Below are 57,671 nucleotides of genomic sequence, written 5' to 3'. Positions count from 1 at the left end.
TGGCGCCGCGCGTGGGAGGCCCGGGCCGCGGTCGACCGCGACAACGCGTTGCGTGATCTCGCGGTGAAGTCCCTCGCCGCCCAGCAGGCACAGGCGGATGAGATAGCTGCGCTGCGCTCAGAGTTGGCTGCGGTCAAAGCGGACACGGGCGGTATACACGAGCTGCTCCGCAGCGTGAGCTGACATGCGAGGAGTTCTGCTATGGGCGGTCGTGTCCTTGCTGGTGGCGGCCTCAACGCTCGCGCTGCTGACGTTCACCTACTTCTGGCGGTCGCCGGCCTATTACCCGCAGCCGCCGGCGACATCCCCCGCGGAAGCGCGCATCATTCCACGGTCGCAGTACTCCGAAGAGCACCGCCGTCCCTACACCTACCGCCATGGCAACGTGGTCGTCTTCGGGGCTGAGCACAAGCCCGCATCCGTCGATCGGCAGCTCCGGCAGATCGACGAGATGTGGCGGGAGCTGCGCCCCACCGTTGCCCTGGTCGAAGGCAGGTTGGGATTCCTCGCGCCGGGTTTTATGGATCCGGTGGAGCACTATGGCGAGTCGGGTCACGTGTACGCGCTGGCCAAGAAGGACGATGTGCAGGCGTACACGTGGGAGCAGCCGCTTGACGAGCACATCGCCTATCTCGCCCGCGTGCACGCGAAGGACCGGGTAGCGCTCTTCATGGTGTTAAGGCCCTACTTCAGTAAGCTGCGGTTTGGCAAACCTGAGTCGCCGGAGGCCTTCGTGGAGGAGTTCCTCGGCCGGGCGGATCACCCGGCGATACGCGGAGAGATCAATAGCGTCGCCGACATCGACCGCATCTGGCGGCGCGATTTCGCCGGCGGCAAAGACTGGCGGGACGTGTCCGACGAGACCGTTCTCCCCGGTTATCTCGAGCGACTGACCGAGGATTCCAATGATCAACGCAACAGGTATCTGGTCCGCCTTGTCTCCCATCTCAGCGCCCAAGGCGAACGAGTGTTCGTGATCTGCGGCTCCAGTCACGCCGTAGTGATAGAGCCGGCCTTGATGTGACAGTTGCTGCCGATGGTCCACCGTTCGTCGGGTGAATCGCTCGGGTATGGCTTGCGCTCGCTCACCCCGCCTTCGCACCGCGACGGCTGAAGCGTTTCACGTACCGCGGTGGCGTGACCGTTCGGCGCGCGCAACCGACCATTCGTCGCATTGTCGCGCCATGTGAACGATCCGGCGACACGGCTGGGCGATGCGGCGGTCCCCGGGGCTCGTCGGCGGGTGCACCACGCTCCTACGTTGTGGTGATTCAGATCACTTGCCCAAGGAGATCTTGTGACCGTCCAGCACGATCCATCGGTCTATGAGCGTATACAAGCGGGTGAGCAGTTCCAGGAGCTGCGCCGCCGCTACCGGTCCTGGGCCTTCCCCATGACCATCGCCTTCCTGGTGTGGTACCTCCTCTATGTGCTTTTGTCGGGCTTCGCCCGGGATTTCATGGGCACCAAGCTGTTCGGCAACATCAACGTCGCCCTCGTCTTCGGCGTGCTGCAGTTCGTCTCGACGTTCCTGATCGCCTGGGCGTACTCGCGGCACGCGGCGGCGAAGCTCGACCCGCTCGCCGACGAGCTGCGCACCGCGGCCGACAGCCGCGACGAGGTCGGGGAGGGCGCCAAGTGAGTCACGAGACCCTGTCCACGATCCTCTTCGTGGTCTTCGTCGCCCTCACGCTGGGGATCACGTTCTGGGCCAGCCGCAACACCAAGAGCGCGGCGGACTTCTACGCCGGGGGCCGCTCGTTCAGCGGCCTGCAGAACGGCCTGGCGATCGGCGGCGACTACATGTCGGCCGCGTCGTTCCTCGGCATCGCCGGCATCATCGCGCTGTCGGGCTACGACGGCTTCCTCTACTCGATCGGCTTCCTCGTCGCCTGGCTGGTCGCGCTGCTGCTCGTCGCCGAGCTCATGCGCAACTCCGGCAAGTACACGATGGCCGACGTGCTGGCGTTCCGGATGTCCCCGCGCCCGGTCCGTACGGCGGCCGGCGTGTCGACGATCGTCGTCAGCATCTTCTACCTGCTCGCGCAGATGGTCGGCGCGGGCGCCCTGGTCGGGCTGCTGCTGGGCATCACCTCGCAGGCCGGCAAGATCTGGACGATCATCGCGGTCGGCCTGCTGATGATCATCTATGTGGTCTTCGGCGGCATGAAGGGCACCACCTGGGTGCAGATCGTCAAGGCCGTCATGCTGATGGTCGGTGCCGCCCTGATCACCCTGCTCGTGCTGGGCAAGTTCGGCTTCAACCTGTCCGGCCTGCTCGGCGACGCCGCGACGGCGAGCGGCAAGGGTGAGGCCTTCCTCACCCCCGGCCTCAAGTACGGCACCGAGGCCCAGGGCATCTGGGGCAAGATCGACCTGATCAGCCTCGGCCTGGCCCTGGTTCTCGGCACCGCCGGTCTGCCGCACGTCCTCATCCGCTTCTACACCGTGCCGACCGCCAGGGACGCCCGCAAGTCGGTCCTCTGGGGCATCGGCATCATCGGCGTCTTCTACCTGCTGACGCTGGTCCTCGGCTTCGGCGCGGCGGCCCTGGTCCACGGCAAGATCGACAAGTCGGGCAACACGGCGGCGCCGCTGCTCGCCCAGGAGATCGGCGCACAGGTCTTCGGCGACGTCGGCGGCACGGTGCTGCTCGCGGTCATCGCGGCGGTCGCGTTCGCCACGATCCTCGCGGTCGTCGCCGGGCTCACGCTCGCCTCGTCCTCCAGCTTCGCCCACGACCTGTACGCCCACGTGTTCAAGCGCGGGGACGTCACGGAGCGGCAGGAACTGGTGGTCGCCCGGGTCGCCGCCTTCGTGATCGGCGCGGTCGCGATCGCGCTGAGCATCTTCGCCCAGTCGCTCAACGTGGCCTTCCTCGTCTCGCTGGCCTTCGCGGTCGCCGCCTCGGGCAACCTGCCGGCGATCCTCTACAGCCTGTTCTGGAAGAGGTTCAACACGGCAGGCGCGGTGTCGGCCATCTACGGCGGCCTGATCTCCGCCGTGGTGATGGTGATCTTCTCGCCGGTCGTCTCCGGCGCCAAGACGGCGATGTTCCCCGACGTGGACTTCCACCTGATCGCGCTGTCGAACCCCGGCATCTTCTCGATCCCGATCGGCTTCCTGTGCGGCTACCTCGGCACGATCCTGAGCAAGGAGTACAACGCGTCGAAGTACGCCGAGATCGAGGTCCGTTCGCTCACCGGCATCGGCGCCGAGCAGGCCACCGGTCACTGAGGCGAACCCCTGAGGCGAACCCCTGAGGCGAGCCACTGAGGCGAACCACTGACACGGGACGCCGGCGGCACCCCGCCGGCGCCCCCGTACGCCCGGCCGCGGGCCACCCGCCCGCGGCCGGGCGTATGACTGCCCTGTCCCTCGCGTCATGGTGCTGGAGCACCCGCTCTGGTTAGGGTTCGGTCCGTGGACCACCCCCTCCAGACCGCCAAGGCCTGGTCGCGTACCCGGAGAAGGGCGCGCCCGCAGGACGGCGACGCCCGCACCCGCATCCTCGACGCGGCCGAGGAGCTGTTCGCGGGCGGCGGCTACGAGGCGACGCCGACGGCGCGGATCGCGGAGCTCGCCGGGGTGCCCAAGGGGCTGGTCTTCCACTACTTCCCGCGCAAGATCGACGTGCTGGTCTCGCTGGTGGACGAGCGCACGGTCGTCACGGAGGAGGAGGTCGAGGCTCTGCCCGGCGACGCGGCGGGCACGCTGTCGCGGCTCGCCCGCCGGCTGCCGCTGCGGGCGTCCCCCGCGATGCGGCGCATCCTGTTCCGCGAGGCCGACACCCACCTGTCCGTACGGGAGCGGCTGGGCCGGCTCAACAGCGAGATCATCCGCAGGGCGAGGTTCGCCCTGGAGCTCGCCCTGCCGGGCGGGCGCGGCGACGCCGCCCGGGTGGAGGCCGCCGCCGCCACCTTCGCCGCGGTGCTGCTGTACCAGGAGAGCATCTGCCTGCTCACCGGTCACCACATCGACCCCGACGCGGTGGCGGAGCTGATCGCGGGCGCCCTGCACTGATCAGCCACCGATCGGCCGCTGATCAGCCGCTGGTCTGTCATCGGCCGGGCACCGGTCCCTCAGGCGGGCACCTTCTCCTCGCGCTCCTCCACCTGTTCGAGCTCCTCCGGCGACTCCCGCTCGCGGTTTCCGTGCGGCGGCGCCTCGTCGAGCAGCGTGACGAGCTCGTCCATCGCCTCGCGCAGGTGGCCGGTCACGCTCCACACGTCCGGCACCCGGGTGGGGCACACGACGACGCCGAAGTCCAGCCGGTCGTCGTACGACGCGCAGGTGATGCTGATCCCACCGGTGGCGTCGGTGACCACCGACAGCGGGTGATAGGAGAGCATCCGCGCCCCGCACAGGTAGAGCGGCACGCGCGAGCCGGGCACGTTCGACACGATGAGGTTCACGCCCGCCCCCGCCACTCCCGCGAGCCGGAACACGAGCGGCGTGGCCAGCGCGGCGAACGCGTTCGGCACCAGCGCGCACACGTCGTCCAGCCAGCTGCGGTGGGAGACGGCGAAACGCCGCTTGGCGGCGGCCAGCGCGGAGCGTACGGCCGCCAGGCGCTCTCCGGGACGGGCGACGTCGGTGGCGAGCGGCGTGATCATCGCCGAGATGCGGTTGCCGACCCGCCCGTCGGTGGGGCCGGGCGGCGATCCCGCGGCGCGCAGCGCGACCGGCACGGCGGCGACCAGCGGCCGGTCGGGCAGCGCGTCGTGCGCGAGCAGCCAGCGCCGCAGCGCCGAGGCGCACAGCGTCATGACCACGTCGTTCGGGCCCATGCCGAAGGCCCTGGCCACCCTCCTGACCTCCGTGAGCGGCACCGACCCGAAGGCGACCGCGCGCGCCCCCGAGATCGGGCCGTTGAACGGCGTGCGCGGCGCGGCCAGCGGCGGCGTCTCCGGCAGCCTGCGCGGGTCTCCCGCGAGCGCGCGGGCGGCCTGGGCCACCAGCCGCGCGTCGGGCAGCGCCGACACCACCGGGATCGTGTCCAGGTCGGCGGCGGCGCGGGCGAGCGAGCACAATGCCTCCACCGGCTGCACGATCGTGCGGGTGATCGCCCCGGCGAGCATCGCGAGCAGCCCCGGCGGCCGCGGCGGCTCGGGGCGCGGGCTCGCGGGCGCGGGCGCCTGCGCGAGACGCGGCTGCGGCGAGGGGTCGAGCAGCGCCGTCAGGATCTCCGACCCGGTCACGCCGTCGATCGCGCAGTGGTGCACCTTCATGTAGAGGGCGACCCGCCCGCCCGCGAGGCCGTGGATGAGGTGCGCCTCCCACAGCGGACGTGTCCGGTCGAGCCGCCGCGCGTGGACGTCCGCCACATATGCCGCGAGCTCCCGTTCGCCGCCGGGCGCGGGCAGGGTGGTCTCGTGCACGTGCGCGCCGAGGTCCACGTCCGGGTCGTCGATCCAGTACGGCCGGTCCAGGCCGAGGGGCACGTCGGCCAGCCGCATCCGCAGCGGCGCGGCGAGGTGCAGCCGCTCCCGCAGCAGGGTGAGCAGGGCCTCGCGGGTCAGGCCGCCGGAGGGCGAGGTCGACGGGTCGAAGACGGCCACGCCCGCCACATGGGCCGCGGTCGTCGCCGACTCCACGGACAGGAACTGCGCGTCGAGTGCCGTCAGCTGGCGCATCTCGTCATCCTCCTGGCACCCCTCCCCGGCGCTCGGCGATCGTCCGCCTGCGCACCGTGACCATCATGGCAGCGGCGCGTTACCGCCGCATTTCTCCCCCGTGCCGCCGGGGGATGTCGAGGTGCGGCCGTGACCCGCGCCAGACGATCGGCCCCCGGGCCCGTTCCGATGCAACCGGTTGCATCCGGCACCCCACGAACAGTGATCCGATGTGGCATGGTGTTCGAAAGCGTGTACAAGCGCATCACTTGACCATGAACCACATGTGAACCGAGGAGAGGACAGAGATGATCTCGGCCGGAGCGGGGTCTGCGACCTACCCGGACGGACGACCGGCGCAGCCGCGGGGCGGACCGACGGTTCTGCGCATCATGCTCGGCGGGCAGTTACGCCGGCTGCGCGAGAGCAGGAACATCAGCCGGGACGAGGCCGGGCGGGCGATCCGCGCCTCCAACTCCAAGATCTGCCGGTTGGAGCTCGGCCGCATTCCCTTCAAGCAGCACGACCTGGCCGAACTGCTCACCCTCTACGGCGTCACCGACAGCTCCGAGCGGGAGACGATGCAGGCGCTGGCGCGGCAGGCCGGCGTGCCCGGCTGGTGGCACCAGTACAACGACCTGCTGCCCAGCTGGTTCGGGCCCTACGTCGGGCTGGAGGAGGCCGCCTCCACCATCCGCACCTTCGAGGCGCAGTTCGTCCACGACCTGCTGCAGACCGAGGAGTACGCCCGCGCGGTCTTCCGCGTACGCCACAGAAGGGCGTCGGCGTACGACATCGAGCGCCGGGTCAGCCTCCGCCTGCGGCGCCAGCGGCTGCTCGACCACCCCGACGGGCCCCGGCTGTGGTCCGTGATGGACGAGGCGGCGCTCCGCCGTCCCGTCGGCGGCCACGCCGTGCAGCGCGGCCAGATCGAGCGCCTGATCGAGGTCGCCGCGCGCCCGGACGTCACCCTGCAGATCCTGCCGTTCCAGGCCGGTGGTCACGCCGCCGCCGGAGGCTCCTTCACGATCCTGCGCTTCGCCGAGCCCGACCTCTCCGACGTCGTCTATCTGGAGCAGCTGAGCGGCGCTCTCTACCTCGACAAGCAGGAAGACGTCGACGACTACACCCTCGTGATGAGCGAGCTCAGCGTGCAGGCCGAGCCCGCCAGGAACACCGAGTCCCTGCTCCACGCGATCCTCCGGGAGCTGTGAGAGCGCATTCCGGAAATGTCGGTGGCGCGCGGCAGGATCGAGGGATGACGCACTTTCTCATCTCCTTCCCCAGCGCCGCCATGGTGGTCGCGGACGAGGACTTTCCTGACGTGGTTCGCGACGCTCACGCGGTCATCCAGGAGGCCAAGGATGCCGGCGTTTACGTCTTCGGCGGCGGGATAGACGAAGACGTCGCCCCCGTCCTCGTTGCCGGTGACGGCACGGTGACGCAGGGCACCTATCCGCAGGCCACGCGGTTGAACGGCGGATACACCATCCTGGACCTGCCCTCCCGCGAGGCGGCGCTGGAGTGGGCGAGGAAGATCGCGGCCTCCTGCCGCTGTGCGCAAGAGGTGCGGGCGTTCGCGTACGACCCGCTCGCCTGACGGCGTAGGGCCATCCCCGCGCCGTCCGCATGCCCTGGCTTCCAACAGTCGGGCGGCGCGGACACGGTCAGCCGGTGTCGACGCGGTCGAGGCGTTCGTTCAGGTCGAGGAGGTCCTTCAGGGCGTCGCGTGGTCCCCGCCGAGACGGGCCAGCAGCCGGTCGAGCGGCCAGGTGTTGACGACGTCGTCCGGAGTGAGCCAGGCCCGCTGGGCGATCCCCACGCCGAACCTCTGGTGGGCCAGGTGCGGGATCGCGTGGGAGTCGCTGTCGATGGAGAACGTCACGCCGTGGTGGCGCGCGAGCCGCACGAGGTCGGAGGGCAGATCGGCCCGGTCGGGATAGGAGTCGATCTCCATGATCGTGCCGGTCCGGGCGGCGGCGCGGAAGACGGCGTCCCAGTCGGCGTCCACCGGGGGCCGCTTGCCGATCTTCCGGGTGGTGGGGTGGCCGATGACGTGGACGTGCGGGTTCTCGCACGCCGCCACGAAACGGCGGGTCATCTCCTCCCGCGACTGGGTGAAGTGCGAGTGCACCGAGGCCACACAGACGTCGAACCCGGCCAGCACCTCGGCCGGCCAGTCCACCGAGCCGTCGGGGGCGATGTTCAGTTCGCTGCCGTGCAGCAACCGCATGTCCGGATATTTCGCCTGAAGTTCGGCGATGCGGGCCCGCTGGGCGAGGGCCTTGTCGAGCGTCATCCGCTGCATGACCAGGTCGGGCGCATGGTCGGTGACCGCATAGTAGGAGTAGCCCCGGGCGGCCGCGGCCGCGACCATGTCCTCCAGCGAGGCGATCCCGTCGGTGAGATCGGTGTGGGTGTGCAGGTCGCCCCGCAGGTCGCTCAGCTCCACGAGGCGCGGCAGTTCGCCACGCAGCGCGGCCTCCACCTCGCCGCCGTCCTCACGCAGCGCCGGAGGCACCCACTGCATGCCGAGCGCCTGGTAGATCTCCTCCTCGGTCTCCGACGCGATCAGCCGCTCGCCGTCGAACAGGCCGTACTCCGACAGCTTCCAGCCCTTCCTGACCGCCATCTCCCGGATGCGGACGTTGTGCTCCTTGCTGCCGGTGAAGTAGACCATCGCGGCGCCCCACGACTCGGCGGGGACCAGCCGCAGATCGACCTGCAGGCCGCGGTCGGTCCGCACCGAGGTCTTCCGTTCGCCCTTCGCGACGACCTCCGTGACGTACGGCTGCCGGGCGAACAGGTCCATCAGGCCGGGGTCGCCGACGGCGAGGACGTCGACGTCGCCGATCGTCTCGCGCATCCGCCGCAGCGATCCCGCGACGGCGATCCTCTCGGCGGGCAGCGAGGCGACGACCCGCTCGGCGAGGTCCGTCGCGATCCCGAGGTGGACCCGGTCGCCCGACCGCTCCATGTGCTCGATGCCCTTGAGCAGGTTCTCCTCGGTCCTGGCGCCGAAGCCGCGCACGCCGCCGAGGCGGCCGGCCCGGATGGCCTCGGCCAGGGCGGCGGGGGAGTCGATGCCCAGCTCCTGGAACAGGAACAGCGCCTTCTTCGGGCCGAGCGAGGGGATCCGGGTCAGCCTGCGCACCCCCTCCGGCACCCGCGCGCGCAGGTCGTCGAGCTGCCGGAAGCTGCCCCGCGCGAGGAACTCCTCGACCTTCTTGGCGATGGCCTCGCCCACCCCGGGGATCGACCGGACGTCGGTCTCACCGAGGTCTCCGGGGAACCCCGCGATCGACTTGGCCGCCTTCTGGTAGCTGCGCACCCGGAACGCGTCCCCGCCGTTCAGCGCGAAAAGCTCGGCGTACTCCTGCAGCGCCGCGGCCGCCTCGTCATTTGCCCGTCCCATGAGTCTCAGGGTAGGAGAAGTGGCAGCGCGCGTTCGAACGAACGTATCCAGTACGGCCAGGTGTGGGTGCCCTTTCCGTAGAAATCCGTCGTCACCTTCACCCCGGCCTTCTCCGCGGCCCTGGCGAAGTTCCGGTTCTGCCGCATGATCGCGGCCTCGGTGCGATCGATCGCCTCGTCGCCCCGGTCCAGCGGACCGGGCTCCCCGTCGCCTGAGGACGCGTAGAGGCGCACACCCTTCAACCGCCCGACCAGGTCGGCGGGATTGTGCTCCGGCCAGGCGCCCGGGTCGCCCCACAGGTCCTCGGTGTCCACGCCGTTGTCCGCCATGAACGCCCGATATCCGGGGACGTCCTCGCGGGTGTCGAGCACCCCGGAGAACGATGCCGCGGCCTCGAACACACCCGGATGCCGGGCGGCGTAGCCGAACGCGCCGAGGCCGCCCATGGAGAAACCGGCGACCGCACGGCGCGTCCCGACGCCGTACCGCGGCTCGACCAGGCGGGGCACCTCGGTCATGTGGAACGTCTCCCAGGCGAGGCCGTCGCGCCAGTCGGCGTACCAGCCCATCGAACCGCCCTCGGGGACGATGACGACGGCGTTGAGCCGGGCGGTCAGCCGAGCCACCTCTCCCGTCCTGAGCCAGTCCCAGCCGCCGCCGGCGCAGCAGCCGTGCAGCAGGTACAACGCGCGCCAGCCGGTGGAACCCGGTTTCCAGGCCGCGGGTTTCAGCACCCACACCGATCGCCGCCCGCCCGTGGCTGGGGAGTCGATCACGAGTTGGTCCGTGCGCCCGTCCACGGCCTCCTGCTCGACGACCTTGGCCGGGTAGTCGGCGGGCGCCGGTGTCGCGGACTCGGCGGTGCTCTGGCAGCCGGTCACCGTGACGACGAGGACGAGCCACGTCAGGATCTTCTTCACGAGGAGCTGCATGTCATACCGATCACCCGCCGTCAACCCTGGAAAAGGGCTCGGCGTAGGCGAACGGCCCGCGCGGCGCGGACCGCCCGAAGACGCGCACCTGGAAGAACTCGCCCCAGGAGGGGTCCGGCGCCGCGACGCCGTGCGCCGAGGCGGGCTCGAAGCCGAACCGCCGGTAGTAGGCGGGGTCGCCGAGCAGCCCCACCAGCGGCTCGCCGAGCGCCTCCGCCGCCCCGAGCGCGGCGTGCACCAGCGCCGACCCCACTCCCCGCCGCTGGTGGGCGGGATGCACGGACAGCGGGCCGAGGCCGACCACGGGCACGGTCCCGACGTGGGCCCTGGTGCACAGGACGTGACCCGCGATCCCGCCGTCCGGCGCCGGTGCGACGAGTGACAGCTCCGGCAGCCAGCCCGGGTCCGTACGCAGCTCGTCGAGCAGGACGACCTCGACCGGCGGCACCTGCGGCCGGCCGGGGTGGCGGGCCTCCTGGTGGGGAGCGAAGGCGGCGGCGACCACCCCACGCACGGCCTCGACGTCGCCGAGGTTCTCACGTCGGATCAGCACCCGTACAGCCTGCCGCCCGCCCCCGGCCCGGGCAACGGATTTACGTCATGACCCGCACGCCGCTCCGGGACGGGCTTCAGTACTGCGGCGACCTGGCCTGGTACGGCTCCTCCAGGAAGGCGATCTCCTCCTCGGTCAGCGTGAGGTCCACCGCGGCGAGCGCGTCGTCCACGTGGTGCTCCTTGGTCGCGCCGATGATGGGGGCGGTCACGCCCGGACGGCTGATCAGCCACGCGAGGGCGACGGTCGCGGGGGAGACGCCCCTGTCGGCGGCGGTCCGTGCCACCCGGTCCAGGATCGTCTCGACGGCCGGTCCGCCGTACAGCTGCCGCTGCCGGGCGCCGTCGCCGGTCTGCCGCGCGGTGTCGGCCGGCTGGCCGGCGCGGGCGAGCAGGCCGCGGGCGAGCGGGCTCCACGGGATGAGCCCCACGCCCTGGTCGAGGCACTGCGGGATCATCTCCCGCTCCTCCTCGCGGTCCAGGAGGTTGTAGTGGTTCTGCATCGAGACGAAGCGGGTCCAGCCTCGTCTTTCGGCGGTGTGCTGGGCCTTGGCGAACTGCCAGGCCCGCATGCTGGAGGCGCCGATGTAGCGGGCCTTGCCGGCTTTGACGACGTCGTGCAGCGCCTCCATCGTCTCCTCGATCGGCGTCTCGTCGTCCCACCGGTGGATCTGGTACAGGTCGACGTGGTCGGTGCCCAGGCGGGTGAGGGAGGCGTCGACGGCAGACATGATGTGCTTGCGGGACAGGCCCCGGTCGTTCTGGCCTTCGCCCATCGGGAAGTAGACCTTGGTGGCGAGCACGTAGTCGTCGCGCCGGGCGAAGATCTTGCGCAGCAGCCGACCGGTGACCTCCTCGCTGACGCCGGCCGAGTACATGTCGGCGGTGTCGAAGAACGTCACCCCGCCTTCGGCGGCCCTGCGGACGATGGGCTCGGCGAGATCCTCCTCCAGGGCCCAGCCGCCCCACTTGGAGGCCTCCCCGTAGCTCATCATGCCGAGGCAGAGCCTGCTGACCTTCAGACCAGTGGTGCCAAGTCGTCCATATTCCATGGCAGCACCTTATTGCTCCGGCCTGACCTCACCTGGAGGCGTTCCAGATGTTCGACGGGCCCCGGCCGGTCGGCACGGTCGGGCTGAACCGTACGGGCAGGGCCTCCAGGCTGCGAACCCACAGCGAAGGGCGCCAGCGCAGCGCGTCCGGTTTCACGGTGAGATACACGTCGGGCAGCCGGTCGAGGAGGACCTCCACGGCCGTCTTGGCGATGATCCCGCCGAGCTCGGGCGCGGGGAAGGGACAGCCGTACTCGCCGTGGCCGAAGGCCAGGTGCGCCCGGTTGGCGCCGGAGCCGGCATGGGCGGCCGGTTGCACCTGCGGATCGGCGTTGGCCGCGGCGACGCCGAGCACCAGCATGTCGCCCCGGCGGATGCGCCGCCCGGCCAGCTCGCAGTCCTGCACGGCCCAGCGTGAGGGCATGTTCGGCACGGGCGGGTCCTTCCACAGCACATCGTTCAGCGCCTCGCCGACGCTGCTGCGGCCGCCCTGCAGGCTCATGGAGAAGTGGTCGTCCATCAGCATCAGCCGCAGGGTGCTGCCGATCCAGTTGGAGCAGTTGTCATGGGAGGAGATCATCGTCATGATCAGGTCCTGGACGATCTCCTCGTCGGTGATCCGCGCGTGGTGTGCCAGCATGTGCGAGGTGAGGTCCTGGCCCGGCAGGGCGCGCTTGTCGGCGATGAGCCGGCTCACCTTCTCCAGAATCCGGGTGATCGCCGAGGGGGCCTCCTCACCCCCGCCCAACACGATGTTGACGTCCTCGACCAGCTCCGGCAGGTCGGTCTCCGCCAGCCCGAACAGCCGGGTGATGACCTGAGCCGGAATCCGGTCGGCGTACTGGGAGATCAGGTCGGTCTGGCCGTTCCCGGAGATCTCGTCGATCGCGCGGTCGGCGATCTGCTCGCAGATCAGGGCGAGCTCGGTGCGGTCGACGCTGTCCAGCGTGTCGCTGATGGCGCCGATCCGCCGCTGGTGCTCGGCTCCCTCGGAGTACATCACGGACGGTTGCCATGTCACGTACGGGCGCGCCGGCCAGTCCGGGGGGAGGTGGTCCTGCAGGTTCCAGCGCCTGGGGTCGCGGCCGAACAACTGCGGCTGGCTGGTGACATGGTGCAGCTCGCGATAACCGATCACGTACCAGACGGGCATGCCGTCGAGGAGAACGGGGACGACGGGGCCGTGCTCGCGGCGCATCTCCTGGAACAGCGCGGTCGGGTCGTCGCCGATCAGTGACGCGTGCAGTCGTACGGCATCGGCGTGGTCGTCGTATCCCTCCAGCGGCTCCCGTCTCCGCTCGGGATGCCGCGATGCGGGCGAGGCGGCGGACGGGTCTGTGGAGTCGGGCAGGGGAGCGGAGTTCGTCACGGCATGCTCTCTCGGGCGGGCAACTGGTCGTAGGTGCGGGTGAGGTGCTCGATGAGCGTGATCAGCACGTGCTTGGCCGAGGCCCGCTCTCTCGCGTCGCAGTCGATGAGCGGGACCTCGGGCGACAGCGCCAGCGCCTCGCGCACCGCATCCAGGGTGGGCCCGTCGGTGAAGCGGTTGACCGCGACGACGAACGGGGTCCGGTGGTGCTCCAGCCGGTCGATGGAGTACCAGGAATCCTCCAGGCGGCGGGCGTCCACCAGGACGACCGCGCCCAGGCTGCCGGCGAACAACTGGTCCCACAAGAACCAGAACCGCTGCTGACCGGGCGCGCCGAACAGGTAGAGCACCCTGCTCGCGTTCAGCGTGATCCGGCCGAAGTCGAAGGCCACCGTGGTGGTCGACTTGGTCCGTACCCGGCTGGCGTCGTCGATGCCCACGCTCGCCTGGGTCATGACCTCCTCGGTGCTCAGCGGGCGGATCTCGCTCACCGAGCCGACCATGGTCGTCTTTCCCGCTCCGAACCCGCCGACGATCACGATCTTCAGGGCGTCCGCGGCGGTCGTGCGTAGCGGCGTTCGCATGGCGTCCGCTGTCTGGTCAGAGGTTGTGGAGGGCAACGAGCACCTGCCTCAGGATTTCGGGATCCGGTCGTCCGGCCTGCGCGGCGATCGACGGATGACGGACGGTGATGCGACCGGTGTCCAGCAGGTCGCACAGCAGGATCTTCACCACGCTGACCGGCAGGCGCAGTTCCGCCGAGATCTCCACCACCGCCGTCGGCCGCTGGGCCATCCGCAGGATCTTGATGTGCTCGGACTGCATACCGGGGGTGGGGGCGCACTCGCTGACGATGAGGGAGACCGAGTCGAAGGTCTTCTCATCGGCGCTGGTGCGCCCACCGGTGACCGTGTAGAGCCGGTCAGGGTCTTCTTGGTCGATGGCTCGCCGTGTCATCCGCGGTCGTCGCTGTTCTCCGTCTGCCGCGGCGCCGCAGTGAGGTACACCCCGATCTGCTCCACCAGTTCGTTCATGTTGTGCGCGATGAGCCCCACCTCGCCGTCCTCCTCGGCCACCACGGCCAGGTGGGCGCCGTCCCCGGCCGGCACGATGAGCAGCAGTCCGCCGGCGAACTCCACCATCGCCTGCCCTGCTCCGATGCCGTCCCCGAACTCGGCGGAGGCGCTCAGCGAGAGGCTCTGGATTCCGGCGGCCAGAGCGGAGAGCTGGTCGGCCCCGTCCCGGCCGAGGCCGGCGGTGAAGCTCATCTTCAGGCCGTCCCTGGTCAGCACCAGCACATGCCTGATCCCCGGGGTCTTCTGCTTGAGGTTCTCCAGCAGCCAGTCGAAGTCACGATCGGTGGTGTGCGAAGCGTCGGTTGTGCTCATAGAAACGACGGGGTGCCCCTTCGGCGCGGGAGGGACGCCCCTGCCTCCTCATCTGTGAATCCAAAGATGTCCGGTGGTCGGCGGACGCGTGTCAGGAGTCGCCCGGGGCCGGGGGAGGGGCTGAAGAGGAAGTACGCCCACGGCCGCCGGCTTGGCGGAACGCGGCGAACCTCGCAGCCGAGTCAGGCCCCTCGCGCGCGGGCTTGGCCGGCGATGCCTGCCGCGCCCTGGTCGCCTCGGCCAGCGTCTGCCCCCGGCGCCGCCTGGGCAGCAGACCTTCGGACTCGTCGGCCGGCCCCTCCTGCGCGGGTACGGCCGGTGCCTGCACGGCGGCCCGTACGGCGGCCTGCACGGGGTGGCGGACCGACGCCTCGGCGCCGGGCGGCACGGTGGCCGGCAGGGGCTGCGTGATCAGCAGGCGCGGGATCAGCATCACGACCCCCGTGCCACCGCGGGCGGACGACCGGAAGCTGACCGTCAGGCCGTACTTGTCGACCAGGCGTCCCACGACCGCCAGGCCCAGGCGGGTGCCGGACAGCGTCCGCAGGTCGAGCGGCTCGGACACGAGCCTGGTGGCGTGCTGCCGCTCGCGCGGGCGCATCCCCAGGCCGCCGTCCTCGATCGTGATCACGACGCCGGCGTCCTCCTCGTCCACGTACACGTGGACCTCGGTGCCGTGCGCCGAGAACGTCGCGGCGTTGTCCATCACCTCGGCCAGCGCGTGCATCACGCCCTCGGCCGCGTACCCCGCGACGGCGACGGTGCTGGTGGAGTGCAGCCGGATGCGCCGGTAGGCGCTGATGCGGCCCATCGCGCCGCGCAGGACGCTCTCCATGACGATCGGCCGGGTCCATCGCCGCCCGGAGCGGCCGCCGCTCAGCAGCGCGATGTTGTCCGCCAGCCGGCTCATCTGGGAGACGCGGTGGTCCAGGTCCAGCAAATCGGCGAACACCTCCTCATGATCGCCGTACTGCTCCTCCAGTTCGCGCAGCCGGGCGAGCAGGCTGGTGGCCTGTGCCTGCACCCGGGCCGCGGCCCCGGCGCACGCCGCCATCACGGCGGTGCCCCTGCGCTCGCTCTCGGAGAGCTGCCGCGCCGTCTCGCGCAGCAGGTCGCGTAGCGGGTCCTGCTCCGGCTGGCGTATCTCGGCCAGTGCGGCGCTCACCGGCATCCGGTCCGTCTGGATCCGCCGGAACAGCTCCGGCAGCGTTTCGTCGATCAGCCGGGAGATCTCGTCCTCGGTCGCATCGCGGGACACCTGGGCGACGGCGCGCTCGCGTTCGAGCAGGTCGAGCTCGTGCCCGGCCGCTTCGAGCAGGTGCCGCAGCGGGCCGTCCGGAGGCTGCGGCACCTGGGAGAGCGCGTCGGCGACCGAAGCGCCGTCCCGCACCTGACGTCCCAGCGAGGGCAGCGACTCCTCGGCCGTTCGCAGCGTTTCCCGCTCCAGCCAGGCGAACCGCGCGCCGGCCCACTCGGCCCGCTCACGCAGCCGGCGACCGGTGCCGGAGTAGTGGACAGCGGCCGCGACGGCGCCGGACAGGAGTACGGCCGAGACCCCGCCGGCGAGCGCCATCAGCGGTCTGGCCTCATAAGGGGCGGCGGCCATCGCCCACAACCACGCGCAGGCTGTGATGATCAGGGTGCCGAGAGAGGCGAGGGTCGCCAGTTCCCTCGGTGAAAACCTTCTCCGCGCCCGGTGGTGTACATCTACTGACATCGGCGTCCTCGGGGTGGCGGCAGAGCATGACAAGGCCGCGTCGAACCTGCTGTTCTCCCTGTAAGGCGGGACGGCCACGTGGTGCCGTTTCACAGCAGGGCGTGAACAGGCAGACACCGTAGCACCATGCCTACGACTAAGAACAGACAGTCACTCTCGAACCATGTGTTTCAGCTTTAATCAACCACGAGTCAATGCATCCATTGACTAATACTCACTTTTTGGACATATGTGGATTTATGGTGATGATTTTCCGCTGTGGAGATAGGGTACGGTAAGTACCTTAAAAAGCTGGCGTCCGGAGGGCTTCATGCGCGTGTTCGGCATCAACTACGACGTCGGCTTCTCGACCGGCGGGACGACAACCCACGAACCCTTCGATCCGGACGTCGTGCGCCGTGAGATGCGGATCATCCGCGAAGACCTGCGGTGCGACGCCGTACGCGTCACCGGGGCGGCCCCGGACCGCCTGGAGATCGCGGCACGTCACGCCGACGAGGCCGGGCTGGAGGTCTGGTACTGCCCGTTCACCAACGGGCCGACCTCCGACGAACTGCTGGAGCTGCTCGCGGACGGGGCCGAGCGCGCGGAGCGGCTCCGCCGGGAGGGGGCCTCCGTCGTGTACCTCACCGGCTCCGAGATCAGCCTGTTCAACGGGGGATTCCTCCCCGGTGACACCCACGAGGAGCGGCTTCGCGCGCTGACCGACCCGGAGCGCAGGACGGTCACCATTCCCGAGGCGCGTGCCCGCGTCAACGCCTTCCTCGCCCGGGCCGTCGCCGAGGTCCGCCGGCGGTTCGGCGGCCCGGTGAGCTACGCCTCTCTGCCGTTCGAGGGCGTGGACTGGACCCCGTTCGACGTGATCGCCACCGACGCCGGTTATCTCGACGGGGCCGCCGACCCCGGTTTCCGTGCCGGAGTGCGCGCCCAGACCGCGCAGGGGAAGCCGTTCGCCGTCACCGAGTTCGGGTGCGCCCCCTACCTCGGGGCCGGCGACCGTGCCTCTCGCGGTTACCAGATCGTCGAGTACGACGAGCGCGCGCGCCCGGTCCGCCTCACCGAGGCGGTCGTACGGGACGAGGACGAGCAGGCCCGCTACGTGCGGAGGCTGTTCGAGATATACGACGAGGAGGGCGTGGACGCGGCGTTCGTCTACACGTTCGCCCGCTGGGACCTGCCGACCTCCGCCGACCCCGAGTGCGACTTCGACCTCGCCAGTTACGGTGTCGTCAAGGTCCTCGGAGAGGGCCGCACCGGGACGGCGTATCCGGGACTGCCGTGGGAGCCGAAGGCGGCCTTCCACGCCCTGGCCGAATACGGACGCGCCAGGGCCGCCACCCCCGGAACGCGAACCGCGTGACGTGAACCGGACCGTTGCCGCTCCGGCGCGCGGACCGTGACGCTGTCGCGCGTACCGCCCGCCCATCGGATCTTGTCGTCGGCGGGCGGGGGATGGCATCGTGTGCGGCATGAACGAGAGAATCGAGTTCGTCTCCGGCCGGTGAGCCTGGCCCCCGAGCGCAGGGCGCTCGACAACCGGCCGTCCCTTTTCGATCACGCGTCCCGCCTGCACGCGCTGACACCCGACGCGCCCCTTCCCGACGGCGGACACCCCTATCCCGACGACGCCGACAACCGGGGTCCCCGGCCCAGTGGCGGCTCCTTCTCCGTCGAGCAGGCCAGAGCCGCACTGGCCGCGGTGCTCCGCGCCCACTTCGACGGCCCCGGCCGCTCCCTCGACGAGCTGCACGAGGACCTCCGCGCCCTGGACGTGCCCGCGTGGGCGATCAGGCCCGACGTCCTGGACGGGCTGCCCTGGCTCACCACCGAGCCCGCCCGCGAGACGGGTCTCTGGCTGGCCCGGCACGCGAAGGACCGCCGTCCCGCGCTGACCGGCCTGTGCCTGCTGACGGGCAGGGCACGCCCGGAGGACGTCCCCCTGGTCCGCACGCTCGGTCTGCTGCGCTGTCTCGGGCCCGTGGCCGTGGCCGTGCTGGAGACGATCCCCGGCTCGGCCGGGGCACTGGTCTGGCTGGCGGAGCGGTCGGCACAGCTCACCCTCAGCCGTGCCATCGAGGCGATGTGCCGGGCGGAGGATCCCGTCGCCGTCGCCTGGCTGCTCCGGCACGCCACCGACCGGGACCCCGCGGCCGGTGGGCACGCGCTGCGGGTGGCCCAGGCCGTACGCCTCGCGGACGTCCTCGAAGACGGCGAGGCCGACGACGGGGTGGTCCTCCAGGCGGGCCGGCTCCTCCAGGCGATGGCCGGGGAGGACTTCTCCGCGCTGCGCGACTACGACGACGCCTGCCGGGCCCTCGCGGCCTTCGCCGTACGCGCGGCGGCCGTGCGGCCGGTGCTGGACTCGCTGGCGTCGGCCACGGCTCTCGCGGAGGATCTGACCAGCGGCCACGCCGCACTCCTGCCGTGGCTGCCGGGCGTCAGGGAGGCGACGCTGGAGCGGCTGCGCCTCCTGCTCACCTCGGCGCGCGCGGCGGAGGTGCTCACCGGGGCGGCACGGTCGCCCGACCCGGTGACCCGCAGGCGGGCGGCCTGGGCGCGCCGGGCGATCGCCGCCCTGCCGGTCGTGTCGCGGTTTCCCTCGCGGCTTCCCGAGGACGGGCGGGACCGGCTGGCGATTCACGTGGTCGTCTCCGATCCGGCGCTTCCGGGCCGCGTGGAGACGAGGCCGCTGGTGAACGGCCGGCCGGTCGTCGCACGGGCGTTCCGCAAGGGCCGGCCCCACCCGCCGGAACAGGTGCTGAGCGATCTGGCGGCGTCCGGGGAGCCTCGGGAGGTACGGCTGGCCGAGGCGTACTGCACCGAGGGGTGCTGCGGGGCCCTCTATGTCACGATCGTCCGTGACGGTGACGCGGTCGTCTGGCGCGGCTGGCGCGACCCCGATTCGCCGGCGGTCGGGCTGGAGCCGTTCCGCTTCGCCGCCGGCCCGTACGACGAGGTCGTCGCCCGGGCCGTGGACGATCACGGCTGGGAGTGGCCCGCCCGTTCCGTCGCCCGTGAGGTGCGCCGCTCGCTGCGCGAGGATCCCGGCCTCCTGGCTGCCTGGGAGTGCGAAGCGGGCTTCGTCTACGCGGAGGCCGATCGGCAGGACGAGATGCACGTGGTCTTCTGGCATCCACGTGAGCCGTCGGTCGACGGGGAAGACCGGCCGGACGGCGAGCCGTGGGTGCAGCTTCAGTGGACCGTCCCCATCGACGACACGGACCCGGGCGGCCAGGCGGCGCGCGTGCTGGACTGGCTGCGCCACAACGACCTCAAGTCTCACGCCGAGGTCGTCGGCGGCAGCCGGGAGCTGGCCGAGAGGCTCGGCCTCTCCTGGCCGCACTGGGGCGACGACTACGAGGAGTGAGCGGGGTCCCGGGTGCATCGGTGGGGTGTCAGGTCCGGGGTGGCCGATCCCGGCGAGACGGCATGGAGCACCAGATAGCCGTCACGGTCGTACAGCTGCTCGTAGCCGCAGTCGCGCAGCAGCCGTACGTCGGCCAGTTGAGCCGGCCGCGACGCGAACATCGGCTGCGGGCCGCCGGTGTCCGCGATCACCCACGGCGCGCGTAACGGCATGTCCCGCCAGATCACGACCTTCGCGCGGGCGGTGAGGGCCGGGCCGAGCTGGTTGGCGGCCTCGACGAGCGCGCCGTCCGGGATCAGGGCCGCCGCCCCGGCGGCGGCCTCCTGGCGAGGGGTCCCGGAGTAGAACGACGGGTCGAACAGGCTGCGCAGGGCGAACTGCGGCACCGACGTGGCGGCCGCGATCGCCAGCCACCCGGCCCACGCCCTGGTGACGACGCGATGGTCGAGGCCCGGCCTTCGCTCCGCGATCACCAGGGCGATCCTCCGCGCCCCGTCGGCGCCCGCGAGAAGGAGAGGGACGACGATGGCCGAGTTGTAGTGGTAATGCACCCCCCACCAGCTCGGCAGATCCGTGTCGAGCAGCCGCGTGAGCAGCATGGGGAGCGCGGCCAGGACGAACGGGGACGCGAGCGAGGTGAAGGCGAAGGGCGCGAGGAGCCACAGCGTGGTCCCCACCTTGGCCGCCGGGGTGACCAGCACGGCGAGGGACGTGAGGGGGTGGGTGGCGACGTGCCCGAGGGCGGCGCCGAGGTCCCGCCCCAGACCGCCGTACGCCCAGTAGCGGTAGGGGCTCCCGCCGAACGCCGGGATGACCACCCGGGTCGCGATCACGGTGCAGGCGAGACCGCCGATGATCAGCAGAGCGGCGACGGGCCGCCAGGGCCGCCGCCAGAGCAGGGCGGCCCCGAACCCCGCGACCAGGAGGCCGACGTCCTCCTTCACCGCGAGCAGAAGCACGGCGACCAGGACGACGTGGGAGCGCCGCCCGGCCTGCCAGCGCTCGAAGAGCAGCGCGGTGAGCAGCGGCATGAAGGCGAACTCGTGGAACTGGAACGCGGCCGCCTCCGCGATCGGCCAGCTGAGGGCGTAGGCGCACGCCATCGCGTAGGCGCACGTCGTGCCCAGCATGCGCCGCCCGGCGACCCACAGAACGGGGATCGCGGCGGCGAACAGCACGGCCTGGGCGACGAGCAGCGTCGCGGGCCCGTCGTATATCCAGTACAGCGGCCCCAGCAGGGCGAGAATCGGCGAGACATGGTCACTGAAAATCGGCAGGGGAATGCCGATGTGGTTCCACTGGCCCTTGACGAGCGACCCGGGCAGCGCGAATTCCGCGTAGCCGCGCACCACCTGGTCGAAGATCACGAGGTCGTAGACGCCACTGCGGAAGGTGTGCAGCTCGACGAGGCCGAGAGTGGCGTAGACGACCCCTGCGATACCAGATAGCAGCGCAAGTGCGGCGATGTGACCTTTTGTCACTTTTGAGTTGTCCTCGGTGCCCGGGAAATAGGGAATGCGCCCTTGATCGTTCAGGGCCAGCCCACATTAGCGGGACGAGGGACCGTTCACATCGCCGAACAATGCGATTCATATACGGGTCGGTCTTTTATTCAATTATTAGTAGGACTGATAATCGTGCCGGTTAGGTGGCGGTGCAGCTGATGGGGGACGGGACCCGGTTGGCGCCGGACCAGCTCGCGTTGAAGCCGGCCGTCGTCGAGGCGTTCGGGGCCAGTGCGCCGTTGTACGTCTCGTTCGCGACGGTCACCGTGGCGCCCGACTGGGTGAAGCGGCCGCTCCAGGACTGCGTGACGCGCTGACCGTCGGGGAAGGCGAAGGTGACGGTCCACGAGGTGATGGCCGCCGTCCCGGAGTTGCGCACCGCGAGCTCGCCCTGGAATCCGCCCTGCCACTGGTTCACGATCCGGTACGTCGCGGAGCACGCGCGGGGGCCGGCCGACGGGCTCGCGGACGGGCTGACAGACGGGCTCGGCGACGCCGAAGGGCTGCGCGACGGGGAGGCCGACGGGCTGGGCGAGGCGCTGGGAGAGGGGCTGGGCGACGAGCCGCCGGCCGGCGGGACCCGGAGGATCCGGTCGTCGCTGGAGGCGGGGGTCCCCCTGCCGTCGCGGTTGCTCGTGCCGACCCAGAGCCAGCCGTCCGGCCCGACGGCCACGGCGCGCAGCCGGCCGTACGTGCCCTGGAACTCGGCCACCGGGTTGCCGGTCCTGCTGCCGCCGCTGACCGGCACCGTCCACAGCCGCTTCCCGGCCAGGGCCCCGGCGAAGAGCGTGCCGTTGGCGTACGCCAGGCCGCTGGGCGACGCCTCGGACGTGCTCCAGGTGACGATGGGGTTGCGGAAGCGCGAGTCGGTGCACACGCCCTCACAGGTGGGCCAGCCGTAGTTGCCGCCGGGGACGATGTAGTTGAGCTCGTCCCAGGTGTTCTGGCCGAACTCGCTGGCGTACATCCGGCCGCCCTCGTCCCAGGCGAGCCCCTGGACGTTGCGGTGGCCGTAGCTGTACACGCGGGTGCCGTACGGGTTGTCCGGCGGAACGGTGCCGTCGGGCCGCATCCGCAGGATCTTGCCGGCCAGGCTGTTCAGGTCCTGCGCGTTGGCGGAGGTGCCGGCGTCGCCCGTGGAGAGATACAGCATGCCGTCGGGGCCGAACGCGATCCGCCCGCCGTCGTGGAACTGCGCCTTGGGCACGCCGGAGAGGAGCACCTGCTGTGTCTGCGGAGCGCTCAGCCTGAACCTGACCAGCCGGTTGTCGGAGGCGCCGGTGAAGTAGGCGTAGACCCACTGGTCCTGGGCGTAGGTGGGGGAGACCGCGATGCCGAGCAGGCCGGCCTCTCCGCCGGGGGACACGTTCGGGACGGTCGCCACCCGTACGGGCGACGAACCGGGACGCACCTGCATGATGTTCGCCGTGTCACGTTCGGACACCAGGGCGCTGCCGTCCGGGAGGAAGGTCAGCCCCCAGGGCGTCTGCAGGCCCGTGGCGGCGACCTGGGCCCGCGTGAAGTCGAACCCGCCGGTCGCGGCCACCGCCGCCGTCGGGCGGGCCGTGGCGAACGCGGCCCCGGCGGCGAGCGCGGCGACGGCGGTCGCGAGCGCCACGGCGGGACGTATCCGGAGACGCGCCGCGAGACTCGCGGTGAGGTGCACGGTGAGATGCTTGGACATCGATGCTCCCGGGACGGCGGGCCGCCGTGCGGCTCGTGAACCCCGCGGCTGCGGGCGACCGCCCGCAACCGCCTGTCACTGCGGGACCATGGAATCCGGACCCTCGCGCCCGGATCAACCGCGACGCGGACGTCTTTCGGTATCGCCCCCCTCTGATCAGCGCCTACGATGGGCGCTTCGCCCACGTGACGCCCTGGGCGCGGGAAACTTTCATGAGAACACAAGGCTCCGGCAAGTCCCCCACAAGTCACGACACATACAAATGCGATGTGAACGACTACGAAATCCGGCGACCGGCGGTCGCCGACGCGGCGACCGTGCACGAACTGGTCGCCGAGCACGACATCGAGGTGACCGGGGGACCCGACTGGACGCTCGATGACATCGCCGACACGCTGAAGGAGCTCGACCTGGACCGCGACAGCTGGCTGGTCCGCTCGGACGGGCGGCTCGTCGGCTGGGGCTACGCCAGGCGCAACGGCTCCAGCGAGAACGTCGACATCGACGTGCAGGCGCGGGAGCCCGGCGCGGCGACCATGCTGTGGGACATGGTGCTCGGCCGGGCCGCCGATCTCGCCCGCGAGGCGGGGCACGACCACGCGGTGGTGGACATCAGCCTCTACGAGCAGGACAAGCCCATGCGCGAGGCCGCCGAGCGGCGCGGCTTCGCCCCGGCCACCAGCTTCCACCGCATGCGGACCGACCACTCCGGCGTACGGCCGGTCTTCGTGCCCGGGGTCGAGGTCGAGGCCGGCTCTCCCGGGCAGGACGGTCACGAGGCGGTGCTCCGGGCGGCCCACCGGGTTCACCAGGAGGGCTTCGCCGAGCACTTCGGGTTCGTGCCGAAGACGTTCGACGAGTGGACCGCCGAGATGGAGTCGTCCAGCGCGAACGACTGGGGGCAGCTTCTGCTGGCCCGCGTCCACGGCGAGCCGGCGGCGATGCTGCTCGGGACCGACCACTTCGTGTCCGACGAGAACTGCGGATATGTCCGCACGCTCGCGGTGCGGCCCCGCTTCCGCGGCCTCGGCCTCGGGAAGCTGCTGCTCACCAGGGCTTTCGCGGCCGACGAGCGGCGGGGGCGGGTGGGGACGATCCTGCACGTCGACTCCAACAACGTCACCCCGGCGCTCGGCCTGTACGAATCGGTCGGCATGCGGCCGGTCCTGGTCATCGACGTCTGGCGGGCCGTCGTCCGTCCCAGGGGATGAGACGGTCATTCTCACAGCTTTGACATCGTTACAGTGAGAAGGGATAAATCAGGCACAAACGAGGAGCGGTCGAGTGCTGCACGAGAGGCTCGAGGGCGTCTACGAGAACATCTTGCGGCGTAACCCGGGGGAGGCCGAGTTCCACCAGGCCGTACGCGAGGTGCTGGAGAGCATCGGTCCCGTCCTCGGCAAGCACCCGGAGTACGCCGAGCACAAGATCATCGAGCGTATCTTCGAGCCCGAGCGGCAGATAATCTTCCGCGTGCCCTGGGAGGACGACCAGGGTGAGGTGCACATCAACCGGGGCTTCCGGGTGGAGTTCAACAGCGCGCTCGGGCCGTACAAGGGCGGGCTGCGCTTCCACCCCTCGGTCTACCTCGGCATCGTCAAGTTCCTCGCGGTGGAGCAGATCTTCAAGAACGGCCTGACCGGCCTGCCGATCGGAGCGGGCAAGGGAGGCGCGGACTTCGACCCGAAGGGCCGCTCCGACCGGGAGATCATGCGCTTCTGCCAGAGCTTCATGACCGAGCTGTACCGGCACCTGGGCGAGCACACCGACGTGCCCGCGGGGGACATCGGCGTCGGGCGGCGGGAGGTCGGCTACCTGTTCGGCCAGTACAAGCGCATCACCAACCGGTACGAGTCCGGCGTCATCACCGGCAAGGGGCTGAGTTACGGCGGCGTGCAGGTGCGCACCGAGGCCACCGGCTACGGCTGCGCGTTCTTCGTCGAGGAGATGCTGAAGGCGAAGGGCACGTCGTTCGACGGCAGGCGCGTGGTCGTCTCGGGCTCCGGCAACGTCGCCGTGTACGCGATCGAGAAGGTGCGCGAGATGGGCGGCGTCGTCGTGGCCTGCTCCGACTCCTCCGGCTACGTGGTGGACGAGAAGGGCATCGACCTCGACCTCCTCAAGCAGGTCAAGGAGGTCGAGCGGCGCCGCCTCAGCGCCTACGCCGAACGCCGCGGCGCCGAGGCGACGTACGTGGCCGGGCGCAGCGTGTGGGAGGTGCCCTGCGAGGTGGCGCTGCCGTCGGCCACGCAGAACGAGATCACCGGCAAGGACGCCGAGGCGCTGGTGCGGGGCGGATGCGTCGCGGTCGGGGAGGGCGCCAACATGCCCACCACGCCCGAGGGCATCCGGGTGTTCCAGGAGGCCGGAGTGGCCTTCGGCCCCGGCAAGGCCGCCAACGCGGGCGGCGTGGCCACCAGCGCCCTGGAGATGCAGCAGAACGCCAGCCGCGACTCGTGGACGTTCGAGTTCTCCGAGCGGCGGCTCCAGGAGATCATGAGTGACATCCACGCCCGCTGCCTGGAGACGGCCGACGCGTACGGCATGCCGGGCGACTACGTGGCCGGCGCGAACATCGACGGCTTCAGGAGGGTGGCGGACGCCATGCTCGCCCTCGGCCTCATCTGAGCACTCGCCGAGTGCTCATCGGTTGACCCGGCGGGTGCGCAGGAGGGGAAGCGCGCACCCGCCCGCGGCCAGCGACACCGCGGCCAGCCACAGCGATGTCACCGTGGCGGCGTGCGCGGACGGGGCGAGGCTGAGGAACAGCGTGCCGAAGACGGCCACGCCGACGACCTGGCCGAGCTGGAGCATCATCGCCAGCAGGCCGCTGGCGTCGGCCGCGTCGGCGGGCGCGACCCGGGCCAGCGCCACCGCCATGAGCGGGCTGAACGTGCCCGCCATGCCGGCGCCGACGGCCACGAAGCTGATCTCCAGCAGCGGCTCGCCGTGGCCGCCGCCGGCCAGCGCCGCCGCCAGGGCCAGCTCGCCCGCGGCGGTGACGACGGCGGACGCGACGATCACCGGCCGGTGCAGGCCGGCCGGCAGCCGCTTCCAGTTGAGGCTGGTCAGCCCGAAGGCGGCGGCCGCGGGGACGAACAGGCAGCCCGCCCGCAGGGCGCTGTCGCCGAGGCCGCCCTGCAGGTGGAGGGCCATGGCGAACAGCCAGCCGCCGTACGCCGCCATCACGAGGAAGATGCTCGACGCGGCGACGGCCACCCCGGGGGCGTGCAGCAGGCGGCCGGGGACGAGCGGATGCGCCGCACGCCGCTCCACGAGCAGGAACGCGCAGAACGCGAGCACCGACAGGCCCATCGCGATCCACCCCCACAGCGGCCAGTCCTCCTCGTGCCCGAGCACGAGCGGCACGACCAGCAGGCAGACGGCGAGCGACAGGGTGACCAGGCCGGGCACGTCGAGCCCCCGCTCACGCCGCACGTGCACGGCGGGCAGCGCGCGGGCGCCGACGGCCAGCAGCGCGAGCCCGATCGGCACGTTGACCAGGAAGACCGGCCGCCAGGCCGTGCCGAACAGGTCGGCGGTCACCAGCAGCCCGCCGAGCACCTGACCGACGACCGCGCCGGCCGAGATGACCGTGGCGTAGACGCCGAGCGCCCGCCCCCGCGCGGCGCCGTCGTAGGTGACCTGGATCAGGCTGAGCACCTGGGGCACCATCAGGGCGGCTCCCGCGCCCTGCATCAGCCGGAAGGCGATCAGCACACCGGCCGAGGTGGCGAGTCCGCACATCAGCGACGCGGCCGTGAACACCACGAGCCCGGTGAGGAAAAGCCGCCGGTAGCCGAACAGCCCCCCGAGGCGTGCCCCGGTGATCAGCAGCATCGCGTACGCCACGGTGTAGCCGGAGATGACGAGTTGCAGTCCGGAGCCGGTGGCCCCGAGGTCGGCGCGCATCGTGGGCGCGGCGACGTTGACGATGGTGGCGTCGAGGACGGCCATGAACTGCCCCGCCAGGATGACGGTGAGCAGCAGACCCGGCGAGGTTCGCCGCGCGGCCGGCGCGCGGGTGGTGACAGTGGTCATGGCGGCAACGATGCGGCCGTCGCGATACCGGTAACGAGAGCCTGCCGATACTGGTACTGACACCACCTGGCAACGCGGTCACGCACTCGCCAAGATGGGGAGGTGACGACGGGGACTCGCACCAGGAACACCAGGCGTGAGGAGCTCGCGGCCTTCCTGCGCAGCAGGCGCGAGCGCATCCGGCCCGAGGACGTCGGCCTGCCGCCCGGCCTGCGCCGCCGTACACCGGGCCTGCGGCGGGAGGAGGTGGCCCAGCTCGCGGGCGTGGGCGTGACCTGGTACACCTGGCTGGAGCAGGGCCGCCCCATCAACGCGTCGGTGCAGGTGCTCGACGCCATCGCCCGTACGCTGCGGCTGGACGCGGCCGAGCGGGAGCACCTCTACCGGCTGGCGGACCTGCCGGAGATCGCCGATCCGGCGGGCGACGGGGAGGGCCTCGACGCCGAGGTGCACACGATCCTGGGCCAGCTCGACCCGCTGCCCGCCTGCGTCTACAGCGGGCGTTACGACCTGCTCGCCTGGAACGCCGCCTACGGCACGATCTTCGCGTCCGTGGTCGACCGGCCACGGCTCGAGCGTAACGTCCTGTGGCGGGTGTTCACCATGCCGGACTGCTGCTGCCCGCTCGTGAACAAGGACGAGGAACTCCCGCAGATGGTCGCGATGTTGCGGGCCGCCTTCGGCAGGCATGTGGGAGAGCCGGCGTGGACGGGCTTCGTCACCCGGCTGTCGGCGGCCAGCCCGGAGTTCGCCCGAATGTGGGCGATGCACGACGTGGCCAGACCGGGCGTCCGGATGAAGCTGTTCAAGCACTCGTCGGTGGGCCTGATCCGCCTGGCGTCCACCAGCATGGCGCTGGCCGCGCCGCCGGAGACCCGCATCGTGGTCTACACGCCCATGGACGACGAGAGCAGGCAGCGGATCGAATGGCTGGCGCTCCATCCGGAGGTCGCCCGCTGCCCGCTGCATGGGGAGCCCGTCCGCGGGTAAAGCCGCAGTCATGGCCTGTCGTATCAGCGAACTCGTCGTCGACTGTCACGATCCCGAGCGGCTCGCCGCCTTCTGGTGCGAGGTGCTCGGCTTCGAGGTCATCCAGCGCACGGACGGGTGGATCGAGATCGGCCCGCCGGACGTGGGCTTCGGCGGCCTCCAGCCGACGCTGATCTTCGCGCCGGTGCCGGAACGCAAGCTCGGCAAGCTGCGCCTGCACATCGACGTCAATCCCACCGACCGCGACCAGGAGGACGAGCTCGACCGCCTGTTGAAGCTCGGCGCCGTACGGGCCGACGTGGGCCAGAGCGGCGAGGAGCAGTGGCACGTGCTCGCCGACCCCGAGGGCAACGAGTTCTGCCTGCTGCGCCGCCGCCTGTGACCTTCCGGCGGGCCGATGCGGTAGCGTCCGGAGCGTGGCGAGGATCTTCACGCTGGACGAGGCCGGGTCGCTGATGCCGGAGGTGCTGGAGCACGCCCGCGCGTTCGTCGCCGTCCGCGCCGACCTCGCGGAGCTCACCTTCGACCTGCGGCAGGCCGGGACCTCCGCCCTGGGCGGCCTCGCCGAGGCCAAGGGCCTGGAGGCGCGGATGGACGAGATCCTGAGCTGGTTCGACGCCGAGGAGATCGAGATCAAGGGCGTCGCCCCGCTGCTCGTCGACTTCCCCGCCGTGCTCGGCGGCGTGTCCGTACGGCTGTGCTGGCTGGAGGGGGAGACGGCCCTCGGCTGGTATCACCGCAGCGACCTCGGCTTCCCCGGCCGCCGCCCGCTCCCCTGACCCCACCCGCCGGGCGAAGCCGGCGAGGGGGTTCAGTCCGACAGGTCGTCGAAGCCGTCGAAACCGCCGAAGGCGGCGCCGTATCGGACGCAGACCATGCGGGCCACCGACTCGTGGGCGCCGAGGGGCTCGGCGCAGCCGGCGCCGATGGCCTCGGCCGCCGTCGTGATCCGCTCGCGGTCGGCCTCGGGACCGATGACGTACGGCACCATGGCGAGGCGGTTGGCCCCGATCTTGCGGAGCCGCTCGGCGGCGTCGCGCACCGTCGGCACGCCGTCCAGCGCGGCGGGCACGACGGGAAGCGTCAGGCGGGCGGCCAGCAGGACGGCCGTCGCGTCGGCCCCGCGCGCGGCCTCGTCGCCCCCGGCGGTCGCGACGATGATCCCGTCGACGGGCGAGGAGACGTTGAACAGCCGCATGCGGTCGGCGCGGGCCAGGCCCGCCTCGGACAGCCGCACGTGCAGGGCCTCGGCCAGCAGCGGATGCGGGCCGAGCGGCTCGGTGATCCGCACCGCCGCGCCGCTCTGCGTCACGGCGTCCCGTACGGCGCGCCGGACGCGGGGATGGGGTCCGGTGACGAGCGGCACCACCACCGCCGCCGGTCCTCCGGCCGGGCGCCTGGCCGCGATGTCGGCGAACTCCTTGGTCAGGTCGGTGCCGCCGTCGGCCAGCGAGACGATGCGAAGGTCGAGTTGCGGGTTGTCGATCCGGACGATGGAGGCGACCTCGGCGGCCACGTCCGCACCCTGGCCCGCCGGATCTCCGGCCCTGCCCGGCACGGCCAGGACCAGGGCGGGCGCGTCGGCCGGCAGGTCGGCCGGCAGCGGCCGTCGGTGGCGGCCGGTCCCGGGCCGGGAGGATCGCTCCCGGGTGGGGAGCTTGGGCGGGTCCTCGTGACCTTCGTTCACATCGGCGGATTCTAGGGCGAAACCGGTCGAAGAGCAGAACCAACGCGCGGCTTGTTGCGGCTTGGTGATCTAGACGTTTTACGTCGCGGTTACTTGACGCTGCTGGTGGCCCTCGCTTTGATAAGGGCCGTCCACGCTGAAAACGTTTACAGCTCCCGCGTGCTGCGACGCGTGGACGACTACACGAGAGTCTCCCCAGAGTGAGGTGGCCGTGACCGAGGGTCCCACGATCACCACGATCGCGCAACGCGCCGGCCTGTCGATCGCCTCGGTGTCGCGGGTGCTCAACGGGCTGCCGACGCGCGAGGACACGGTGCGCCGGGTCATGCGCGCGGCCGACGAACTCGGCTACGTGCCCAACTCGGTGGCCCGTTCGCTGCGCAACCGCCGCACCCACCAGATCGCCTTCGCGCTGTCCGACATCGGCAACCCCGTCTACGTGGCGATGGTGCGGGAGATCCAGGCCGTGCTGAAGGCGGCCGGATACCGCCTGCTGCTCCACTCGACCGAGGGCGACCCGGAGGACGAGGTGTGCGTGCTGCGCGGGCTGCGGGAGCGCTACGTGGACGGCCTCATCATCAGCCCGCTGCGCGGCGTCGGGGAGGAGCACATCGAGGCCGTGACCACGGCGCGGGTCCCCGTGGTCGTCGTCGGCCCGGTGCCGGAGGGCACGCCGGTGGACACCGTGCGGGGCGACTCGCGGACCGGCGTCCTGCTCGCGATGGACCACCTGCACGGGCTCGGCAGGCGGCGGATCGGCCTGCTCAACGGCCCGCTCGGCACGGCGCCCGGCGCGGCCCGCGCCGCCGCCTACCGGGAGGCGCTGGAACTGCTCGGCCTGCCGTACGACGAGAGCCTGGTCGAGGTGGGCGACTTCACGCGCGACCGCGGCGCGCGGGCCGCGCGGGCGCTGCTGGCCCGCGCTCCCGGTCTCGACGCGCTGATGTGCGCCAGCGACCTGATCGCGCTCGGCGCCCTCGACGTGCTGCGGGAGCAGGGCAGGGACGTCCCCGGCGACGTCGCCGTGGTCGGCATGGACGACACCGAGCTCGCCTCGGTCGCGTGGCCGTCGCTGACCAGCGTCTCGCTCGGCTGGGCCGAGCGCGGCAGGGCCGCCGCGCGGCTGCTGCTCGACCGCCTGCGGGACGGCTCGCTGCCGCCGCGCGTGGTGACCGTCGAGCCGGGCCTGATGGTCCGGTGCTCGACCGGAGGCGGGCCGAGGACCGCGTTCGCCACCCGTGCCCTCGCCCGCGCCAGTGCCCGCGCGCTCGCGCTCGCCGGGGGAGACCGGCCGTGATCTCGGTCTTCGGCAGCGCCAACATGGACCTGGTGGCGTACGTGGCGCAGGCCCCCAAGCCGGGGGAGACCATCACGGGCCGGGCCTTCCGCAGCATCCCGGGAGGCAAGGGGGCCAACCAGGCGATCGCCGCCGCGCGGGCGGGCGGGCGCGTCGCGTTCCTCGGGGCGGTGGGCGACGACGCGTTCGGGCCGGGGCTGCGCGCGGCGCTCGCCGGGGCGGGCGTCGACACGAGCGGGGTGCGGACCGTCCCCGGCCCGTCGGGCGTCGCCCACATCGTCGTGCAGGACGGCGGCGACAACTCGATCATCGTCGTGCCGGGGGCCAACGGCGCGCTCACCGGCCCCTCGGCGGAGGACGCGGAGACGATCGGGCGGTCCCGCGCGCTGCTCCTGCAACTGGAACTCCCGATGGAGGCCGTGGTCGACGCCGCGTGCCTGGCCGGCGCCGTGACCGGTGCCGCGACGGGGGCGGAGGTGATCCTCACCCCCGCCCCGGCCGTGCCGCTGCCCGCCGAACTGCTGGCCGCGGTCGGCGTCATCGTGCCGAACGAGCACGAGGCGGCGGTCCTCACCGGCCGGGACGACCCGTGCGACGCGCTGGAGGCACTGCTCGAACTCGTTCCCGAGGCCGTCGTGACGCTCGGCGCCCGGGGCGCGTTGTACGGCTCCCGCGACGGTGTCCGCCTCCACGAGCCCGCCGTGCCGGTGCGGGCGGTGGACACCACGGCGGCGGGGGACACCTTCGCCGGCGCGCTCGCGGTGGCCAGGACCGAGGGACTCGGCCCCGAGAGGGCGCTCCGCTTCGCCTCGGCGGCGGCGGCGCTGTCGGTCCGGCGCGAGGGCGCGAGCACCTCGATGCCGCACCGGCCCGACATCGACCGGCTCGTACGGGACCGAACGTAAAATCTCTGCATACGGAGTGTGATCGATGGGTAGCTCTGCGTTGCATCCGTCAACGCTTCGCAGAGAAGAGGTATCCGTTGATCAGATCACTGGAGCGCGCCGGGCTCGCGGCGTTCGCCGCCGCCCTGTTCGCGGCCCCGGCGGTTCTCGCGGCGCCGGCCGCCCACGCCGCCGCCGGTCGCCCGGCCGGAGACGACGTGTACCGCACCTGGTTCACGAGCCACGCGCGCTGCGTGGCGGAGGGCCAGGGCGGGATCGACCGCGGTCACTGGGAGCACTACACCTGCTCCGAGGGCGACTGGTTCTGGCATCTGTGGACCAACCGCTGAGCTGACGCGACCCGGCCCCGGCACCCATCCCGCCGGGGCCGGCCCGCGAGATTGCAAGGCCGGAATCGAGCGGCCTGATCCCGGGGCCGGATCAGGAGAGCGCAGACCGCAGGGGAGGATGAGGGGCGACCGGCCGACATGATTCTCAAGGAGTGCGCATGCAGGTCCACGACCTGTCCGGCGGCGGAGACGTCCTCATCCGCGTCGAGGGGGTCGCCCGCCGTGCCCTGGAGCGGTACGGGCTGCCCCCCGACGCCGCCGTGACGTTGCTCAACGTGTCGGAGAACGCCACCTTCACCGTGGACGTCGGCGGGACGGGGAGCGGAACGGGCGGCGTGCCGGACGACGGTGTCCACGACGGTGTTCCCGGCGGGATCCCTGGCGGTGTCGACGGCGCGACGCGGGCGATCCTGCGGGTGCACCGGCTCGGCTACCAGTCGCCGGCCGCCATCGCCAGCGAGCTCGCCTGGCTGGAGGCGCTGCGCGAGGAGGCGGGCGTCGTCACGCCCCGCGTGATCCCGGCCCGCGACGGGTCCCGTGTCGTCACGGTCGAGGACCCGGGCGCCGAGCCCCGCCACTGCGTGATGTTCGAGTTCCTCCCCGGCGCCGAACCGGCCGAGGACCGGCTGGTGGAGGAGTTCGGGCGGCTGGGCGCGCTGACCGCCCGCATGCACCGGCACGCCCGGGGCTGGACGAGACCGGCCTCCTTCACCCGCTTCCACTGGGACCTCGACGCCGCCTTCGGGCCCACGCCCCGCTGGGGCCGGTGGCAGGACGGCGTGGGGGTCGACCGGGAGGCGCACGCCGTGCTCGCCCGCCTGGAGGCCGAGCTGCGCCGGGGGCTGGAGCGGTACGGCACGGGCCCGGACCGGTACGGGCTCATCCACGCCGACCTCCGCCTGGCCAACCTGCTGGTGGACGGCCAGGCCGAGGCCAGTGTCATCGACTTCGACGACTGCGGCCTCGGCTGGTACCTGTACGACCTCGCCGCCGCCGTCAGCTTCATCGAGCACCGGCCCGAGGTGCCGCACATGGCGGAGTCGTGGGTGCGCGGCTACCGCACCGTGCTCGACCTCCCGAAGGAGGACGAGGCCGAGATCTGGACGTTCATCCTGTTCCGCCGCCTCCTCCTCGTCGCCTGGATCGGCTCCCACCCGGCCGCCGCCGGGGCCGCCCGGCTCGGCGCCGGCTACACGCGCGACAGCTGCGAGCTGGCCGAGCGCTATCTGAGCGGCTCACTGAACGGATCACTGAGCGGATCACGCTGAGGAAAGTATTCGAAAAGGAACCGGTCAGTTCGGGCGAATCCGGGATCAGAAGGACATTGCGCCGGGTACGGGGAGCGTCGTTCACACATCGTCACCGCGGAGGTGCCAGGTGCTGGACCGGATCGCCGATCCCAGGGGGCGGCGCACGCCGTACGGACCTCCCGACGCGGTGGAACGGCTGGCCGCGGCCCTGCCGGGACGCATGCGCGACGCGCTTCCCCCGGTCATCCGCCTGGGCAGCCCGTGGCCGGTGCGGGTCGACGTGTTCCTGGAGGACGGCGTCACGGAGGACGACGTCGAGTGCTGGGTCCCCGCGGCCTCGGCGGCCGGTTCCCACGGGGAGGCCGTCGACCTGGCGGTGCGCGGCGGGCGGGTGGTGGGCGTACGCGGCCGGGCCGGTGACCGGGTCAACCACGGCAGGCTGGATCCGCGCGAGTGGCCCGCCTGGCAGCCGCGCCAGGGACGGCTGACCCGCCCGCTCGTACGCGAGGGCGGGCACCTCGTCGAGTCGACGTGGGACGTCGCGATGGACCGTGTCGTCACCCGGTCGAGGCACCTGCTCGCCGCGCCCGGCGGCTGGGGCCGGATCGCCTTCCACACGGGCCCCCGGCTGTTCCTGGAGGAGCACTACACCCTCGCCGTGATCGGCAAGGCGGGCATCGGCACCCCGCACATGGACGGCGACACCCGCGGGTGCGCGGCGGCGGCAGCGGCCGCCCTCGCGGCGAGCTTCGGCACCGACGGCCAGCCCGGTTCGTACACCGACGTGGACCACTGCGACGCGCTCGCGCTGTGGGGGCACGACTGCGCGGCCTGCCACCCCGTGCTGTGGGAGCGGATGCTCGACCGGAGACTCGGCCCCGGGCCGCCCGCGATGATCGTGGCCGATCCCGACCGGACGCCCGCCGCCAGGGAGGCCGACGTCCACCTCGCCGTGCGCCGCGGCACCAACGTGGCCCTGCTCAACGGCCTGCTGCACGAGCTGCTCGCGAACGGCTGGCACGACGCGGCCTACGTCGCCGCGCACACCGTCGGCGTCGAACGGCTGTGGCGCACCGTCGAGGCGTACCCGGCCAAGCGGGCGGCGGAGATCTGCGGGGTGCCGGTCGCGCGGATCGAGCAGGCCGCCGAGATCCTGGGCGCCGCCGAACGGCTGGTGTCGACCGTCGGCCCGGCCCTCCTCGGCTCCAACCAGGCGACGGCCGCGGCCTGCCAGGTCGACAACCTCCACCTGCTGCTCGGCATGCTGGGCAGGCCCGGGGCCGGGCTGTTCCAGCTCGGCGGGCCGGGCTGCGACGCGCTGGAGACGGGCTCGGCCGGTGACCTGCCCGGCCTGCGCAACTGGGCCGACCCGGGACACGTGCGCGAACTGGCCGCGCTCTGGAACGTCGACCCCGCCGTCATCCCGCACTGGGGGCCGGCCACCCACGCGACCCAGATCTTCGGGTACGCCGAGGAGGGCTCCGTCGGGCTGCTGTGGATCACCGCGTCCGACCCCGTGAGCGCGACTCCCGGGCTCGACCGGGTGCTCGCCCGCGAGGACCTGTTCGTTGTCGTCCAGGATCCGTACGTCACCGAGACCGCGCTGCTCGCCGACGTCGTGCTCCCCGCGGCCGCCTGGGGGGAGAAGACCGGGACGGTCACCGGCGCCGACCGGACGGTGCACCTGTGCGAGAAGGCGGTGGAGCCCCCCGGGGAGGCGAGGGCGGACCTGGCCGTCCTGCTCGACTACGCGCGGCGGATGGACCTGCGCGACCGCGACGGCCTGCCGCTCGTCGGCTGGACCGACGCCGAGTCGGCGTTCGAGGCGTGGAAGGCCTGCTCCGGGGGCCGTCCCTGCGACCACACCGGCATCACCTACGACCGGCTGCGGGCCGGCGGCGTGCAGTGGCCCTGCACGCCGGCCGGCTCCTACGGCGCGGAACGGCTGTACGCCGGGGGGAGGTTCGCCACCGAGCCGGGGCGCTGCCAGACGTTCGGGGCCGACCTGGCCACCGGCGCGGAGTACGGCGAGGAGCGGTACCGCGCCGACGGCCCCCGGGGGCGGGCGTTCCTCCACGCCGCCGATTATGAGCCGTCTCCTGAGGTGGCCGACGACGCGCATCCGCTGGTTCTCCTCGTCTGCCGGGCGCCGCGCCTCTCACCCGCCCCGCCGTACCTGGAGGTCCATCCGGGTGACGCCGCGGCGTACGGCGTGGAGGAGGGCGACCTCGTGCGGGCCGAGTCGCCCCGGGGCGCGCTGGAGGCCGTCGCCCGGCTGTCGGGCGTACGCCCCGGAGCCGTGGTCCTGCGGCTCGGCGGCCGGTCCGAGGCCGAGGCGCGGGCGGCGGCGGAGCTCACGCTCACCTCGTGGGACCCGGTGTCGCGGCAGCCGCTGCGCACCGCGGCGGCGGTGCGCCTGGTGCGGGTCGCCCCCCGGCCGGGGGAGCCCGCCGAGGAGCTCACGCCCGTGGAGGGCGTCTGCTCCGCCGCCACGCCCCTCGGGCACGGCGTCGCCGTACGCGAGCGGTACGAGGAGGTCTGACGTCCGCGATCACCGGAGAGGGGTGGGGGCCATGGGCACTGACACCGCGCGTACGGCCGGCGGGAAGGCCGTCTCCGGGTGGGCCGATCGGTGACCGTCCACCTGGCGGACTACCTGGAGCTCCTGGTGCGGACGGAGCACGAGCTGTCCGGCGGGTTCCACGCACTGTGGCGCGGCCATCCCCGGGAACCCGACCTGTGCGGCGTGTGCGAGCGCCTGGCCGCGCAGTGCCGGGCGCACGCGGAGCGGCTTGAGCCGTACCAGCGGCGCTACCGGGGCCCTCAGCAGGGGGAGCGCCAGATGGAGCATCGGATGGAGCCGTGGGTGCCGGACCCGGTCATCCTGGACGCGACGAGGACGGAGCTCCAGCGGGCGGGCCCCGAGGGGGTGGGTCTCGTGACGTCGGCGCGCCCCAGGCTGACGCCCGCGGGCGCCGCAGGGAACGGCGGCAACGGCGGTAGCGGCGGCGGTCTGGTCCTGCTGCGCGAGCTGCACCGGTTGTATCTTCTCGCGACCGAATGCGATCTCTCCTGGAGCGTGGTCGCACTGGTCGCCCGCGGCCTGAAGGACGACGACCTCCTCGACCTGGCCGGCCGGTGCGCCCCCGAGACGGCCGTGCAGTTGCTCTGGCTGCGGACCCGGATGCGGCGGGCCGCGCCGCAGGCCCTCGTCGTCGCGTCCTGGTGAGGTCCGTATATCGCGCGGATTCATACAAACGCGGAGAAGAATCGTCCGGAGGGCGCGGTCTCGTTCTCGTCTGTCGTCATTGTCGCGATTCACGACAGGCGGGGGCAGGGCTGATTCACCGACAAATGTCGCCATGTAGACAATATTGAGATCATGTCGCGGGATCGTTGCAGAAATTAGATTGTGCCGGGATGGCAGTAATTGATAGAAAATGATTACGACGAGGGATGGGTGCGCCCATCGACGACGCCGGTGCTCATGGCGGGGGCCGCACCGGCGGTGCGGAATGCCGGGAAATCGGGTCCGGCACCGCGGGTCGTTCATATATATCGGTGCCGACGCCTGCCGCGGCCGGCGTCGGCACCACCGATTTCCGCACCGTGAGCGCGGTTTCCGCACCGTGAGCGCGGTTTCCGCGCGGTGAGCGCGGTTTCCGCGCGGTGAGCGCGGTTTCCGCGCGGTGAGAACCATGAGCGGTGTAAGCACGGCACCCCTGCCGCCTGCTCGGCGCGGCCACCCGTGCCACTGTGCGCGCCTGCTGCTGTGTACGGGCGTCGCCGCGTGGATGTCACGGTTGGGAAGTCGCCGTACGGATGCATCGCCGTACGGAGCCGCTGCCTGAGATCGGCTACCTGTGAGGTGGGATGACGGCCCGCGCGGCCGATGAGGCACCACTGCATGAGTGCTGGGATGGGGTGGTGGGCGATACTGGGATTGAACCAGTGACCTCTTCCGTGTCAGGGAAGCGCTCTCCCGCTGAGCTAATCGCCCGTGCCCGGATGTCGTCCGGGCTCCGAGCGGAAGACGGGATTCGAACCCGCGACCCTCACCTTGGCAAGGTGATGCTCTACCACTGAGCCACTTCCGCAGCCATCGCTCGGGTTTCCCCGGCGACGCGTGCTCAACTCTAGCGGATCCCCGGGGGTGCCGGTGCCATCTGTTCCCACCCGGAGAGCGATCCGAGAGCGCCCGGCGCGGCCCAGGGCCGCCGCGAGGCGTTGACCCGCTGGAGCGGGCGTGCACAGGATGAGGCGCGACCGTACGTGCGAGAGGAGTTACCCACCATGACGAAAGTGCTCATCATCACGGGCGACGCGGCCGAGGACCTGGAGGTGATGTATCCGTACCAGCGGCTTCTCGAGGAGGGCTACGAGACGCACATCGCGGCGCCGTCGGTGAAGAAGCTCCAGTTCGTCGTGCACGACTTCGTCGACGGCTACGACACCTACACCGAGAAGCCGGGCCACGCGTGGGCGGCCGACGTGGCCTTCGCCGACGTGAACCCCGAGGAGTACGACGCGCTGGTGATCCCCGGCGGGCGCGCGCCCGAGTACCTCCGCGGCGACCGCGACGTCCAGGAGATCGTGCGGCACTTCGCCGGCGCGGGCAAGCCGATCGCCGCGCTGTGTCACGGTCCGCTGATCCTGGCCGCGGCCGGGGTGCTGAAGGGCCGGGAGAGCAGTGCGTACCCCGCCTGCGCCACGGACGTCGAGAACGGCGGCGGCACCTGGGTCGACAGTGAGGCGCACGTCGACGGGAACCTGGTGACCGGGCGGGCCTGGCCCGACCACCCCGCCTGGATGCGCGCGTTCATGAAGATGCTGCGCTCATGAGGGCGCTGCGTTCTTAAGGCGCCGCGGGCCGCCGCCCCCGTGGGCTGAGTCTTTCGCCGGCTCGTGGACACCGCTCCTCCACGAGCCGCGCGACTCGGCGGAGCCGCTTTCGCACTTATCCTGCCCGAAAACGGGCAGGAAACTTGTTAGTCGGCATCCGCGCTGCGTTAGGGTCCTGCTCTGTGTCCACGGCACGGCATCCCTTCGAGGATCTGATCGGCCACCTCACCCGGACCACCTCGCTGGGCCCGGGTGAGGCGGCCCGCGTGGTGGCCGACGTCCTGGCGTACTTCGGCGAGCCCGCGGAAGAGTACGTGCGGCGCCGCCACGGCGAACTCAAGTCGAGGGGGCTGACCAACGACCAGATCTTCCCCAGGATCTCCGCCGAGCTCGCGGGGAGGCGTGTCGCGGCACCGGAGCTGACCCTGCGCCAGCTCCGGAGGATCGTTTACGGATAGGAGCGGTTATGTGCGGAATCGTCGCTTACGTCGGGCCGAAGGATGCGGCGCCCATCCTGCTCGAAGGTCTCCAGCGGCTGGAGTACCGGGGCTACGACTCGGCAGGCCTCGCCGTCGTGAACTCCAGGAGTCTCAAGACGCGCAAGGTCAAGGGCCGGGTCGCCGACCTGGCGGCGGCGGTGCCCGCGAAGTTCAAGGGCGGGATCGGGATCGGGCACACCCGGTGGGCCACCCACGGGGCGCCCAGTGACGTGAACGCGCACCCGCACCTCGACCAGGAGCAGCGGATCGCCGTCGTGCACAACGGCATCATCGAGAACGCCGACGAGCTGCGCCGCCGCTTGGAGGGCGACGGCGTGAAGTTCGAGAGCGAGACCGACAGCGAGGTGCTCTCCCACCTCATTGGGCGGATGGTCAAGGAGACCGACTCGCTGCGGGAGGCCGTGCTGCGGGCGCTGAAGAGCGTGGTCGGCACGTACGGCATCGCCGTCGTCGACGCGCAGCGTCCCGGCGAGATCGTGGTCGCCCGCAACGGCAGCCCGATCGTCCTCGGCCTCGGCGAGAAGGAGATGTTCGCCGCCTCCGACGTCGCCGCGCTCATCCGCTACACCCGGCAGGTCGTCCACCTGGAGGACGGCGAGCTCGCCGTCATCAAGGCCGACGGGTTCAACACCTTCACCAGCGACGCCCGGGAGACCGCCAAGGAGCCGTTCACGGTCGACTGGGACGCCGGTCACTACGACAACGGCGGCTACGAGCACTACCTGCTCAAGGAGATCTCCGAGCAGCCCGACACGGTCGCCCGCACCCTGCGCGGGCGCATCGACGACCGGTTCCACATCGCCCACCTCGGCGGCCTCAACATGGACGCCCGCGAGACCCGCTCCTTCCGCCGCGTGAAGATCATCGGCTGCGGGTCCGCGTACTACTCCGGGCAGATCGGCGCGCAGCTCATCGAGGAGCTGGCCCGCATCCCCGCCGACGCCGAGCCGGCCTCCGAGTTCCGCTACCGCAGCCCGGTCGTCGAGCCCGACACGCTGTACGTCGCCATCAGCCAGTCGGGCGAGACGTACGACACGCTCGCCGCCGTGCAGGAGCTCAAGCGCAAGGGCGGCCGGGTGCTCGGCATCGTCAACACGGTCGGCAGCGCCATCGCCCGGGAGACCGACGGCGGCATCTACCTGCACGCCGGGCCCGAGGTCTCGGTGGCCTCCACCAAGGCGTTCACCTCCACCGCCGTGGCGTTCGCGCTGCTCGCCCTGCACCTCGGCCGCGTACGGGACCTGTCGCCGGCCGACGGCCGCAGGATCTGCGACGGCCTGCGGCGGCTGCCCGAGCAGATCAAGGAGATCCTCACCCTGGAGGACCAGATCAGGGAGCTGGCCAAGAAGTACGCCGACGCTCCGGGCATGATGTTCGTCGGCCGGGTCCGCGGCTACCCGGTGGCCCGCGAGGGCGCCCAGAAGCTCAAGGAGATCTCCTACGTCCACGCGGAGGCGTACCCGGCGAGCGAGCTCAAGCACGGCCCGCTGGCGCTGATCAGCCCCGAGCTGCCGACCGTCGCGGTCGTGCCGGACGACGAACTGCTGGACAAGAACCTCACCACGCTCGGCGAGATCCGGGCCAGGCACGGCCGCATCCTCATGGTCGGCCACCGCACCTCGGAGGCGGCCGACGACTGCATCGTGGTGCCGAGGAACGAGGTGGAGCTGGACCCCATCCTGCTCACGATCCCGCTCCAGCTGTTCGCCTACCACGCCGCCGTCGCCCTCGGCCGCGACGTCGACCGCCCCCGCAACCTCGCCAAGAGCGTGACGGTCGAGTAAGCCCGTCCGGCACCCACGGCTCGCGTCCCGGCGACGCGAGCCGTGCTCGTGCTGGGCGTGCTCGCGCTAGGTGTTGAGGAGGGCGTGGACCTCCGTGTCGTGCCAGCCGTCGGCGTGCAGAAGCGCCGCTCTGAGGACTCCCTCGACGGCGAAACCGGCCTTGTCCGCCACCCGGCAGGAGGCGGCACCGATCGCCGCATCCGTAACGTCCGTTATGTCCTGACATGGGGTGGTTGCTCATAGTGTGTCCGCATAAGGGACTCTTCGGGGGGAGGGTGCCGCATGCGACGCCGTACGGTTCTCGCACTGGGAGTCCTGGCCCTGGCGGGCGGATGCGGCACCCCGGCGCCTCCGTACCGCGGGGAGATCTCCCTCCTCGTCCCCGGCCCGCCGGAGTGCTGGGGGGACGGCGTCGCCCGGAGCCTGAAGTCCCTCATCGAGGCCCGGCGCTGGGCCCAGAGGGTGCTGATCACGCGGGACGCCCGGAGCGGCGCGTCGGCCGTCGGCCGCTTCGCCGTGGGGCGGACGGACCGGCTGATGGTCGCCGACCCTCTCCTGCTCGCCGACTGCGCACTCGGTCGCGCGCCCGGTGACACGCGCGGCGACGTGGGGTCGTTCGTCACCCGGACCGTGCCGCTGGCCAGGCTGGCGGGGGAGTGGCAGGTGCTCGTGGCCTCCCCCGGCTCGGGTTACCGCACGTTCGAGCAGGTCGCGGCGGCCCTGCTGAACACCCCGGAGCGGGTGAAGGTGGCGGGCGGCCCCGACCGCGGGCCCGGCCACCTGCTGCTCGGCCTGACCGCCCGGGGGCTCGGGGCCGACCCGCGCCTGGCGGCGTACGAGGCCTTCGACAGCCCCGCCCGGGCCGTCGCGGCGGTGGCCGAGGGGACGACCGCGCTCGCCTTCGGCGGGTGCGGCGACGTCGCCGCCCACGTGAGGGCCGGGCGGCTGCGGCCGCTCGCCGTCTCGTCTCCTGAGCGCCTGCCCGGCCTGGACGCGCCCACGCTGGCCGAGTCGGGGGTGCGGGTGGCGTACGCGAACTGGACCGGCCTGCTCGCCCCCCTCGGGGTGACCGCCCGCGAGCGCGACGCGCTGACCGATCTGTGCCGGGCCGTCGTGGACTCGCCCGCCTGGCTCCGCCTGTGCGAGCGCAACGGCTGGACGCCGATGTGGCTCGCCGGTGAGGAGTTCCGGCAGTGGCTGACGGGCGAGGTGCGTCGTACGGCCCTGCTCCTCGACGATCTCGGAATCCGGTGAGCAACACAACTTGTAGGGCTGCTTGCGTGATCGCCCACTAGATGTAGGATCCATCGCGTCGCTGGTTCACCTCGGTGAGGCAAGAGGGAACCCGGTGTGAATCCGGGGCTGCCCCGCAGCGGTGAGCGGGAACGACCGCCGTCATTGGAGCACTGGTGCGCGAGCGCGCCGGGAAGCGACGGCCAGTAGGTCCGGCGGGTGTGTCCCGCCGGCCGCCCGCGAGCCCGAAGACCTGCCCGCGACCGCGCGCGGAGCCACCGCGCGCGCCCGCGCCGTGCCCCGAGGGAGGGCCCGCCGCCCGTACGCCGTGCCGTCACGAGCGTGCGCCGCGGTGTGCCCTCCCCTCCGGCCGGCCGGGTCAGGAGACGAGGAGGAGAGGGCGACCGATGACGATCACCGACCCGGTCTCCGCGCCCGCGCGCCCCGGCACCGGGGCGCGCGGCACGGAGACGGCCGCGGATGTCTGGCGGGCCATCGAGGAGGCGGCGGCGGGGGTCGTCGCCGACCCGGAGAACTCACGGCGGGCGGCGCGGCTGCTCGCCCGGGTCATCGAGGAGGAGACGGCGGGCCAGGGGGTGCGCGCCTTCTCCGAGTCGGTCGCGGCGGCCCACGCCGCCGGGCTGCTGGGCGACACCGTCGCCGCGTTCGTGGCCGACGAGGCCGCGGCGCTGGACGCGCTGATCGACCCGGCGGCCGACGACCGGTTCGAGTACTTCGGGCTGCGCACGGTCTACGACCGCTACCTGCTGCGGCATCCGGTCACGCGGCGGGTGCTCGAACGCCCGCAGCACTTCCTGCTGCGGGTGGCCTGCGGCCTGGCGGCGAGCGTCGGCGAGGCGGCCGAGCTGTACCGGCTGATGTCCGCGCTCGCCTACCTGCCCAGCTCGCCGACGCTGTTCAACTCCGGGGCGCGCCGCCCGCAACTGTCGTCGTGCTTCCTGCTCGACTCGCCGCGCGACGAGCTGGAGAGCATCTACGAGCGGTACGGCCAGGTGGCCCGGCTGTCGAAGTACTCCGGCGGGATCGGCGTCGCCTGGACCCGGGTGCGCTCGCGCGGGTCGCTGATCCGGGGTACCAACGGCCTGTCCAACGGCATCGTCCCCTGGCTGCGCACGCTCGACGCGTCGGTGGCGGCGGTCAACCAGGGCGGCAGGCGCAAGGGAGCCGCCTGCGTCTACCTGGAGACCTGGCACGCCGACATCGAGGAGTTCCTGGAGCTTCGCGACAACACGGGCGAGGAGTCGCGCCGCGCCCACAACCTCAACCTGGCCAACTGGGTGCCCGACGAGTTCATGCGCCGCGTCGAGGCGGACGGCGTGTGGTCGCTGTTCGACCCCAAGGAGACCCCCGAGCTGACCGACCTGTGGGGCGAGGCGTTCGACGCCCGATACCGCGAACTGGAGGCGGCCGGGCGGTACGTCCGGCAGGTGCCCGCGCGCACCCTCTACGCCCGCATGATGCGCACCCTCGCCCAGACCGGCAACGGCTGGATGACCTTCAAGGACGCCGCCAACCGCGCCTCCAACCAGACCGCGCTGCCGCGCAACGTCATCCACCTGTCCAACCTGTGCACCGAGATCCTGGAGGTCACCAGCGACGGCGAGACCGCCGTGTGCAACCTCGGCTCGGTCAACCTCGCCGCCCACCTCACCCCCGAGGGGGACGGCGTTGACTTCGGCCGGCTGCGCGCCACGGTCCGCACCGCCGTACGGTTCCTCGACCGCACGATCGACCTCGGCTTCTACCCGACGCCCGAGGCGGAGGCTGCCAACCAGCGCTGGCGGCCGGTGGGCCTCGGCGTCATGGGCCTCGCCGACGTCTTCTTCGCGCTGCGCCTGCCGTTCGACTCGCCGGAGGCGCTGGCCCTCTCCACCCGGATCGCCGAGGAGATCGCGCTCGCGGCGTACGGCACCTCGGCCGGCCTTGCCGCCGAACGCGGGCGCCACCCGGCGTACGAGGAGACGCGGGCGGCGCGCGGGGTCCTGCACCCCGACCACTTCCCGTGCGCCCCGGCGCACCCGGAGGAGTGGGCGGCGCTGCGCGCGCGGATCGCGGAGACCGGGCTGCGCAACTCCCTGCTGGTCGCGATCGCGCCGACGGCCACGATCGCCTCGATCGCGGGCTGCTACGAGTGCGTCGAACCGCAGGTGTCGAACGTCTTCAAGCGCGAGACGCTGTCGGGGGAGTTCCTCCAGGTCAACCGGTATCTCGTCCGCGACCTTCAGGCCCTCGGGCTGTGGACGCGGGCGATCCGCGACGCGATCAAGCTCCACGACGGCTCGATCCAGGACATCCCCGCGATCCCCGGCGAGCTCAAGGCGCTCTACCGCACCGCCTGGGAGCTGCCGCAGAAGGCGCTCGTCGACCTCGCCGCCGCGCGGCAGCCGTACGTCGACCAGTCGCAGTCGCTCAACCTCTTCATGGCCGCCCCCACCATCGGCAAGCTCTCGTCGATGTACGCCTACGCCTGGCGGTCGGGCCTGAAGACCACCTACTACCTGCGCTCCCGCCCGGCGACCCGGATCGCCCAGACGACCGTGCCGGCCGTCACCCCCGAGGAAGCCCTCATCCCCGACGAGGGGGCGGTCGCCTGCTCCCTGGAGAACCCCGAGATCTGCGAGGCGTGCCAATGAGAACGATGCTGCTCGACCCGGGCATGGACCTGACCCTGCGCCCGATGCGCTACCCCGGGTTCTACGAGAGGTACCGCGCGGCGATCAGGAACACCTGGACGGTCGAGGAGGTCGACCTCGCCTCCGACCTCGCCGACCTGGCGACGCTGGAGCCGGGGGAGCGGCACCTGATCAACCGGCTGGTGGCGTTCTTCGCGACCGGCGACTCCATCGTGGCCAACAACCTCGTGCTGAACCTCTACCAGCACGTCAACGCGCCCGAGGCCCGCCTCTACCTGAGCCGCCAGCTGTTCGAGGAGGCCGTGCACGTCCAGTTCTACCTGACCCTGCTGGACACCTATCTGCCCGACCACGAGGAGCGGGTGAAGGCGTTCGCCGCCGTGGAGCACATCCCCTCGATCCGCGACAAGGCCGAGTTCTGCTTCCGCTGGATCGACTCCATCAGCGAGCTGTCGCGGCTGGAGACGAGGGAGGACCGGCGGGCCTTCCTGCTCAACCTCGTCTGCTTCGCCGCCTGCATCGAAGGGCTGTTCTTCTACGGGGCCTTCGCCTACGTCTACTGGTTCCGCTCCCGGGGGCTGCTGGGCGGCCTCGCCACCGGCACCAACTGGGTGTTCCGCGACGAGTCCATGCACATGGAGTTCGCCTTCGAGGTGGTGGACACCGTACGCCGGGAGGAGCCGGACCTGTTCGACGACGAGCTGGCCGGCCAGGTCGTGCGGATGATGGAGGAGGCCGTCGCCGCCGAGCTGGCCTTCGCCCGCGACCTGTGCGGCGACGGCGCCGGCGGGATGACCGCGGAGAACATGCGGCGCTACCTGGAGTACGTCGCCGACCGCCGGCTCGCCCGGCTCGGCCTGCCCGCGCGGTACGGCACGGCCAACCCCTTCCCGTTCATGGAGTTCCAGGACGTGCAGGAGCTGGCGAACTTCTTCGAACGCCGGGTCTCGGCCTACCAGGTGGCGGTCGAGGGAGAGGTCGCCTTCGACGAAGCCTTCTGATCCTCGTTTAAAGGGGTTCCACCACCGGGCAAAGGGAACCCCATGACGACGAACGGGGGCGCCGTCACAGCGGCAGCGTGGAACTGGGCGACATTGGCGATCGCGGTGGGGACGGCGATCGTGGCGGTGGAACTGGTCCGGCGGATGCTCAGGTCGCGCCTCATCGGCGACCGGTGGGCGCTCGCCGGGCCGTTCGCGCGCCGCTGCACCTGGCCGGGCTTCGCCTCGGCCGTGGTGGGCACCGTCAAGGCGGCCTACGACCCGGACATGCCGGGATCGGGCTCCCACGGCTTCCAGCGGGTGCTGTCGCTGCTGCTGATCGCCTGCGTGACGTGGCTGCTGATCCAGGCGGCGTACGCGGTGACGGACGTGGTGCTCGACCGGCTCACCCGGATCGAGGGCGAGCGCAACCGCCGCGCCCGGCGCATCCGCACCCAGATCGCGCTGGTGCGCCGGGTGTCGGCGGCGGTCGTCGTGGTGATCGCGCTGGGCGCGATGCTGTTCACCTTCCCGCAGGTGCGGGCGCTGGGGGCGGGGCTGCTGGCCTCCGCCGGGATCGCCGGCGTGGTGGGCGGCATCGCGGCCCAATCCACGCTCGGCAACATGCTGGCCGGGCTGCAACTCGCCTTCAGCGACGCCCTGCGGCTCGACGACGTGGTCGTGGTGGAGGAGGAGTGGGGCCGCATCGAGGAGCTGACCCTCACCTACGTGGCGCTGCGCCTGTGGGACGAGCGGAGGCTGATCCTGCCGGTGTCCCACTTCACCAGCAATCCCTTCCAGAACTGGACCCGGCACGAGAGCCGCATCCTCGGCAGCGTGTACCTCCGGGTGGACTGGTCGGTGCCGGTGGAGGAGGTGCGGACCGAGCTGTACCGGGCGCTGCGCGACAACCCGCTGTGGGACCAGAAGGACTGGACGCTCCAGGTCACCGACGTCACCGCGAACGGGCTGGTCGAGCTGCGCGCGCTGATGAGCGCGGCCGACTCGGCCAGCGCTTGGGACCTGCGATGCGACATCCGGGAGCACCTCGTGACGTTCATCCGCGAGAAGCACCCCGAGAGCCTGCCGCGCCTGCGCGTCGACGCCCCGGCTTCCTGACCGGCGTCAGGAGCCGCAGTCGCAGGAGCAGCCGTCGCCGCAACAGCAGCCGTCACCGCAGCAGCACCCGTCGCCACTGCAGCAGCCGTCCCCACTGCAGCAGTCGCAGCATCCCGAGCAGTCGGGGCAGTCGCAGCTGTCGCAGAAGCAGCGGTCGGTCCACGGCGCCTGCCGGTAAGGGCTCCACGGCGGCCGGTAGAGCCCGCACGTGACGAAGGTCGCCACCCCGGCCACCGCCGTGAAGGCGACGCACGGCGGCTCGCCGTGCTCCCCGAAGGGGCCCGGCGCCTCCTCCGTCGAGACGGTGGACGGCGGGGTGCTCCCGGCCCGCGGGCGGTGCGTCGCGCAGGCGCCGCCGTGGGCGCGCGTCCCGAAGGCACGGTCGACCGCGCGGCGGGTCTCGCCGCACAGCAGCGCCTCGACGAGGTGGCGCTCCTCCAGGTCGAGGTCGGCCACGGCGAGGCGCAGCCCGTGCAGCGCCTCCTCGCACACCCGCCGCGCCTCGGCCGGGGAGGTGCCGGTCGCGTCGAGCGGGTTGAACGCCCCGCGGGCCCGGTCCTCGGCGAGGTCCTCCACCGCGTCGAGCACGTGCGCGAGGCGGCCGAAGAGACGACCGGCCTCGCGCAGGCTCTCGGCGTTGCCCGGCCGCCCCGCGAGGACGGCCGTGTGCGCGAAGGCCGCCGCGGCGGCGGTCTCGGTGGGCTCGGTGAGGCCGAGCAGCGTACGGCCGGCGGACGCCTCCAGCAGCGCCTGGCGGCCCGCGACCTCGGTCAGGACGGCGGTGTCGAAGCCGATCGCCTCCCCGCCGCGGCGCGCGGCCGAGGTCCACGAGGCGGCGGCCACGCGCAGCGGGGCGCCGCGCACGCGCCGGCCGGCGATCCCGTCCCCGTCGGCCGCGTGGTCGCGGATCTTCTCCGCGGCGAGGGCCAGGGAGACCACCGCGGCCAGGCGGGCGCCTCGGTCGGCCGAGGGCACCACCTCCGCCGGCCGGAAGCCGCGCAGGGCGCAGGGCCCGGCGGTCCGCCGGCTCGCCCCCGGGCGCACGCCCACCTGCGCCTCGGTCAGGACGGACAGGACGAGCCCGTCGTAGTTGGTGGCCGTCCGGGCCAGCTGCCCATGGTGGTCCCGCAGCGTCAGGCACAGCCCGCACAGGTGCGCGCGCCACGCCTCGTGGACCGACGGGCAGGAGTGCCGGGCACACGGCCGAAGGATCCCGAACACCCATACTCCCTGAGATCGCGCGTACGGGATCGTCCCGTCGCGCGGTGATTATGCCATCAGGGGGCGGACCCCGATGGCGGGCGGAAGGGGGCGAGCCGCACAATCGAGGAGTGGACGGTACCGACGGGTACGAACTGGGTCTCGACGCGCACGTGGCCACGTTGACGATCAACCGGCCGGAGAAGCGCAACGCCATGAGCGCGGCGATGTGGCGGGCGCTGCCGGCCATCCTGGCGGATCTCGCGGCCGATCCGAAAGTGCGGGTCCTCATCCTTACCGGGGCGGGCAAAAATTTCTGCTCCGGTGCCGATATTTCGGAAATCAATGAGCTTGGAGATAACGGAGATGACACCGGTCTGACCATCCTCGCGGAAGGCGCACTGAGCGCCTTTCCGAAACCCGTGATCGCGATGATCGAGGGCTACTGCGTCGGCGGCGGATGCCAGCTCGCGCTCGCCTGCGATCTGCGCGTCGCCTCGGCCGGGGCCCGCTTCGGCGTCACCCCCGCCAGGTTCGGGGTCGTCTACCCGTTCAGCTCCACCCGGCGGCTGGCGGAGATCGCCGGGCCGTCCACCGCGAAGCTGCTGCTCTTCTCCGCCGAGCTCATCGGCGCGGACCAGGCGTTGCGTACGGGCCTCGTGGACGAGGTGTGCCCGCCGGACGGGCTGCGCGAGCGCGTGTACGGCCTGGCGGCCACCATGGCGGGCCGGTCCCGGCTGACGCTGGCGGCGGCCAAGCGGGTCGTCGACGGCCGGGCGGACGAGACCGAGGTGCTCGCCTGGCAGCGGGAGGCCCGGGAGAGCGGCGAATTGGACGAAGGTCTTCAGGCATATCGGGAGGGGCGTTCCCCTGGATTCTCTTGGGATGCAAAATAGGCATAAACGGGACTCGCAGTGGTAATGACCCTGTGAGGTGTGAGATGTCGCAGAATCCATTCGCCAGGTTCGCCCGATGGCTGGGCCTCGACAGGAATCCGCTCCGACGCCGGTGCGACCGGGTCGAAGCGGTGGTCCGGCTTGTCGCGGTGCTGGGCGTCGTGGCCGCGGTCGTGTTCGGCGTGCTGCTGGGCGTGCGCGAGTACGGCGCCGGGCTGAAGACCGAGGCCCGGCAGGCGCACGACCGCTATCAGGTGGTGGCCACGCTGAGCGGCGACGTGGCGACGCCACGGCTGTCGGTGGCCGGAGCGGCGGTGGGCCACGCCCAGGCCGTGTGGCGGGCCCCCGACGGCACGCCCAGGTCCGGAGTGATCGAGGTCTCGCCGAGCCGGCGGGCGGGCGAGACCGTGCGCGTCTGGACCGACGCCAACGGGGCGATCGCCCCCCGGCCGCAGGACAGGGAGACCACGGTTGTCGCCGCGATGACCGTCGGCACGGGAGTGCCGCTGGCCGCCGCGGCCCTCCTCGCGCTGCTGGTGACCTGCACCCGCGTGGTCAACCAGAGGCGGGCCCGCCGGGTGTGGGAGGCCCAGTGGACCGTCGTCGAGCCCATGTGGCGCATCAACGGCCGCTGAGCGCCCCTGGCCGGGCGCGGAGCGCGGTCAGCGGTCGATGATCTCGTTCTTGCCGATCACCACGACGCCCTCGCGGGTCACCGCGAAGCGCTGGCGGTCGTACTCGGGGTCGAACCCGATGCGCGCGCCGTCGGGGATGACGACGTTCTTGTCGACGATGGCCTTGCGGACGATCGCGCCCCTGCCGACCTTGACGCAACCCATCAGCACCGAGTCCTCGACGTGCGAGTGGGAGTGCAGGACCACGCCGGGGGAGAGGATCGAGCGCAGCGCCGTGCCGCCCGAGACGATGACCCCGGGCGACACCAGCGAGTCCAGCGCGTGCCCCACCCGGTCGCCCTCGTTGTGCACGAACTTGGCCGGAGGCAGCGGGTCGTGGCCCGAGTAGATCGGCCACCGGTCGTTGTAGAGGTTGAAGACCGGCTGGACCGAGACGAGGTCCATGCTGGCCTCGTAGTAGGCGTCGAGCGTCCCGACGTCACGCCAGTAGCCGCGGTCGCGCTCGGTGGACCCGGGCACCACGTTGTGCGCGAAGTCGTACACCTCGGCGCCGCCGCTCTTGACGAACATCGGGATGATGTTGCCGCCGAGGTCGTGCTTGCTGCCGGGGTCGAGCGCGTCCTCGCGCAGCGCCTCGATCAGCGACTGGGTCTTGAAGACGTAGTTGCCCATCGAGGCGAAGATCTGGTCGGGCGCGTCGGGCAGGCCCACCGCGTCCTTCGGCTTCTCGCGGAACGCCGCGATCCGGCGGCCCGAGGCGTCGGCCTCGATGACCCCGAACTGGTCGGCCAGTTCGATGGGCTGGCGGATCGCGGCCACGGTCACGTCCGCGCCCGAGTCGATGTGCTGCTCGACCATCTGGCGCGGGTCCATGCGGTAGATGTGGTCCGCGCCGAAGACGATCACGTGGTCCGGCAGTTCGTCGTAGATCAGGTTGAGGTTCTGGAACAGCGCGTCGGCCGACCCGGAGAACCAGTGCGGCCCGAGCCGCTGCTGCGCGGGGACCGGCGTGACGTAGTTGCCGAGCATCGACGAGAGCCGCCAGGTGCGGGAGACGTGCCGGTCGAGGCTGTGGTTCTTGTACTGGGTGAGCACCACTATCTGCAGATAGTTGGCGTTCGCCAGGTTCGACAGCACGAAGTCGATGAGGCGGTACATCCCGGCGAAGGGCACGGCGGGCTTGGCCCTGTCCGCGGTAAGCGGCATCAGCCGCTTCCCCTCACCACCCGCAAGCACGATCGCCAGGACCTTCATAGGCAGGACCTTAACCCGCCGAACGCCCAACAAACACCATGCGCACCGGCAAATAGTGAACATTTCGGTCGTGACCGGGCGTCGCATGACCTCCCGGGCACCCTGCCCGGCGGCCCCCGGCCTAAGCTCCTCGTATGCGTGTCGATCTGCTGAGCCGTGAGTATCCGCCCGAGGTGTACGGCGGCGCCGGAGTCCATGTCGAGTACCTCGCGCGGGAGCTCCGCCGGCTGGCCGATGTCCGGGTGCGGTGCTTCGGCGCGCCGCGCGAGGAGCCGGGCGTCCGGGCGTACGAGGTGCCCGGCGGCCTGTCCGGCGCGAACGCCGCCCTCCAGGTGCTCGGCGTCGACGTCGAGATGGCGGCCGGCTGCGAGGGCGCCGACGTCGTGCACAGCCACACCTGGTACGCCAACTTCGCCGGGCACGTCGCGAAGATGCTGTACGGCGTGCCGCACGTGGTCACCACGCACAGCCTGGAGCCGCTGCGCCCGTGGAAGGCCGAGCAGCTCGGCGGCGGCTACACACTGTCGTCGTGGGCGGAGCGGACCGCGCTGCACGCCGCCGACGCGATCATCGCGGTCTCCGAGGGCATGCGCCGCGACGTGCTGACGGCCTACCCCGACGTCCCCGCCGACCGTGTGCAGGTGATCCACAACGGCATCGACACCGAGGAGTACGCGCCCTCGCGCGGCACCGAGGCGCTGGTCCGGCACGGCATCGACCCGGCCGTGCCGTACGTCGTCTTCGTCGGCCGGATCACCCGGCAGAAGGGCCTGGTCCACCTGCTCCACGCGGCCCGGTCGTTCGCCCCCGAGGCGCAGATCGTGCTGTGCGCGGGCGCGCCGGACACCCCGGAGATCGCCGAGGAGGTCACCGGGCTGGTCCGCGAGCTGTCGGCCTCCCGCAAGGGCGTGGTGTGGATCTCCGAGATGCTGCCCCGGCCCGAGGTGATCCAGATCCTGACCCACGCGGCCGTGTTCGTCTGCCCCTCGGTGTACGAGCCGATGGGCATCGTGAACCTGGAGGCGATGGCGTGCGAGACCGCCGTCGTCGCGACCGCGACGGGCGGCATCCCCGAGGTCGTCGCCGACGGCGAGACCGGCCTGCTCGTCCCGATCGACCAGGGGCGGGACGGCGAGCCGCGCGACCCCGAGGCGTTCGCCGCGGCGCTGGCCGAGCGGGTGAACGCGCTGCTCGGCGATCCCGGCCGCGCGGCCTCGATGGGCGAGGCCGGCCGCGTGCGCGCGGTCGAGCACTTCTCCTGGGCCCGCATCGCCGAGCGGACCCAGGCTCTCTACGCCGGTCTGGCCTGACCGCCGTCTAGTAGGTGTAGGGCAGGAGGCCGTCCAGCCGGCATCCGTCGGTGGTCTTGCCGTTGTTGCAGTGGTTGAGCTGCAGGCTGTCCAGCACGTAGGCGAAGGTCTGGCCGGACGGGCTCACCACGGAGAGTTGCGCGGTGGCAGCGCCGCTCGGAGCGACCGCCGAGACGCTGTACTCCTGCCAGTTGGAGTTGAGGGCGTAGGTCGAGCTGTCGCTGTTGGAGATCAGCGCGTTGGAGGAGTTGTACCAGGACAGCCGGAGTTTGACGTTGCCGGAGGTGGCGGTCGTGACCCGGGCGAAGAACTTGTACCGCTGTCCCGCCGTCACCGCCGGCTTGCGGGTGAGCGACAGGACCCCCTCAGACCACGACTGGACGTTCATGGTCAGGGACCGGCGGCCGTCGAAGTACCTGGCCGACACCTGGGCGTCCGGCCCCTGTGGGGTGACCTGCATCCAGCCGCCACCGGAGAGGGTGAAGCCCGCCGGGTAGCCGGACGGCGCCACGGACTCGATCCCGCGTTCCTCGGCGGTGAGCAGGTCGTTGCTGTAGCCCACGTCGCAGCAGACGGGCGAGGTGAACCACGGGGTGGTGGCCACGTTCACCGCGAGGCCGTAGTTGGGGAACCTCGCGGTGAGCTCGCTGGGGTCGTAGTAGCTGTTGAACTCCTGGTCCAGATTCCAGTTGTCCCACTGGCTGGACATGACGTCGGAGACGTCGACGGTCTCGGGCACCTCAGTGGCCTTGGCGTGATCCGCGTCGGAGAGGTGGACCAGTTCGTGCAGTATGGTGCCGCTGTCCCATTCGTCCGCGGTGGCCAGGCAGACCTGTCCGCAGTGCCCCTGCGCCGTACCCTCGCTGAAGTCTTCGAAGACCACGTACCGGCGGTTGGCGTTGTCGTAGCCCGCCGCCGCCAGGTCGTCGGCGACGACGTCGGCGGCGATCTCACTGCCGATCGTCCCGCCCTCGATCTTCTCCGGGATCACCAGGGCCTGGGCGTAGCCGGAGTAGGTGCTGGTGTTGTAACCGGTCCGGCAGCTGAAGTTGATGTGCTGGTCGTAGTTGGTCGACTCGTCCACCGACCAGTCCATTCGGTCGACGATCTTGGCGATCTGCTCGACGACGTCGTTGTAGCGGTTCCCGTACCCCTCGTGCCAGGCGTAGATCACCTGAACCGCTGGGATGCTCGCACTGGCGTTGGTGGGGTCGGACAGTGTCGTGGCGCAGCCTCGCTTCGGGACGCTCGCGTCCACCGGCTGGGCGTAGGGGTAGGCGGGCTCGGTGCCGGTGGTGGCGAAGCCGGCGTGCGCCGGCCCCGCCGTCAGAACCACGAGACCCGCCGCGACCACCGCAGACGCCAAGCGACTAAGCCGTGATAACGACAAAGAACTTCCCTTTCCTAGATGACCGTACGGCGACCCCGGCCACGAGCCGTGGAAGTTATCCGGGAATCGCCCGCCGCGCTTACTGACGCGACTTTCGGTGACTTGTCGATGAGGAGGCCCGGCCCCGGCGGCATGGCCGTTCGGCGGGAACGGGACGTGCCCGACACTAGGGTCGGACGGGGTGTTCAGGTTCGCCCTCGGCGCCTGAACAACAAACCACGAACAAACGAACATCGGCTCTGGTGCTCGCGTGTTCACGGAAGGTGAGATTTCGAGGTCTCGCCGGCCGCGGTGAAGAATGCCCGAGGGCGATATCGGGGTGGGAAAGGGTGGCGATGCCACGTCAGGAACGCCCGCTGGGCGCTGAGGACACGCCGTTGCTCCGGTTCGCCGGCGACCTGCGGCGATTACGGCAGCAGGCCGGGCAGCCGCCGTACCGCGAGCTGGGCAGGCGGGCCCGCTATTCGGCGGCCGCGCTGTCGGAGGCCGTGGCCGGGCGGAGGCTGCCCAGCCTCGCGGTGACGCTGGCGTTCGTCGCGGCCTGCGACGGCGACGTCGACGCGTGGCGGGACCGGTGGCGGGACCTGGCCGCGTCCGACGCCACGGTGGACGAGCAGGCGCCGTCGCCGTACGTCGGGCTGGCGGCCTACCAAGTCGAGGACGCCGACCGGTTCTTCGGCCGGGAGGCGCTGACCGAGGCCCTGGTGCGCCTGGTCGACGAGCGGCCGTTCGTGGGCGTCTTCGGCGCGTCCGGCGCCGGCAAGTCGTCGCTGCTACGCGCCGGGCTGGTCGCCAAGTCCAAGCGCACCGCCCTGGTCCTCACCCCCGGACACGACCCCGTGACGGAGGTGGCGACGGTCGTGGCCGGGCTCGTCGACGAGCCGCTGGCCCCCCTGCGCGAGCAACTCGCCGCCGACCCGCACGCCCTGCGCCGCCGGCTGTCCGAGGTGCCGGGCGAGCTGCTCCTCATCGTCGACCAGTTCGAGGAGGTGTTCACTCTCTGCGCCGACGACGACCGGCTGTGGTTGGTGCGGGCGCTGACGGCCGCGGCCTCTCCGCGCAGCAGGGTGGTCCTGGGCGTGCGCGCCGACTTCTACGGCCACTGCGGCCGCCACCCCGAGCTGGTCGCCGCCCTCTATCGCGCTCAGCTGCTCGTCGGCCCGATGTCGGCCGACGACCTGCGCCGCGCCGTCACCGAGCCGGCGGCGCGAGCGGGTGCCTCCGTGGAGGGCGCCCTGCTCGCCCGGCTGATGTCCGATGTCACCGGGCAGCCGTCGGCGTTGCCGCTGGTGTCGCACGCGCTCGCCGAGACGTGGCGGCGTCGCCGCGGGATGACGCTGACCCTGGCCGGGTACGAGGACGTCGGTGGCGTGGAGCACGCCCTGGCACGCACCGCCGAGCAGACCTTCCAGCAGCTCGCGGGCGAGGAACGGGACGCCGCCCGGCTGATGTTCCTGCGCCTGGTCACTCCCGGCGACGGCACCGGGGACACGAAACGGAGGATCCGGCGTGACGAGCTGGCGGAACCGCGCGGCCCGCTCGAGCGGTTCGCCGCGGCTCGGCTGGTCAGCCTCGACGACCACGGCGCCGAGCTGGTCCACGAGGCGCTGCTGCGCGCGTGGCCGCGGCTGGCCGCCTGGATCGCCGAGGACCGGGACATTCTCCGGTCGCACCACCGGGTCATCGAGGCGGCCGCGGCCTGGCAGGGGCATGGACGCGACCCCGACCTGCTGTGGCGTGGGGAGCCCCTGGCCCTGATCCACCGCCTGCGCGACCGGCTCAACCCGATCGAACACGACTTCCTTGACGCCGGTCTGACGGCGCAGGTGCTCCGCGCGACCGAGCTCCGCCGGCGGCGACGCCGGCTGAGGACGCTCATCGCGGCCCTTTCCGCGCTGGTCGTCCTGCTGGCGGGAGCCGTCGGCCTGGGCGTTACGGCGAAACGCGAAGCCGACCGCCAGAGGAACGACGCCATAGGCCTGCGCGCCGCGGATGCCGCCCGTGCCCTCCTGCTCACCAGGCCGCGCGATGCGGCGGCGCTCGCCCTGGCCGCCTACCGGATCAGCCCGACGCCCGAGACCCGTGCAGCGCTGATCCTCGCCGATGCCGCAAAGGGGGCGAGCATCCTCGGTGAGGGTTACATCGACTCGCCGGGCCGGATCGCCGTCACCATACGGGCCGACGAGTCCGCGGTGCCCCCCGGCTATCGGCTCTGGCGTCGGGACGGCACCGGCTGGCGGCCCGCGGGTGTGCTGCCTGGCGGCTCCTTCTACTACGCCACCAGCGCCGACGGGAACCACGTGATCACCTGGAACGGGACGGCCTTCACGTCCCACCTGTGGGACGTCTCGGACCCGGACCATCCACGCGAGATCGCCCTTCCCGCCGGCCTCCCGATGGTGAGAGACATCACCCGGGACGGCAGCCTGGTGATGGCCATGGGAACGGACCGTACGGCCGTGGTGTGGCAGGTCGCCGGCGGAGCGGTCCGCCGGCTCTCGGCCGGCGATGTGGAGGACGCGTCGGTGGTTCCGGACGGTTCGGAGGGGGTGCTGATCCGACGCGACAGCGGGGCGTACGCCGCCGAGCTGTGGAGACTCGACGGTGTGCGGATCGCGACCCTGATGCGCACTCCGGACGTGGTGTACCCGATCGCCGGTCCCGCCGGCACGGTGGCCGTGCTCGGCAAAACCTCGGGGAACCTGACCCTGCTGAAGGCCACCGACCCGAGCTCCCCGCGTACGGTGGTCGAAGCCGGCGGCGTGAAGTTTCCCGCCAGGGTCGCCTTCGACCCGCAGGGCCGGATGGCCGCCGTGGTGGACGACGCCTCGATCCGTATGTGGGATCTCGCCTCGGGAGCGGAAGTCATGTCCCTCCGCGTCGAAGGCCTGGAGCTCACCAACCCCCGGTTCCTTCCCGAGACCGGCGAACTGCTCCTCATCAGCATCCAGAAAGGCGCGCTGTGGCGGCTGGACCCCGACGTGCCCCGCGTGATCGACGACATCTGCGCCGGCCCGGTGGAACTGGACTGGGATCGCTACCTGCCGGACACGCCGCGGTTCCCGCTGTGCCCGACCACCCCGAGCCCCACCGCCCGGCGACGTTGAGCCGCCGGCTCGGCCGGGACTTGCCGATTGACCGGGTCCCCTCAGCACAGGCGAGCACGATCTTCGCCCGCAGGGCCGGCGCCCGGGCAGAGGTAGGGCGACGCGCCCACCGCTCCAGCGACGCCGTCGGGGGCCCCGCACATCGAGCCATGCACCCGGATAGTCATGGAGTTCACGACTCAGGACACTAGGTCGCCCTGGCGGGCTGCGGGAGGATCACCGTCACGCCGGCGGACGTCCCGGGCCGGGTCAGCACCTCCGGGGCGTCCTCCAGGCCGATCGTCCGGGTCACGAGCAGGTCGGGCCGGAGCACGCCCTCCGTGATCAGCTCCAGCATCGGGGGATAGGCGTGGGCGGCCATGCCGTGGCTGCCCGCGATCTCCAGCTCATGCGCGATCACCCGGCCCATCGGCAGCGCGGTCTCCCCGGGCAGCAGGCCCACCTGCACGTGGCGGCCCCTCCGGCGCAGGCCCGCGATCGACGCGGCGCACGTCGCGGGGTCGCCCAGGGCGTCGACGGAGATCTCGGCCCCGCCGCCGGTCGCCGCCCTGACCAGGGACGCCGACTCCTCCGGAGTGGAGCCGCCGCGGAGCAGGACGCACTCGGCCGCGCCGAACCGCCGGGCCAGGTCGAGCGCGGCGGGGGAGACGTCCACGGCGACGACGCGCGCCCCCACGGCGGCGCCGATCATCACGGCGGACAGCCCGACCCCGCCGCAGCCGTGCACGGCGAGCCACTGGTCGGCCCGCACCCCGCCCTGCTCCACGACGGCCCGGAACGCGGTGGCGAACCGGCAGCCCAGGCTCGCCGCGGTGGCGAACGACATGCCGGCGGGCAGCGGGACGAGGTTCACGTCGGCGTGGTCGATCGCCACCAGTTCGGCGAACGACCCCCAATGGGTGAAACCGGGCTGGGTCTGGCGCTCGCACACCTGCTGGTTCCCGCTCAGGCACTCGCGGCAGCTTCCGCAGGCGCAGATGAACGGCACCATCACCCGGTCGCCCGGCCGCCAGCCGGTCACCTCCGGGCCCGCCGCCTCCACCACCCCGGCCAACTCGTGCCCCGGCACGTGCGGCAGCACGGTGATGTCCGCGTCGTGCCCCATCCACCCGTGCCAGTCGCTGCGGCACATCCCGGTCGCCTCGACCCTGATCACCACGCCGTGCGGCGGCGCGACCGGGTCAGCCACCCGGCGCACCTCGGGCCGCCCGCCGAACTCCTCGTACACCACCGCGCGCAATCCCGGCTCCTTCCGTCGGCCGCAAACGTACTGCCACGTTCCAAGATCCCTGTCGGCGAGTCCCCCGGCGCGGGCCGTAGGCTGATGCCGTGATTGCGATCGACGGCGTCAGGATGGCCTTCACCGACCGGCGCGGCGGCATGAGCACCGGGCCGTTCGGCACGCGCAACCTCGGCGGGGCGGTGGGGGACGACCCGGCGGCGGTCGCCGAGAACCGCGCGAAGACCGCCGCCGAGCTCGGGCTCGACCAGGTGGTGTTCATGCGCCAGGTGCACGGGACGGACGTCGCCTACGCCGGCGCGCCGTTCGGGGCGGAGCCGCCGGCCCTGGACGGAATCTTCACCGATCGGCCCGGGCTCGGGCTGGCGGTGCTGGTGGCCGACTGCGCGCCCGTGCTCCTGGCCGACCCGGTGGCTCGCCTGGCGGGCGGCG

At 71.8% G+C, this 57,671-nt stretch carries 50 protein-coding genes, 2 tRNA genes and 1 riboswitch (2 of these 53 cut by a window edge); of the genes, 32 read left to right on the top strand and 20 right to left on the bottom strand.

From position 1 onward, the window contains the following. From Mam01_RS22765 to Mam01_RS22745, 5 genes are all read left to right on the top strand, one after another. On the top strand, positions 1-183 hold the 3' portion of the coding sequence (locus Mam01_RS22765) for a hypothetical protein (RefSeq protein WP_150931485.1). The gene continues 99 nt to the left of window position 1, outside the view; only the last 183 of its 282 coding nucleotides appear in the window; its start codon lies off the left edge, out of view; its stop codon occupies positions 181-183. 28 nt (positions 184-211) lie between these two features. Then, the gene (locus tag Mam01_RS22760; protein WP_204287244.1) at positions 212-1,024 is read left to right on the top strand and encodes a hypothetical protein; all 813 of its coding nucleotides are present in this window, start codon (positions 212-214) and stop codon (positions 1,022-1,024) included. Between the two features lie 273 nt (positions 1,025-1,297). Next, positions 1,298-1,642, top strand: a complete 345-nt coding sequence (locus Mam01_RS22755) for a DUF485 domain-containing protein (RefSeq protein WP_204287243.1) — start codon at positions 1,298-1,300, stop codon at positions 1,640-1,642. Continuing rightward, a complete protein-coding gene (locus Mam01_RS22750; RefSeq protein WP_204287242.1) occupies positions 1,639-3,237 on the top strand; it encodes a monocarboxylic acid transporter in 1,599 nt (532 codons plus the stop codon). Before Mam01_RS22755 ends, Mam01_RS22750 begins: the two co-directional genes overlap by 4 nt. A 186-nt stretch (positions 3,238-3,423) precedes the next feature. Then, entirely contained in the window at positions 3,424-4,023 is a 600-nt protein-coding gene (locus Mam01_RS22745) for a TetR/AcrR family transcriptional regulator (RefSeq protein WP_204287241.1), read from the top strand. A gap of 59 nt (positions 4,024-4,082) precedes the next feature. Here Mam01_RS22745 and Mam01_RS22740 read toward each other — a convergent pair whose 3' ends face one another. After that, entirely contained in the window at positions 4,083-5,636 is a 1,554-nt protein-coding gene (locus Mam01_RS22740; RefSeq protein ID WP_204287240.1) for a WS/DGAT/MGAT family O-acyltransferase, read from the bottom strand. Between the two features lie 287 nt (positions 5,637-5,923). Between Mam01_RS22740 and Mam01_RS22735 the strand changes: the two genes are divergently transcribed. Together Mam01_RS22735 and Mam01_RS22730 are read left to right on the top strand one after the other, a co-directional pair. Next, positions 5,924-6,829 carry a Sco1979 family transcriptional regulator gene (locus tag Mam01_RS22735; RefSeq protein WP_204287239.1) on the top strand — a complete coding sequence of 302 codons (906 nt, stop codon included), beginning with the start codon at positions 5,924-5,926 and terminating at the stop codon, positions 6,827-6,829. Positions 6,830-6,873: 44 nt separating this feature from the next. Then, complete coding sequence (locus tag Mam01_RS22730) at positions 6,874-7,215, top strand: YciI family protein (protein ID WP_204287238.1); 342 nt, start codon at positions 6,874-6,876, stop codon at positions 7,213-7,215. Positions 7,216-7,332: 117 nt separating this feature from the next. On the opposite strand, the gene polX is transcribed toward Mam01_RS22730, so the two are convergent. The 9 genes from polX to Mam01_RS22685 all read right to left on the bottom strand — a co-directional run bounded on the left by polX (position 7,333) and on the right by Mam01_RS22685 (position 16,040). Next, positions 7,333-9,030, bottom strand: coding sequence for a DNA polymerase/3'-5' exonuclease PolX (polX, locus tag Mam01_RS22725; RefSeq protein ID WP_204287237.1), 1,698 nt, complete (start codon positions 9,028-9,030; stop codon positions 7,333-7,335). 5 nt (positions 9,031-9,035) lie between these two features. Then, the gene (locus Mam01_RS22720) at positions 9,036-9,962 is read right to left on the bottom strand and encodes an alpha/beta hydrolase (protein ID WP_204287236.1); all 927 of its coding nucleotides are present in this window, start codon (positions 9,960-9,962) and stop codon (positions 9,036-9,038) included. 10 nt (positions 9,963-9,972) lie between these two features. Then, entirely contained in the window at positions 9,973-10,515 is a 543-nt protein-coding gene (locus Mam01_RS22715; protein ID WP_204287235.1) for a GNAT family N-acetyltransferase, read from the bottom strand. Positions 10,516-10,591: 76 nt separating this feature from the next. Then, the gene (locus Mam01_RS22710; RefSeq protein WP_204287234.1) at positions 10,592-11,566 is read right to left on the bottom strand and encodes an aldo/keto reductase; all 975 of its coding nucleotides are present in this window, start codon (positions 11,564-11,566) and stop codon (positions 10,592-10,594) included. Positions 11,567-11,594: 28 nt separating this feature from the next. Then, on the bottom strand, positions 11,595-12,935 hold the full coding sequence (locus Mam01_RS22705; protein ID WP_204287233.1) for a cytochrome P450: 1,341 nt from the start codon (positions 12,933-12,935) through the stop codon (positions 11,595-11,597). Then, positions 12,932-13,519, bottom strand: coding sequence for a GTP-binding protein (locus tag Mam01_RS22700; RefSeq protein WP_204287232.1), 588 nt, complete (start codon positions 13,517-13,519; stop codon positions 12,932-12,934). The genes Mam01_RS22705 and Mam01_RS22700 overlap by 4 nt, the downstream gene beginning before the upstream one ends. A gap of 16 nt (positions 13,520-13,535) precedes the next feature. Further along, positions 13,536-13,892, bottom strand: coding sequence for a DUF742 domain-containing protein (locus tag Mam01_RS22695; protein WP_117409594.1), 357 nt, complete (start codon positions 13,890-13,892; stop codon positions 13,536-13,538). Then, positions 13,889-14,323 carry a roadblock/LC7 domain-containing protein gene (locus tag Mam01_RS22690; RefSeq protein WP_150931457.1) on the bottom strand — a complete coding sequence of 145 codons (435 nt, stop codon included), beginning with the start codon at positions 14,321-14,323 and terminating at the stop codon, positions 13,889-13,891. The genes Mam01_RS22695 and Mam01_RS22690 overlap by 4 nt, the downstream gene beginning before the upstream one ends. A 91-nt stretch (positions 14,324-14,414) precedes the next feature. Next, the gene (locus Mam01_RS22685) at positions 14,415-16,040 is read right to left on the bottom strand and encodes a sensor histidine kinase (protein ID WP_204287231.1); all 1,626 of its coding nucleotides are present in this window, start codon (positions 16,038-16,040) and stop codon (positions 14,415-14,417) included. A gap of 310 nt (positions 16,041-16,350) precedes the next feature. Here Mam01_RS22685 and Mam01_RS22680 point away from each other — a divergent pair, with 310 nt between their 5' ends. After that, positions 16,351-17,400 (top strand): glycoside hydrolase family 113 protein, encoded by a 1,050-nt coding sequence (locus tag Mam01_RS22680; protein ID WP_204287230.1) that lies wholly within the window; start codon positions 16,351-16,353, stop codon positions 17,398-17,400. A 141-nt stretch (positions 17,401-17,541) separates the two neighbouring features. Then, positions 17,542-19,407: a hypothetical protein gene (locus tag Mam01_RS22675; RefSeq protein ID WP_204287229.1), complete on the top strand. Its 1,866-nt coding sequence runs from the start codon at positions 17,542-17,544 to the stop codon at positions 19,405-19,407. On the opposite strand, the gene Mam01_RS22670 is transcribed toward Mam01_RS22675, so the two are convergent. Together Mam01_RS22670 and Mam01_RS22665 are read right to left on the bottom strand one after the other, a co-directional pair. Then, on the bottom strand, positions 19,395-20,888 hold the full coding sequence (locus tag Mam01_RS22670; RefSeq protein ID WP_204287228.1) for a DUF2079 domain-containing protein: 1,494 nt from the start codon (positions 20,886-20,888) through the stop codon (positions 19,395-19,397). The genes Mam01_RS22675 and Mam01_RS22670 overlap by 13 nt on opposite strands. A 163-nt stretch (positions 20,889-21,051) precedes the next feature. Then, a complete protein-coding gene (locus tag Mam01_RS22665; RefSeq protein ID WP_204287227.1) occupies positions 21,052-22,596 on the bottom strand; it encodes a PQQ-dependent sugar dehydrogenase in 1,545 nt (514 codons plus the stop codon). 269 nt (positions 22,597-22,865) lie between these two features. Here Mam01_RS22665 and Mam01_RS22660 point away from each other — a divergent pair, with 269 nt between their 5' ends. Both Mam01_RS22660 and gdhA read left to right on the top strand, forming a co-directional pair. Beyond that, the gene (locus Mam01_RS22660; RefSeq protein ID WP_239101527.1) at positions 22,866-23,807 is read left to right on the top strand and encodes a GNAT family N-acetyltransferase; all 942 of its coding nucleotides are present in this window, start codon (positions 22,866-22,868) and stop codon (positions 23,805-23,807) included. Positions 23,808-23,880: 73 nt separating this feature from the next. Continuing rightward, positions 23,881-25,224: an NADP-specific glutamate dehydrogenase gene (gene gdhA, locus Mam01_RS22655; RefSeq protein WP_204287225.1), complete on the top strand. Its 1,344-nt coding sequence runs from the start codon at positions 23,881-23,883 to the stop codon at positions 25,222-25,224. Between the two features lie 15 nt (positions 25,225-25,239). Here the strand turns inward: gdhA and Mam01_RS22650 are convergent, their stop codons facing one another. After that, complete coding sequence (locus Mam01_RS22650) at positions 25,240-26,637, bottom strand: MFS transporter (protein WP_239101526.1); 1,398 nt, start codon at positions 26,635-26,637, stop codon at positions 25,240-25,242. A gap of 102 nt (positions 26,638-26,739) precedes the next feature. On the opposite strand from Mam01_RS22650, the gene Mam01_RS22645 reads away from it, so the two are divergent. The 3 genes from Mam01_RS22645 to Mam01_RS22635 are packed head-to-tail and all read left to right on the top strand — an operon-like array spanning position 26,740 to position 28,406. Further along, positions 26,740-27,627 carry a helix-turn-helix transcriptional regulator gene (locus tag Mam01_RS22645; RefSeq protein WP_204287223.1) on the top strand — a complete coding sequence of 296 codons (888 nt, stop codon included), beginning with the start codon at positions 26,740-26,742 and terminating at the stop codon, positions 27,625-27,627. Between the two features lie 10 nt (positions 27,628-27,637). After that, positions 27,638-28,009, top strand: coding sequence for a VOC family protein (locus Mam01_RS22640; RefSeq protein WP_204287222.1), 372 nt, complete (start codon positions 27,638-27,640; stop codon positions 28,007-28,009). Between the two features lie 34 nt (positions 28,010-28,043). After that, the gene (locus tag Mam01_RS22635) at positions 28,044-28,406 is read left to right on the top strand and encodes a DUF2203 domain-containing protein (protein ID WP_204287221.1); all 363 of its coding nucleotides are present in this window, start codon (positions 28,044-28,046) and stop codon (positions 28,404-28,406) included. A 32-nt stretch (positions 28,407-28,438) separates the two neighbouring features. Here the strand turns inward: Mam01_RS22635 and Mam01_RS22630 are convergent, their stop codons facing one another. Further along, a complete protein-coding gene (locus Mam01_RS22630; RefSeq protein WP_239101525.1) occupies positions 28,439-29,314 on the bottom strand; it encodes a sirohydrochlorin chelatase in 876 nt (291 codons plus the stop codon). Positions 29,315-29,525: 211 nt separating this feature from the next. On the opposite strand from Mam01_RS22630, the gene Mam01_RS22625 reads away from it, so the two are divergent. From Mam01_RS22625 to Mam01_RS22600, 6 genes are all read left to right on the top strand, one after another. Next, a complete protein-coding gene (locus tag Mam01_RS22625; protein WP_150931435.1) occupies positions 29,526-30,611 on the top strand; it encodes a LacI family DNA-binding transcriptional regulator in 1,086 nt (361 codons plus the stop codon). Then, complete coding sequence (locus Mam01_RS22620; RefSeq protein WP_204287220.1) at positions 30,608-31,516, top strand: ribokinase; 909 nt, start codon at positions 30,608-30,610, stop codon at positions 31,514-31,516. Before Mam01_RS22625 ends, Mam01_RS22620 begins: the two co-directional genes overlap by 4 nt. 77 nt (positions 31,517-31,593) lie before the next feature. After that, on the top strand, positions 31,594-31,845 hold the full coding sequence (locus Mam01_RS22615; protein WP_204287219.1) for a hypothetical protein: 252 nt from the start codon (positions 31,594-31,596) through the stop codon (positions 31,843-31,845). A 158-nt stretch (positions 31,846-32,003) separates the two neighbouring features. After that, positions 32,004-33,113: a phosphotransferase enzyme family protein gene (locus tag Mam01_RS22610; protein WP_204287218.1), complete on the top strand. Its 1,110-nt coding sequence runs from the start codon at positions 32,004-32,006 to the stop codon at positions 33,111-33,113. Positions 33,114-33,222: 109 nt separating this feature from the next. Next, positions 33,223-35,637, top strand: a complete 2,415-nt coding sequence (locus Mam01_RS22605; RefSeq protein WP_204287217.1) for a molybdopterin oxidoreductase family protein — start codon at positions 33,223-33,225, stop codon at positions 35,635-35,637. 90 nt (positions 35,638-35,727) lie between these two features. Then, positions 35,728-36,324: a hypothetical protein gene (locus tag Mam01_RS22600; protein WP_204287216.1), complete on the top strand. Its 597-nt coding sequence runs from the start codon at positions 35,728-35,730 to the stop codon at positions 36,322-36,324. Between the two features lie 696 nt (positions 36,325-37,020). Here Mam01_RS22600 and Mam01_RS22595 read toward each other — a convergent pair. After that, a tRNA-Val gene (locus Mam01_RS22595) sits at positions 37,021-37,095 on the bottom strand. Between the two features lie 25 nt (positions 37,096-37,120). After that, a tRNA-Gly gene (locus Mam01_RS22590) sits at positions 37,121-37,192 on the bottom strand. Between the two features lie 196 nt (positions 37,193-37,388). Between Mam01_RS22590 and Mam01_RS22585 the strand changes: the two genes are divergently transcribed. From Mam01_RS22585 to Mam01_RS22555, 7 genes are all read left to right on the top strand, one after another. After that, positions 37,389-37,937: a DJ-1/PfpI family protein gene (locus Mam01_RS22585; protein WP_204287215.1), complete on the top strand. Its 549-nt coding sequence runs from the start codon at positions 37,389-37,391 to the stop codon at positions 37,935-37,937. 182 nt (positions 37,938-38,119) lie between these two features. Continuing rightward, positions 38,120-38,395 (top strand): hypothetical protein, encoded by a 276-nt coding sequence (locus tag Mam01_RS22580; protein ID WP_030505148.1) that lies wholly within the window; start codon positions 38,120-38,122, stop codon positions 38,393-38,395. Between the two features lie 8 nt (positions 38,396-38,403). Then, the gene (glmS, locus tag Mam01_RS22575) at positions 38,404-40,221 is read left to right on the top strand and encodes a glutamine--fructose-6-phosphate transaminase (isomerizing) (protein WP_204287214.1); all 1,818 of its coding nucleotides are present in this window, start codon (positions 38,404-38,406) and stop codon (positions 40,219-40,221) included. Positions 40,222-40,503: 282 nt separating this feature from the next. After that, the gene (locus Mam01_RS22570; RefSeq protein ID WP_204287213.1) at positions 40,504-41,475 is read left to right on the top strand and encodes a Bug family tripartite tricarboxylate transporter substrate binding protein; all 972 of its coding nucleotides are present in this window, start codon (positions 40,504-40,506) and stop codon (positions 41,473-41,475) included. 45 nt (positions 41,476-41,520) lie between these two features. Further along, positions 41,521-41,729: riboswitch (cobalamin riboswitch) on the top strand. A 132-nt stretch (positions 41,730-41,861) separates the two neighbouring features. Beyond that, entirely contained in the window at positions 41,862-44,108 is a 2,247-nt protein-coding gene (locus tag Mam01_RS22565; protein WP_204287212.1) for a ribonucleoside-diphosphate reductase subunit alpha, read from the top strand. Next, positions 44,105-45,109 carry a ribonucleotide-diphosphate reductase subunit beta gene (locus tag Mam01_RS22560; RefSeq protein ID WP_239101524.1) on the top strand — a complete coding sequence of 335 codons (1,005 nt, stop codon included), beginning with the start codon at positions 44,105-44,107 and terminating at the stop codon, positions 45,107-45,109. The genes Mam01_RS22565 and Mam01_RS22560 overlap by 4 nt, the downstream gene beginning before the upstream one ends. A 42-nt stretch (positions 45,110-45,151) precedes the next feature. Further along, positions 45,152-46,207, top strand: coding sequence for a mechanosensitive ion channel family protein (locus Mam01_RS22555; protein ID WP_204287211.1), 1,056 nt, complete (start codon positions 45,152-45,154; stop codon positions 46,205-46,207). Positions 46,208-46,213: 6 nt separating this feature from the next. Here the strand turns inward: Mam01_RS22555 and Mam01_RS22550 are convergent, their stop codons facing one another. Beyond that, complete coding sequence (locus Mam01_RS22550; RefSeq protein ID WP_204287210.1) at positions 46,214-47,428, bottom strand: DUF5685 family protein; 1,215 nt, start codon at positions 47,426-47,428, stop codon at positions 46,214-46,216. A gap of 110 nt (positions 47,429-47,538) precedes the next feature. Between Mam01_RS22550 and Mam01_RS22545 the strand changes: the two genes are divergently transcribed. Together Mam01_RS22545 and Mam01_RS22540 are read left to right on the top strand one after the other, a co-directional pair. Continuing rightward, positions 47,539-48,303, top strand: coding sequence for an enoyl-CoA hydratase/isomerase family protein (locus tag Mam01_RS22545; protein WP_275409062.1), 765 nt, complete (start codon positions 47,539-47,541; stop codon positions 48,301-48,303). Between the two features lie 44 nt (positions 48,304-48,347). Beyond that, the gene (locus Mam01_RS22540) at positions 48,348-48,938 is read left to right on the top strand and encodes an Rv1733c family protein (protein WP_204287209.1); all 591 of its coding nucleotides are present in this window, start codon (positions 48,348-48,350) and stop codon (positions 48,936-48,938) included. 27 nt (positions 48,939-48,965) lie between these two features. Here the strand turns inward: Mam01_RS22540 and glgC are convergent, their stop codons facing one another. Continuing rightward, positions 48,966-50,255 carry a glucose-1-phosphate adenylyltransferase gene (gene glgC / locus Mam01_RS22535; RefSeq protein WP_275409066.1) on the bottom strand — a complete coding sequence of 430 codons (1,290 nt, stop codon included), beginning with the start codon at positions 50,253-50,255 and terminating at the stop codon, positions 48,966-48,968. 71 nt (positions 50,256-50,326) lie between these two features. Between glgC and glgA the strand changes: the two genes are divergently transcribed. Beyond that, positions 50,327-51,502, top strand: coding sequence for a glycogen synthase (glgA, locus tag Mam01_RS22530; protein ID WP_204287207.1), 1,176 nt, complete (start codon positions 50,327-50,329; stop codon positions 51,500-51,502). A gap of 7 nt (positions 51,503-51,509) precedes the next feature. Here glgA and Mam01_RS22525 read toward each other — a convergent pair whose 3' ends face one another. After that, positions 51,510-52,868, bottom strand: a complete 1,359-nt coding sequence (locus Mam01_RS22525) for a hypothetical protein (protein ID WP_204287206.1) — start codon at positions 52,866-52,868, stop codon at positions 51,510-51,512. Positions 52,869-53,227: 359 nt separating this feature from the next. Between Mam01_RS22525 and Mam01_RS22520 the strand changes: the two genes are divergently transcribed. After that, positions 53,228-55,999: an nSTAND1 domain-containing NTPase gene (locus tag Mam01_RS22520; RefSeq protein ID WP_345532595.1), complete on the top strand. Its 2,772-nt coding sequence runs from the start codon at positions 53,228-53,230 to the stop codon at positions 55,997-55,999. A 187-nt stretch (positions 56,000-56,186) separates the two neighbouring features. Here the strand turns inward: Mam01_RS22520 and Mam01_RS22515 are convergent, their stop codons facing one another. Continuing rightward, positions 56,187-57,230, bottom strand: coding sequence for a zinc-dependent alcohol dehydrogenase family protein (locus tag Mam01_RS22515; protein WP_239101533.1), 1,044 nt, complete (start codon positions 57,228-57,230; stop codon positions 56,187-56,189). Between the two features lie 122 nt (positions 57,231-57,352). Here Mam01_RS22515 and pgeF point away from each other — a divergent pair, with 122 nt between their 5' ends. Next, positions 57,353-57,671 carry the 5' portion of a peptidoglycan editing factor PgeF gene (pgeF, locus tag Mam01_RS22510; protein ID WP_204287296.1) on the top strand. It continues 371 nt past the right edge of the window, so only the first 319 of its 690 coding nucleotides appear in the window; its start codon is at positions 57,353-57,355; its stop codon lies off the right edge, out of view.

It is taken from the genome of Microbispora amethystogenes, from assembly GCF_016863015.1.
GTDB lineage: Bacteria > Actinomycetota > Actinomycetes > Streptosporangiales > Streptosporangiaceae > Microbispora > Microbispora amethystogenes.
This window is presented reverse-complemented; position numbering and strand designations above follow the sequence as displayed.

Excerpts from the sequence above, each read along its gene's own strand:
- Mam01_RS22740 (WP_204287240.1), bottom strand. The coding sequence starts at position 5,636 with ATGCGCCAGCTGACGGCACTCGACGCGCAGTTCCTGTCCGTGGAGTCG.
- Mam01_RS22735 (WP_204287239.1), top strand. The coding sequence starts at position 5,924 with ATGATCTCGGCCGGAGCGGGGTCTGCGACCTACCCGGACGGACGACCG.
- Mam01_RS22730 (WP_204287238.1), top strand. The coding sequence starts at position 6,874 with ATGACGCACTTTCTCATCTCCTTCCCCAGCGCCGCCATGGTGGTCGCG.
- polX (WP_204287237.1), bottom strand. The coding sequence starts at position 9,030 with ATGGGACGGGCAAATGACGAGGCGGCCGCGGCGCTGCAGGAGTACGCC.
- Mam01_RS22720 (WP_204287236.1), bottom strand. The coding sequence starts at position 9,962 with ATGCAGCTCCTCGTGAAGAAGATCCTGACGTGGCTCGTCCTCGTCGTC.
- Mam01_RS22710 (WP_204287234.1), bottom strand. The coding sequence starts at position 11,566 with ATGGAATATGGACGACTTGGCACCACTGGTCTGAAGGTCAGCAGGCTC.
- Mam01_RS22700 (WP_204287232.1), bottom strand. The coding sequence starts at position 13,519 with ATGCGAACGCCGCTACGCACGACCGCCGCGGACGCCCTGAAGATCGTG.
- Mam01_RS22695 (WP_117409594.1), bottom strand. The coding sequence starts at position 13,892 with ATGACACGGCGAGCCATCGACCAAGAAGACCCTGACCGGCTCTACACG.
- Mam01_RS22690 (WP_150931457.1), bottom strand. The coding sequence starts at position 14,323 with ATGAGCACAACCGACGCTTCGCACACCACCGATCGTGACTTCGACTGG.
- Mam01_RS22685 (WP_204287231.1), bottom strand. The coding sequence starts at position 16,040 with ATGTCAGTAGATGTACACCACCGGGCGCGGAGAAGGTTTTCACCGAGG.
- Mam01_RS22680 (WP_204287230.1), top strand. The coding sequence starts at position 16,351 with ATGCGCGTGTTCGGCATCAACTACGACGTCGGCTTCTCGACCGGCGGG.
- Mam01_RS22665 (WP_204287227.1), bottom strand. The coding sequence starts at position 22,596 with ATGTCCAAGCATCTCACCGTGCACCTCACCGCGAGTCTCGCGGCGCGT.
- Mam01_RS22650 (WP_239101526.1), bottom strand. The coding sequence starts at position 26,637 with ATGACCACTGTCACCACCCGCGCGCCGGCCGCGCGGCGAACCTCGCCG.
- Mam01_RS22640 (WP_204287222.1), top strand. The coding sequence starts at position 27,638 with ATGGCCTGTCGTATCAGCGAACTCGTCGTCGACTGTCACGATCCCGAG.
- Mam01_RS22610 (WP_204287218.1), top strand. The coding sequence starts at position 32,004 with ATGCAGGTCCACGACCTGTCCGGCGGCGGAGACGTCCTCATCCGCGTC.
- Mam01_RS22585 (WP_204287215.1), top strand. The coding sequence starts at position 37,389 with ATGACGAAAGTGCTCATCATCACGGGCGACGCGGCCGAGGACCTGGAG.
- glmS (WP_204287214.1), top strand. The coding sequence starts at position 38,404 with ATGTGCGGAATCGTCGCTTACGTCGGGCCGAAGGATGCGGCGCCCATC.
- Mam01_RS22570 (WP_204287213.1), top strand. The coding sequence starts at position 40,504 with ATGCGACGCCGTACGGTTCTCGCACTGGGAGTCCTGGCCCTGGCGGGC.
- Mam01_RS22565 (WP_204287212.1), top strand. The coding sequence starts at position 41,862 with ATGACGATCACCGACCCGGTCTCCGCGCCCGCGCGCCCCGGCACCGGG.
- Mam01_RS22560 (WP_239101524.1), top strand. The coding sequence starts at position 44,105 with ATGAGAACGATGCTGCTCGACCCGGGCATGGACCTGACCCTGCGCCCG.
- Mam01_RS22555 (WP_204287211.1), top strand. The coding sequence starts at position 45,152 with ATGACGACGAACGGGGGCGCCGTCACAGCGGCAGCGTGGAACTGGGCG.
- Mam01_RS22540 (WP_204287209.1), top strand. The coding sequence starts at position 48,348 with ATGTCGCAGAATCCATTCGCCAGGTTCGCCCGATGGCTGGGCCTCGAC.
- glgC (WP_275409066.1), bottom strand. The coding sequence starts at position 50,255 with ATGTTCACTATTTGCCGGTGCGCATGGTGTTTGTTGGGCGTTCGGCGG.
- glgA (WP_204287207.1), top strand. The coding sequence starts at position 50,327 with ATGCGTGTCGATCTGCTGAGCCGTGAGTATCCGCCCGAGGTGTACGGC.
- Mam01_RS22520 (WP_345532595.1), top strand. The coding sequence starts at position 53,228 with ATGCCACGTCAGGAACGCCCGCTGGGCGCTGAGGACACGCCGTTGCTC.